The organism is Hominimerdicola alba 8 (assembly GCF_000178155.2).
Classification (GTDB): domain Bacteria; phylum Bacillota; class Clostridia; order Oscillospirales; family Ruminococcaceae; genus Hominimerdicola; species Hominimerdicola alba_C.
On the sequence record NZ_ADKM02000094.1, the window covers coordinates 1 to 42,811 of the forward strand.

Annotated in this window: 40 protein-coding genes and 1 pseudogene; 29 read left to right on the top strand and 12 right to left on the bottom strand. The window is 47.7% G+C overall.

Translation table 11 applies throughout. The features are described from left to right. Positions 1–103: 103 nt before the first annotated feature. From CUS_RS19855 to CUS_RS20430, 7 genes and pseudogenes are all read left to right on the top strand, one after another. Positions 104–2,035: an Eco57I restriction-modification methylase domain-containing protein gene (locus CUS_RS19855; protein ID WP_002850933.1), complete on the top strand. Its 1,932-nt coding sequence runs from the start codon at positions 104–106 to the stop codon at positions 2,033–2,035. Then, entirely contained in the window at positions 2,036–5,371 is a 3,336-nt protein-coding gene (locus tag CUS_RS11480; protein ID WP_002850944.1) for a DEAD/DEAH box helicase, read from the top strand. A gap of 219 nt (positions 5,372–5,590) precedes the next feature. Then, entirely contained in the window at positions 5,591–6,514 is a 924-nt protein-coding gene (locus CUS_RS11485; RefSeq protein ID WP_037277198.1) for a ParM/StbA family protein, read from the top strand. After that, positions 6,511–6,957 carry a hypothetical protein gene (locus CUS_RS11490; RefSeq protein WP_002850955.1) on the top strand — a complete coding sequence of 149 codons (447 nt, stop codon included), beginning with the start codon at positions 6,511–6,513 and terminating at the stop codon, positions 6,955–6,957. The genes CUS_RS11485 and CUS_RS11490 overlap by 4 nt, the downstream gene beginning before the upstream one ends. A gap of 361 nt (positions 6,958–7,318) precedes the next feature. Continuing rightward, on the top strand, positions 7,319–7,672 hold the full coding sequence (locus CUS_RS11495; protein WP_002850912.1) for a plasmid mobilization protein: 354 nt from the start codon (positions 7,319–7,321) through the stop codon (positions 7,670–7,672). Further along, positions 7,672–8,154, top strand: a pseudogene (locus CUS_RS20785) (relaxase/mobilization nuclease domain-containing protein); the annotation flags it as partial. The gene CUS_RS11495 and the pseudogene CUS_RS20785, both read left to right, overlap by 1 nt. 340 nt (positions 8,155–8,494) lie before the next feature. Then, positions 8,495–9,292: a hypothetical protein gene (locus CUS_RS20430; RefSeq protein WP_242831553.1), complete on the top strand. Its 798-nt coding sequence runs from the start codon at positions 8,495–8,497 to the stop codon at positions 9,290–9,292. Here CUS_RS20430 and CUS_RS11510 read toward each other — a convergent pair whose 3' ends face one another. Next, positions 9,293–11,227 carry an AAA family ATPase gene (locus CUS_RS11510; protein ID WP_002850931.1) on the bottom strand — a complete coding sequence of 645 codons (1,935 nt, stop codon included), beginning with the start codon at positions 11,225–11,227 and terminating at the stop codon, positions 9,293–9,295. It abuts the gene before it with no gap. 222 nt (positions 11,228–11,449) lie between these two features. On the opposite strand from CUS_RS11510, the gene CUS_RS11515 reads away from it, so the two are divergent. From CUS_RS11515 to CUS_RS11525, 3 genes are all read left to right on the top strand, one after another. After that, entirely contained in the window at positions 11,450–12,046 is a 597-nt protein-coding gene (locus CUS_RS11515) for a CHC2 zinc finger domain-containing protein (RefSeq protein ID WP_002850969.1), read from the top strand. Further along, positions 12,000–13,382: a DNA primase family protein gene (locus CUS_RS11520; RefSeq protein WP_002850929.1), complete on the top strand. Its 1,383-nt coding sequence runs from the start codon at positions 12,000–12,002 to the stop codon at positions 13,380–13,382. Before CUS_RS11515 ends, CUS_RS11520 begins: the two co-directional genes overlap by 47 nt. Positions 13,383–13,590: 208 nt before the next feature. Then, the gene (locus tag CUS_RS11525; protein ID WP_002850904.1) at positions 13,591–13,806 is read left to right on the top strand and encodes a helix-turn-helix domain-containing protein; all 216 of its coding nucleotides are present in this window, start codon (positions 13,591–13,593) and stop codon (positions 13,804–13,806) included. Positions 13,807–13,850: 44 nt separating this feature from the next. Here the strand turns inward: CUS_RS11525 and CUS_RS11530 are convergent, their stop codons facing one another. Then, positions 13,851–15,038 carry a site-specific integrase gene (locus CUS_RS11530; RefSeq protein ID WP_002850940.1) on the bottom strand — a complete coding sequence of 396 codons (1,188 nt, stop codon included), beginning with the start codon at positions 15,036–15,038 and terminating at the stop codon, positions 13,851–13,853. Between the two features lie 210 nt (positions 15,039–15,248). Between CUS_RS11530 and CUS_RS20790 the strand changes: the two genes are divergently transcribed. Beyond that, the gene (locus tag CUS_RS20790) at positions 15,249–15,317 is read left to right on the top strand and encodes a GGGtGRT protein (protein ID WP_227945356.1); all 69 of its coding nucleotides are present in this window, start codon (positions 15,249–15,251) and stop codon (positions 15,315–15,317) included. A 383-nt stretch (positions 15,318–15,700) separates the two neighbouring features. Here CUS_RS20790 and CUS_RS11535 read toward each other — a convergent pair whose 3' ends face one another. Next, entirely contained in the window at positions 15,701–16,666 is a 966-nt protein-coding gene (locus tag CUS_RS11535) for an aldo/keto reductase (protein ID WP_002850901.1), read from the bottom strand. A 263-nt stretch (positions 16,667–16,929) separates the two neighbouring features. On the opposite strand from CUS_RS11535, the gene CUS_RS11540 reads away from it, so the two are divergent. The 10 genes from CUS_RS11540 to CUS_RS11585 all read left to right on the top strand — a co-directional run bounded on the left by CUS_RS11540 (position 16,930) and on the right by CUS_RS11585 (position 24,272). Next, positions 16,930–17,334 carry a putative DNA-binding protein gene (locus CUS_RS11540; RefSeq protein WP_037277203.1) on the top strand — a complete coding sequence of 135 codons (405 nt, stop codon included), beginning with the start codon at positions 16,930–16,932 and terminating at the stop codon, positions 17,332–17,334. 82 nt (positions 17,335–17,416) lie between these two features. Next, complete coding sequence (gene ffh / locus CUS_RS11545) at positions 17,417–18,790, top strand: signal recognition particle protein (RefSeq protein WP_002850959.1); 1,374 nt, start codon at positions 17,417–17,419, stop codon at positions 18,788–18,790. A gap of 3 nt (positions 18,791–18,793) precedes the next feature. Beyond that, on the top strand, positions 18,794–18,982 hold the full coding sequence (locus tag CUS_RS11550) for a hypothetical protein (RefSeq protein ID WP_002850927.1): 189 nt from the start codon (positions 18,794–18,796) through the stop codon (positions 18,980–18,982). A gap of 9 nt (positions 18,983–18,991) precedes the next feature. Then, the gene (locus CUS_RS11555) at positions 18,992–19,198 is read left to right on the top strand and encodes an Imm17 family immunity protein (RefSeq protein WP_002850924.1); all 207 of its coding nucleotides are present in this window, start codon (positions 18,992–18,994) and stop codon (positions 19,196–19,198) included. A 63-nt stretch (positions 19,199–19,261) separates the two neighbouring features. Then, the gene (gene rpsP / locus CUS_RS11560) at positions 19,262–19,504 is read left to right on the top strand and encodes a 30S ribosomal protein S16 (RefSeq protein WP_002850953.1); all 243 of its coding nucleotides are present in this window, start codon (positions 19,262–19,264) and stop codon (positions 19,502–19,504) included. 136 nt (positions 19,505–19,640) lie between these two features. Further along, positions 19,641–19,874, top strand: a complete 234-nt coding sequence (locus CUS_RS11565) for a KH domain-containing protein (RefSeq protein WP_002850957.1) — start codon at positions 19,641–19,643, stop codon at positions 19,872–19,874. Positions 19,875–20,306: 432 nt separating this feature from the next. Next, positions 20,307–21,443 (top strand): flagellin lysine-N-methylase, encoded by a 1,137-nt coding sequence (fliB, locus tag CUS_RS11570; RefSeq protein WP_002850947.1) that lies wholly within the window; start codon positions 20,307–20,309, stop codon positions 21,441–21,443. A 12-nt stretch (positions 21,444–21,455) separates the two neighbouring features. Then, positions 21,456–21,668: a hypothetical protein gene (locus tag CUS_RS11575; protein WP_002850908.1), complete on the top strand. Its 213-nt coding sequence runs from the start codon at positions 21,456–21,458 to the stop codon at positions 21,666–21,668. Positions 21,669–21,816: 148 nt separating this feature from the next. Next, positions 21,817–22,917 (top strand): lipid II:glycine glycyltransferase FemX, encoded by a 1,101-nt coding sequence (locus CUS_RS11580; protein WP_002850954.1) that lies wholly within the window; start codon positions 21,817–21,819, stop codon positions 22,915–22,917. 257 nt (positions 22,918–23,174) lie between these two features. Further along, a complete protein-coding gene (locus CUS_RS11585; RefSeq protein ID WP_002850971.1) occupies positions 23,175–24,272 on the top strand; it encodes a GntR family transcriptional regulator in 1,098 nt (365 codons plus the stop codon). A 230-nt stretch (positions 24,273–24,502) separates the two neighbouring features. Here CUS_RS11585 and CUS_RS11590 read toward each other — a convergent pair whose 3' ends face one another. Continuing rightward, positions 24,503–25,255, bottom strand: coding sequence for a hypothetical protein (locus CUS_RS11590; protein WP_002850967.1), 753 nt, complete (start codon positions 25,253–25,255; stop codon positions 24,503–24,505). A gap of 298 nt (positions 25,256–25,553) precedes the next feature. Here CUS_RS11590 and CUS_RS11595 point away from each other — a divergent pair, with 298 nt between their 5' ends. Next, positions 25,554–26,495: a hypothetical protein gene (locus CUS_RS11595; RefSeq protein ID WP_002850952.1), complete on the top strand. Its 942-nt coding sequence runs from the start codon at positions 25,554–25,556 to the stop codon at positions 26,493–26,495. 11 nt (positions 26,496–26,506) lie between these two features. After that, positions 26,507–26,929 (top strand): Holliday junction resolvase RuvX, encoded by a 423-nt coding sequence (gene ruvX, locus CUS_RS11600; protein ID WP_002850906.1) that lies wholly within the window; start codon positions 26,507–26,509, stop codon positions 26,927–26,929. 422 nt (positions 26,930–27,351) lie between these two features. Here the strand turns inward: ruvX and CUS_RS11605 are convergent, their stop codons facing one another. Next, positions 27,352–27,690: a hypothetical protein gene (locus CUS_RS11605; RefSeq protein WP_002850941.1), complete on the bottom strand. Its 339-nt coding sequence runs from the start codon at positions 27,688–27,690 to the stop codon at positions 27,352–27,354. Between the two features lie 57 nt (positions 27,691–27,747). Then, a complete protein-coding gene (gene prmA, locus CUS_RS11610; protein WP_002850923.1) occupies positions 27,748–28,719 on the bottom strand; it encodes a 50S ribosomal protein L11 methyltransferase in 972 nt (323 codons plus the stop codon). Positions 28,720–29,421: 702 nt separating this feature from the next. On the opposite strand from prmA, the gene CUS_RS11615 reads away from it, so the two are divergent. Continuing rightward, entirely contained in the window at positions 29,422–30,720 is a 1,299-nt protein-coding gene (locus CUS_RS11615) for an O-acetylhomoserine aminocarboxypropyltransferase/cysteine synthase family protein (protein ID WP_002850949.1), read from the top strand. Positions 30,721–31,139: 419 nt separating this feature from the next. On the opposite strand, the gene CUS_RS11620 is transcribed toward CUS_RS11615, so the two are convergent. After that, positions 31,140–32,357, bottom strand: coding sequence for a pyridoxal phosphate-dependent aminotransferase (locus tag CUS_RS11620; RefSeq protein WP_002850965.1), 1,218 nt, complete (start codon positions 32,355–32,357; stop codon positions 31,140–31,142). Positions 32,358–32,398: 41 nt separating this feature from the next. Then, complete coding sequence (locus CUS_RS11625) at positions 32,399–32,794, bottom strand: hypothetical protein (RefSeq protein WP_157769523.1); 396 nt, start codon at positions 32,792–32,794, stop codon at positions 32,399–32,401. A 329-nt stretch (positions 32,795–33,123) separates the two neighbouring features. Here CUS_RS11625 and serC point away from each other — a divergent pair, with 329 nt between their 5' ends. From serC to CUS_RS11645, 4 genes are all read left to right on the top strand, one after another. Then, a complete protein-coding gene (gene serC / locus CUS_RS11630; RefSeq protein WP_002850951.1) occupies positions 33,124–34,209 on the top strand; it encodes a 3-phosphoserine/phosphohydroxythreonine transaminase in 1,086 nt (361 codons plus the stop codon). 28 nt (positions 34,210–34,237) lie between these two features. Then, positions 34,238–34,474: a hypothetical protein gene (locus tag CUS_RS11635; RefSeq protein ID WP_002850921.1), complete on the top strand. Its 237-nt coding sequence runs from the start codon at positions 34,238–34,240 to the stop codon at positions 34,472–34,474. A gap of 119 nt (positions 34,475–34,593) precedes the next feature. Next, positions 34,594–35,733: a 3-phosphoglycerate dehydrogenase gene (locus tag CUS_RS11640; protein ID WP_002850925.1), complete on the top strand. Its 1,140-nt coding sequence runs from the start codon at positions 34,594–34,596 to the stop codon at positions 35,731–35,733. Between the two features lie 41 nt (positions 35,734–35,774). Further along, positions 35,775–36,077: a hypothetical protein gene (locus CUS_RS11645; protein WP_002850942.1), complete on the top strand. Its 303-nt coding sequence runs from the start codon at positions 35,775–35,777 to the stop codon at positions 36,075–36,077. Between the two features lie 70 nt (positions 36,078–36,147). Here CUS_RS11645 and CUS_RS11650 read toward each other — a convergent pair whose 3' ends face one another. Continuing rightward, the gene (locus CUS_RS11650; RefSeq protein ID WP_002850939.1) at positions 36,148–36,876 is read right to left on the bottom strand and encodes a hypothetical protein; all 729 of its coding nucleotides are present in this window, start codon (positions 36,874–36,876) and stop codon (positions 36,148–36,150) included. A gap of 606 nt (positions 36,877–37,482) precedes the next feature. Here CUS_RS11650 and CUS_RS11655 point away from each other — a divergent pair. Then, positions 37,483–38,928: a S1C family serine protease gene (locus CUS_RS11655; RefSeq protein WP_002850915.1), complete on the top strand. Its 1,446-nt coding sequence runs from the start codon at positions 37,483–37,485 to the stop codon at positions 38,926–38,928. 84 nt (positions 38,929–39,012) lie between these two features. Here the strand turns inward: CUS_RS11655 and CUS_RS11660 are convergent, their stop codons facing one another. The 3 genes from CUS_RS11660 to CUS_RS11675 form a co-directional block, all read right to left on the bottom strand. After that, positions 39,013–40,857 (bottom strand): polysaccharide pyruvyl transferase family protein, encoded by a 1,845-nt coding sequence (locus CUS_RS11660; protein WP_002850903.1) that lies wholly within the window; start codon positions 40,855–40,857, stop codon positions 39,013–39,015. Between the two features lie 273 nt (positions 40,858–41,130). Further along, complete coding sequence (locus tag CUS_RS11670; protein ID WP_002850945.1) at positions 41,131–42,288, bottom strand: aminotransferase class V-fold PLP-dependent enzyme; 1,158 nt, start codon at positions 42,286–42,288, stop codon at positions 41,131–41,133. A 9-nt stretch (positions 42,289–42,297) separates the two neighbouring features. Further along, complete coding sequence (locus tag CUS_RS11675) at positions 42,298–42,513, bottom strand: DUF3343 domain-containing protein (protein WP_002850919.1); 216 nt, start codon at positions 42,511–42,513, stop codon at positions 42,298–42,300. Positions 42,514–42,811 lie beyond the last annotated feature (298 nt).

Here is a 42,811-nt window from a genome sequence, read left to right on the forward strand (position 1 = left end):
AAACTAACTTCTCCCCAGATACTTTACATAGTATAACACCGCACCTATCAGGTATGCAGTCAGAGGGCATAACTCCCGGTTTAGCCAAGTGAGGAGTGTTCCTTTGGAAGAGCTGATAAAACTGGATTCTTATCCGATCAGAGGGCTGGTAGGGCGGCTGCTGCAGGATAAGACAACACGAAAAAATATATTGTTCGCATCGGACAGCTACGCTGGCTACGGTGCAGGATACAGAGATGATTCACAGATGACCGAGGGTGTGTTGCTGGGATTTGATTCCTGCGACATTCAGCCGAGAGTGTACAAGGCGGCATCAGAGCAGACGGAGCGTACCCGCAAACGTGCGGAGGTGTTCACGCCTGCGTGGATCGTCAATCAGATGAACAACCACTGCGATGCGGAGTGGTTCGGGCGAGCCGATGTATTCAATCATCAGGAAGGGCAGAAGTGGACGGTCAGCACCGATTCGGTCACATTCCCGGAGGGGAAAGACTGGAAGCAATATGTGGATTCCCGTCGGCTGGAGATCACCTGCGGTGAAGCGCCCTACATCGTATCACGCTATGACACATCGACAGGTGAGATCATTCCTATAGAGCGGCGCATCGGTATCCTTGACCGCAAGCTGCGTATCGTGAACGAGAACGCCGCCGATGAAGCGGAGTGGTTCAAATGGGCGTTCCGGGCATTTCAGAGCGTGTACGGCTATGAGTATCAGGGAGACAACCTGCTGATCGCACGCATGAATCTGCTGTATACGCTGGCGGACTACATCGAAGCGAAATGGCACAGGCAGGCGACACGGAAGGAGCTTGAAAAGTTCCTGAATGTGATCTGCTGGAACTTCTGGCAGATGGACGGCTTGAACGACACACCGCCCTATGGTATCCCGAACGATGAAGTTGTGCAGATGTCGCTGTTTGATGATGAAGAAGAAACAGCGGACGATGAGATCGTCTACTGTAAAATATATGACTGGCGGGCAGATATTTCCAAGCTGTTCAAAGGTCTGAAGAAAAGAGGGAAAGGCATGAAATTTGATTTTGTGATTGGAAATCCGCCGTATCAAGAGGACACAAACGGTGCTGGCAGACAGGCACGCCCTGTTTATCCGTTATTTATGGATACTGCTATCAATTTGCAACCTCAAGCTATTGTGATGATTACTCCATCACGATGGTTCACAGGAGGAATGGGCTTAGACGATTATCGCAAAAGAATGCTCGCCTCTAAAAACATTCGCAAAATTATTGACTATACGAACGCAAAAGATTGCTTCCCCAATATTAGTATAAGTGGTGGAGTTAGCATCGTAGTATGGACAAAAAGAGATAATGAAAGCTGTGAGTTCACCAACATAACAAATGGTAACGTTTCTTCTATGGCACGTAAACTTGATGAATTCGATACATTTATTCGGTATAATAGTGCGGTTTCATTAGTTCATAAGGTGCAAGCGCATTCTGATTCATTTTTGGATAGTATTGCAAGCTCGCTTATGCCGTATGGTCTAAATACCAATGTTAGAGGACAAAAAGAGCCTGCTGATGGATTATTAAAACTGTATTCAAGTAATGATACTACTTATATTCCTAAGAATATGATAACAAAGGGGAATGATACAGTCAATACATATCGTGTTATGATCAGCAAAACAAGTGCAGAACACGCTGGAGAACCAGGTAGAGACGGACGATTTAGAGTAATTCCTTCATCTATGCGTATAATTAGTCCTAACGAAGTATGCACACATTCTTATTTTGTAATCGGAAACTGGAATAATAAAACAGAAGCTGAAAACTGCGTAAAATACATGAAAACACAGTTTGTTCGCTCTTTGATGTTGGTTTGCATAAGTGGATTTGGTTTATCAAAAATAACACTTCCGTTTGTCCCACTCCAAAACTTCACCCCCAACAGCGATATCGACTGGACACAGCCCATTGCCGCCATTGACCAACAGCTCTATAAAAAATACGACCTCACCCCCGATGAGATACGTTTCATCGAGACCCATGTAAAGGAGATGGAATAAGTGGCAAACATCAACATTCAGACCACAAAAACTGCGATGCCCCGCTGTTACTGCTATTCTACGCCCACGATCTCCGAGCATGACGGGTGGGTGAAGATCGGCTACACCGAGCAGGACGATGTGGAAGACCGCATCCGTCAGCAGCTCCAGACCGCCCATATCCCGCACCATACCGAATGGAGCGACGTTGCTGTTTTTGCCGACGGCAGGACGTATTTCCGTGACAGCGATTTCCACGCCTACCTCAAAAAGCAGGGTATCGAACGCATGAAGCCGATGTCCGGCGACAAGAAACAGCCCGAGTGGTTCCGCATAAGCGGCGATGATTCGTTCTCGCTCTACTCCAAATTCCGCCGCACCAAGGGCGTAATGGATACTGTCGGAACGATCGCTTATGAACTCCGTGCCGAGCAGGAGCAGGCGGTCTCGCAGACGTTTGATTATTTCATGAGCCACGAAAAGGGCGAATTTCTCTGGAACGCAAAGCCCCGTTTCGGCAAAACACTTGCGACCTACGACCTCTGCAAGCGCTTGCAGGCGACAAAGGACGACTATGCCTGCAATATCCTGATTGTGACGAACCGCCCTGCTATCGCAAATTCGTGGTATGAGGATTTTGTAAAGTTTATCGGCACGGAGTCGGGTTTCCGTTTCGTGAGCGAGGTATCAGCCCTGAAAGGCAAGCCGTTTGTCATGTCCCGTGAGGAATACACCGACAGCCTGACGAAAGAACTTGCCGACTGTATCGAATTTGTCAGCCTGCAAGACCTGAAAGGTTCGCTGTATTTCGGCGGTCAGCATGATAAGCTGAAAGAGCTGATCAATATGCAGTGGGAACTGCTGGTCATTGATGAAGCGCATGAGGGTGTTGATACTTCCAAGACCGATGTGGCGTTTCATCAGATCAAGCGCAATCACACCCTGCACCTGTCGGGTACGCCGTTCAAAGCACTGTCAAATGACAAATTCCCGTCCGATGCGATCTATAACTGGACGTATGCCGACGAGCAGAAAGCAAAGGCAAGCTGGAACGATGCGGAGCGCAATAACCCTTATGAGAACCTGCCGCAGCTCAATCTGTTCACATATCAGATGTCGGAGATCATCCGTGAGGAATTGCAGCAGGGCGTTGAGATCGAGGGCGAGACAGAGGAGTATGCTTTCGATCTGAATCTGTTCTTCTCTGTCAAGCCAAACGGCGATTTCGTCTATGAGGAGTCTGTTGACCGTTTCCTTGATGCACTGACCACGCAGGAGAAATTCCCGTTCTCCACGCCGGAGCTTCGTGCAGAGCTGAAACACACCTTCTGGCTCCTGAACCGTGTGGACAGCGCAAAGGCTCTTGCGAAAAAGCTCAAATCGCACCCGATCTTCGGAGACTACGAGATCGTGCTTGCTGCCGGTGACGGCAAGCTCTCCGATGAAGAGGAAAGCAAGAAGGCTTACGACAAAGTCCGTGAAGCCATCGACCGCCATGAGAAGACGATTACCCTGTCCGTCGGCCAGCTGACAACAGGTATCACCGTTCCTGAGTGGACGGCGGTGCTGATGCTTTCCAACATCAAGTCTCCGGCGCTGTATATGCAGGCGGCATTCCGCAGTCAGAATCCGTGGCGCTATCAGGAGAACGGCACGCTTCATGTGAAGAAGAATGCCTATGTATTCGACTTTGACCCTGCAAGAACGCTGATCATCTTTGAGGAATTTGCAAACGACCTGTCCAGCGGCACTTCCGGCGGTAAGGGCGACAGCGACCAGCGCAAGCAGAATGTCCGTGAGCTGCTCAACTTCTTCCCGGTCATCGGAGAGGACGAAAACGGCGAGATGATCGAGCTGGATGCTGAAAAGGTGCTGTCCATTCCGAGAAAGATACGTTCTCTGGAAGTTGTCCGCCGTGGCTTTATGTCGAATTTCCTGTTCCAGAATATCGCCAATATCTTCAATGCACCGCCGGAGGTCATCGACATTATCCAGTCTCTGCCCAATGCGCCGGAGGGCGACCTTGTAGACGTATCGCCTGAAACAAGAGAAGACCTGTCCGTCAATGAGGAAGGTGAAGTGGAGCTGTCAGACGAATTTGTTATCGGCACAGCACAGGATGTGTTCGGTGACAAGATCTACAGCGATATTTCCGAAACGCTGGAACGCAAAACAGAAGAGATACTTGCTGCCCCCGAATCGACGGAAGATCAGCAGATATCCCATTTGCAGGATGTATTCCGCAAGGAGCTTGTTGCACCTGTGATGCAGGTGACAAACGACACCTATGGTGCCGACCTGAAGAAGCGGGATGCGCAGAAGCTCCAGAAGCAGCTTGAACAGAAGGCTGACAGGCTTGTTACGCAGGAATATGGTGATTACTCCATTCAGAAGAAAACGCTGGAAGCACAGCGGCAGGACGCACTTTCACATCTGAGTGAAACAGGTCAGACCGCTGCCGAGGTCAATGAACAATTCGATACTCTGGTGCAGGAGGCGACAGATGCTTTCAAGGAGCGTGTCAGCAATGTGCTGGAGGAGACTGTGCCAACTTTGTGCGAGGAAGTCGTAAAGACTGTCGAGACCAAGAAGCGTGAGCGTACCAAGGAGACCATCGAGGAGGCAGTCCGTGACCACCTCCGTGGCTTTGCAAGGACGATACCATCATTCCTTATGGCATACGGCGACGATGAGACCACACTCTCCACTTTCGATATGATCATCCCCGATGATGTGTTCTATGAAGTGACCAGTATCACACTTGACCAGTTCCGTTTCCTGCGTGACGGCGGTTCGTATACAGATGCAGAAACAGGCGAGGAGAAGCGATATCCCGGAAAGCTCTTTGACCCTGTGGTATTCGATGATTCTATCAAGGAGTTCCTGTCACTGCGTACACGGCTGGGCAATTACTTTGATGAAACCCATACCGAGGATATTTTCGACTATATCCCGCCGCAGAAGACCAATCAGATTTTCACGCCCAAGCGTATCGTGAAGCAGATGGTCGATATGCTGGAGCAGGAAAATCCCGGCTGTTTCGATGATCCGGGCAAGACCTTTGCTGATCTGTACATGAAATCAGGTCTTTACATAGCAGAGATCGTAAAGCGGCTGTTTAACAATGACGGCATGAAACGGGTATTTCCTAACGAGACACAGCGGTTACAACACATCTTTGAGCATCAGGTATACGGACTTGCTCCGACAGAGATCATCTATCAGATAGCCCTGCACTTCATTCTCGGTTTTGACGGCGGAGAGCTGATCGAAAAGCATCATCTGCGCCAGTGTGATGCACTGCCGCTCGCAAAGGATGGGACATTGGAAGCAAAGCTGGATAGTATTTTCGAGTAAGGTTTGATATGATACCAGAATATTACTAACACACGTAAATGGCGATTTCCAAAGCCGCTGAGTGATAAACACTCGGCGGCTTTATTGTTTTTCTGCCAACACCTCGCCAACATCCTGCCAACCACAAGGCATGAAATATCTGCTATACTGAAATTACAGCCAAAGGACAGCGTACAGCTATCCGCAAGGCTGAATAAAAGTATAACGGAGGTATCTGTTTTGAAACATTACAACGACTTCCTGATCGTAGGTATCGACCACGGTTATGGGAATATCAAGACCGCCAACACGGTAACGCCAACAGGCATCACCAAGCTCGATGCAGCACCTACCTTTACAAAGAACACTCTTTTCTTTGAGGGGAGCTACTACCAGATCGGTGAAGGACACAAGGAATATCTTGCCGACAAGTGGCAGGACGAGGACAACTACCTGTTCACGCTTATGGGCATTGCCCGTGAGCTGAACCAGGAGGGCATCACTTCGGCTAAAGTGTACCTTGCCGTGGGACTGCCGATCACCTGGGTAGGCAGACAGCGTGAGAGCTTCCGGCAGTATATGCTACAGCGTGAGAGCGTGGACTTCAAATATGAGGACAAGCTCTACTCCGTCCGCATCATCGGGTGCTATGTTTATCCGCAGGGCTATGCTGCAGTGGTGGAGAAGCTGAATGAAATGACAGGTCTGAGCATGATCGCCGACATCGGCAACGGAACGGTCAACATCATTTTTGTCAGCAACAAGCGTGTTATCAACACCAAAACTTACACCGAGAAAATGGGTGTGAACCAGTGCGTCAAGGCTGCGTCCAATGCGATGATGAACAAGCAGGGGGTAACCGTTGATGAGACGATTATTCAGAGCATGATCCGCTACGGCAAGGCTGACATTGCGAGCGAATATGCTGAGGTACTTCGTCAGGCTATTGCAGAGTACGCCGAGGACATTTTTGCTCTGCTCCGCAAGTATGAATATGACCCGAAGATGATGCGCCTTTACATCACGGGCGGCGGCGGAAAGCTGATTGAAAACTTCGGGAGCTATGACAAGGATAGAGTGACTATCATCGGAGACATTTGTGCATCGGCTAAGGGCTATGAATATTTCGCAGTTGCACAGCTTAAAAAGGAGGAGAAGAAATGAGCAAGGTTCTGACTACCTGTTTCCGTTTCAACATGGACAACCCTGAACACGCTAAGGCGTGGGACTACCTCCACAACTTCGACAAGGACAAGATCAAGTCTACTAACGTGGCTGCCATTACGGCGGTCAATGACTACTTCGACCGTATGGGAAGACTTGCTGACGATCCGTACTTTGAGACCCGTCAGCGTGAGGAGCGTTTTGTGGAGCAAATCGTGTCTGAGGTGGGCAAGGCGTTTATCGCTGAAATGCCGAAGTTTCTTGCAAGCCTGATGCTGAGCCTGAACAGGGGCTATCCGATGCAGGCTGTCTCCGTAGGAACGGAAAACAGTAGAGGATATGCCGAGATTGGCAATCCGAGCGCCACAGAGGGCTTTGGAAACGCTGACAACAGCGAAAACGACGATTATTCCGGTATTGATTTCGATTTTATCGGCGGCTGATACTGCTTGAAACAGCTTTACCGCCGAATACATAGCGGAGTGTTACAACAACAGCAACAAACCAATAGATAGGGGAAAAATCGGAGATATAACGCAAAAATGCCCGATAGCATTTTATGCGAAAAGAGAAAGCCTGCAAATATCACAGAGGAATTTGCAGGATTGAGCGCCTAACGCCAGTTGGGCGAGGCTCAAATTCGATACGGAGATCGAAAGTCTTGCAGGAACAAGACTACGCCCGTCACTGGATTTGCGCCGGGCTGGTAGTACCAATGTAGTGACACATTGGTCTCCCAGCTCAGAGACGTTCCCCCTCCGAGACCTTCCCCTAAGACCGCCGCAGGCGGAGAAAGGAGCGACTATGCCAAATCGCAGGCGCTATCACTCTATCAGTCTGAAACTGACCGATGAGGAGCTTCAGCTATGGAATACCAAGCATGAAGCGAGCGGTCTGAGCAAGACCGACTATCTGATGCAGGCTATCAGGAGTTCCGAAGTCAAGGTTTACTCCATAGAGGAGAGCATTGCACCTATCGTCCATGAGATCAGGAAGATCGGAACAAACCTCAATCAGCTTGCATACTTCTCAAACATCGGACAGGAATATCGTGTCCGTGCGGAGATCGAAGCGATACGCAAGACCAATGACAGAGTTATGGGGCAGCTCTCCGATTTTCTGAATGACCCGAAGTTCAGCATCAAGGGCAGTAAATAATGTTCGGGAACGTGAAAGTCAATTACACCCCCTGCAAATCCAAAGTGGCGGTGGAGCGCACAGCGCACTACATTTTGGGAAAGCTGCCTCAGCAGATCAAGGACGGAGTTATAAAAACAGCCCCGAACTTGTATTGGGGCATTAACTGTGATCGTGATAATTTTCCGAGAGATGTTATGATGACGAGAAAGCTGTTCGGTAAGCGCAATTCGGGCAATGCGAACCTTTCTTATCAGATCTCCATATCATTCTCTCCGGAGGACAGGGACAAGCTCACCAACGAGGAAGTTTTCAGGATAACGAAAGACTTTGCTGAGAAGTTTTTTCAGGGCTACGAAGTGCTGTTCGCAGTCCACATTGACAAGCCCCACCCTCACGCACATTTTCTCATAGGCAATTGCCATACCGTCACAGGGAAGGCATTCCGCCGTAACGAGAGAGACCTTTATAATATGTGTGAGTACCTGGGAGAGCAATGTCAGAAACGTGGGCTTACTCACTCTATGCGAGAGGAATATTATAATCACGATCTTGATGACAGCCCCGATAAGGAAACTTTTGCCGAAAAGCAGATGAAAGCCAAAGGCAAGGAGACGTTCAAGGATGAACTGAGAGAGGTCATTCGTATCGAGTGTGCCGACCCGAACAACAGGACTTTAGAAGATGTGGTGAATGCCCTCATGAAGCATTATCATGTGGAGTGCCGTGTCAAAGGCAACACCATATCCTACCGTCACCCGAATTATACCGATAAAAGCGGTAAACTTGTCTCGGTCAGGGGCAGTAAGCTGGGTGATAAATATACAGTGAAAGGAATCAACTATGAGCTTGGAAAGGATCAACGAGGACGTGAAGATCAAGAACTCGCAGGAACAGCAGTTATCACCGAAACCCGACGAGGAAGTGATAATATCAGAGAAAACAGGCAAGACAATACCACAAGAAACGATTCGTCCGTTCAGTCGGGAAAACCATCAACGACTTCAGGAACTGGCAGAACACAGGACGGAAAGCAGATACGCAGTACAGGAGACACAGGAGCAACTACCAATGGAATACAAGCCGGAGATAGTACTGGCACCGGCACTTCCGCAGGGGATAGACAACATCAAGGCGAGAGTACATCAACTGTTAGATCGCTCGGGAGCGAACACTCAGAACGCCAAAGTGGACGAGAGAGTTCTTCTGATGGCATCGGCAGTTCTGGAGATGTGCGATCTTTTGAAGATCTATTCCGAGAGTATGAACAGCGAAATGGAACGCCTGAACGAAAGCGCAAGCCACAACCTGAACCTGCAAGAGATGTACGCAAAAACCGTAGAAAACGTAACGAACCTGGCGGTAGGTAACGTCTATTACAACCTTAAAAAGCAGGAAAAGGAAGCTATCAACGAGCTGATGCAATATGTGCAGGCAAACAGCGATCAGATGGAGAAGGATATTACCGCCTGTGCAGGCAAAGTAAAATCGGCGACCGAAGTCGCCGAAAAAGCATCAATTCAGATCAGCAAGTCGGTGAAGCGTTTCTGCACTGTCAGAACGATAGGCGATCTTCTGTACTATGCTGCACCTGTTGCAGTGGTGATAGATGTACTGCTGAGGTTGTTTGATTTTATCTGATCATTCGTCATTCAAGCCGAAAATCTCAGCATCATCTTCCTCTGAAACAATGAATGATTTGATAAGCGGATCCGAGGGCGGCTCCTTGCCGTCCTCATGAGCGTGCCAGCGAGGATTGGTCTCTGTTTTTTCAAGAGTCTGCTTGATAAGATCAAAGTTTTCGCTGTCCTTGAAACGCTCAAAAAACTGAGCCTTGTCTGCCTGGTACAGCAGGCGGTGTTTGAAAATGTTCTTGTTATAGTTCATAGCCAAGCAGCTCATAGCCATATCTGTGCTGAAATTGCTTTCGATCTTGAAGTAAAACTGAAACAGCAGATGATATGCAACAAAAACATCACTTTCGATCATCGTTAGATATTTCAAGGGTGAAATTCTATCAGCAATCTCAGCAAGTACTTCTTTGGGAGCTTCGCTTGTATCCGTAGAGAACAAAGTCTCACCGAACGCAAGCATTTCTTCAGGGTTGATCTTATAATCGGCTTCAACGAGCTTGCGTACAATAGAGGTTATGGAGATCGTACCGTCAGAGTTATCATGGATAAAGCCGAGGTCGATCAGCTTGTCTATCTCTGTGAAATCAATAAGCCTTGTCAATTTCTGAAACAACATTTTCGGAACACCCGATTCGGGCATGAAACGCATATATGACAGAACATATTTATCGGTAACAGTGAGGTCTGCCTTTCTGAACAGGCTTTCAATGTGACGATAGTGTGTGTCGGTCTTAGGCTTACGGTCTTTATTAGCAGGGATTCTTGCTTTCATATTCTTGATTCCTCCTACAAGGGCATCTGCACAGGTATCGGGCGTGTCGGTTCCTCTTTTCATGGAGCGGGCGCACAGCTCCAATGAAAACGGATATTTATCTGTTATCAACGCAAGACGGTGCATTTTGAATTTTACATCAGAATCATTCTCATCAAACGGATAAAACTGCTTTATCAGATCATATGATTCACGGAATGTCCTGAACTCTGTCAGGTCATATACAGTAAAATCATCGTCATAGTGAGAATAGGAAATGAAAATAACATCACATTCCAATTCAAGAAGGTCAGGCAGTTTTGAGTCACGATCGGCAGGAACATTATAGTTGTCGATGATGAGCAGGAGATTTTTACCAAATGCCGACAGAAGTTCAAGGTTTTCTTCATAGAGAGCTTCAATGTCACTGCGGATAAATGCCATATTCGGCAGAACATTCGCAATAATATCTGCTATGCCGTTATGATATTCATTGTAATTATAATATCCGATATGGGCATATTCCGAAGCATACTTTTGCGCATAAGTGCGGACAAGCTCGCTCTTGCCGACACCTGCAACGCCTGTCAGAAACACTTTACCATCGGACTGCATCAATGCGTGCAGCTCTTCAAGCTCCTTTTCACGTCCAGTAAAATATTTTGGCGGAGCTTTAGGTTTAGCTTTGGAAAACAGACCTTCTGAGTTGCTGTTCGGATCATAGTAGTAGTCCGCATACCAGTTCTTATCAGCCTTATAATACGGACGGTATGCGGCAATGGTCACAGCAGTATAGAACACTTCCGCAAGATGTTCATCATCGGAGTATTCACGGGTATTATTCAAAGCAAACTGCTTTTTATAGGGTTTGGATATAAGCGGATCATTGATGATAAGGTCAAAGAACGAAACATGGAGCTGCGGTTTGTCGAGGATGTATTTCAGCATACCTTTAATATCACCGAGCAGTACAGACTTATCCTTTCGCACATAAAAATCCGTGATATTAGAGGATAACGTGCGAGTGCCTTTATTCAGCTTTGACGGTTCTGAACGGTCATATTCCGGACTGGTCGGATCGTTAAAATAGGACTTGAACAGCATATCCACCAATGCCTGATAGGTGCCCACAGACGATGATACGAGCTGTTTATAAAGAATGGCGATCACGGTTTTGATATCACAGTTCATACGGCAGCTCCTTTCGATATTATACCAATATAATTATATCACAAAGCCATATCAAATTCAAGCAATATCGGAAAATGTGCTGTGCTATTCTTACAAAATACAGGCTATTTATTTGTGCAAACAAATAGTTATTCTTTTAACTTAGACATATTTCATTATTTGTTGTACGTTTTCGTGCAACAAAAGGACGTTATTTTGCTGTAAGTGAAAGGAGGTTTTTACATGACAATATTTGAAGAAGTAAAAGAGCTTGTGGACGTGCCCACTGCCGCCCGAAGTTACGGCGTGGAAGTTCACCGAGGAAACATGGCACTCTGCCCGTTCCACAGGGAGCGTCATCCGTCCTGCAAGCTGTATGAAGATCATTATTACTGTTTCGGTTGTCAGGCTCACGGCGATGTTATCAAACTGGTGCAGGAGCTTTTCGGGCTGTCAGCTATCGAAGCTGTGAAGCAGATCAACAGCGATTTCGCTCTCGGTCTGGACTTGGACAAGCCACCCGACAATAAAGCTATCCAAAAACGACGCAGGGAGATCGAACAGCGAAAAGCAGAGAAACTGCATATCACCCGAATGTATGACATTCTGCTCAGGTACTTTACCCTACTTCATAAATACAAGATACGCTATGCCCCGAAAGCTCCCGAAGATGAGATAGACAGGCGGTACATTTATGCCATTCACCATATTGATTATGCGTGGTATCTGCTGGAGACTTTCAACCGTACCGATAAGCAGGGGCAAGATGAGATAAAATTGGAGGTAGACAGGATTGAACGAGAATACAAACGATGTGTCGAAGAATGGGGAGAATGTTGAAGTAACCACTCCGCCTGAAAAGAAAAAGCAGGAACGTGAGCTTCCCGACTGGATGCTCGATAAAACTACGGTCAACGAGCTGAAATTCTGCAAGCTGTTCACGCAGAAGCACCCCATGAAGTGCATTGGCGGACGGTTTTTCGACTATGACGGACTGGTGGACGAGAACGCACTTGGGGCGGAGGTCTATCGTATGCTCCGTCAGGGCGTGTGGATAGGGCTTTCAAAGAAAGTTGTGCAGATCATGGACGCACTGCGGCTTTATACATACAGCGCACCGCTTAACCCTGACCTCAACTTTATCCATGTGCAGAATGGAAAGCTCGACCTGAATGGCAACTTTTATCCACGAAAGGAGTTCTGCCAAAACCGCCTGAACATCTGCTATGACCCGAATATCCGCAACGGTGCGTATTATCCCGAAAGGTTCCTGACATTCCTCATGGAACTGCTCACCCCTGAAGATGTGACCACCTTGCAGGAATATCTCGGCTATCTGCTGATACCGTCCACCAAAGGGCAGAAGATGATGTTTCTTATAGGTCAGGGCGGTGAGGGAAAGAGCCGTATCGGCATCGTTCTTCGTGAGATATTCATGGACAATATGCTGACGGGGAATGTCCACCGCATCGAGAATGACCGCTTTTTCCGCTACAATCTCAAAGACCGCCTGCTTATGGTGGACGATGATATGCAGATGCAGGCGCTGTCGTCCACGGGATATATCAAGAACCTTGTCACCGCCGAAACGCCCATAGATGTTGAAGCCAAAGGCAAGCAGAGCGAACAGGCGCTCCTGTACACAAGGCTATTGTGTTTCGGCAACGGCAGTCCGAAAACGCTTTATGACAAGAGCAAGGGATTTTCACGGCGAATGATAATCCTCACCACCTTGCCGCCGCCCGAACGCCGTATCATTGACCCGTACATCGCCGAGAAGTTCATCGCCGAGAAAGAGAAGATTTTTTGCTGGATGTATGACGGACTGCTCCGCCTGCTTGCCAACAATTACCGCTTCACGATCTCCGACAGGGCAAGGCAGAATGTCATGGAGACTATGCAGGACAACTGCAATATCACGGAATTTCTGGAAGATACGGACAGGGTGCAGTATGGGGGAAATCTGCGGGTCGCATCATCGGCACTGTATGACAGTTATTACCATTGGTGCGAGGACAACGCCCTCACCGCCCTGAAACGTGAGACTTTTGTATCATGGCTCAGGCAGAATGAAGCGACGTATCATATCAAGTATGATCTCAATATTCCGAGTGGGAGCAGTCATGTCCGAGGCTTCAAGGGCATTGCGTTAAAGTTTAAGGCAAGTACCTATTAAGGCGTGTAGGCGTGTAAAGCTCGTAACTGCGAGCTTTCTGCCGTGTAGGTCAGGTGTGTGACCGCAGAAACGGCGTGTGGCACACACGCTGTCAGACACTTTACACGGCATAGGCACACGCTTAAAACAGCGTATTTGCGCCGTTTACACGGGAACACGCCATTTTATCAAGTTGTTTATGTTCCGAAAAATAAAGGAGGAAAAAAGAATGGAGAAAGTTCTTTACACAGTCAAAGAGGTATCGCAGATACTTCACACAAACCCGTCCTATGTTTATCAGCTCATCAATACGGGGCTGCTGCCTGTTCTGAAGCTGGGCTCATATAAGGTTCGGCACGAAGCTCTGATGAAGTTCCTGTCCGAATACGAGGGCTATGATCTTTCCGACCCGAATAATGTGGAAAAGATCACTGCCACAGCATAAAAACTGAGGATAGCATCATGAAAAGGTGCTATCCTCTTTTATGTTTATTTGAACACATCTTCCAGCGCTCTCTTGCTCAGCTCTGCCTGATTCTGCGTCAGATGATTGTAGATGTCCATGGTAACGCTGATGTTTTTGTGACCCAATCTCTCCTGTACATATTTAATAGGAAGCCCAGCTTCGAGCAGACGGGTGCAGTGTGTATGGCGCAGGGAATGGAATGTGAAAGCAGGATAGAACTTGTGTATGACCTGACTTGTGTGCTGTATCGTTCTCGGCTGAATGAAACCGCCGTTCTCATATACGTTTACAAAGTCTATCACGTTGCCTGTACTTTCGTTGATGCCGAGTTCTTCATCGTAGTATATCAGCGAGTATTCATCGGCGTAGTATTCCTTTGCCCGTATCTGCTTTTCCTGCAATTCTTTCAGCAGTTCCACGATAGTTTCATCTATATCTATCGTTCTGCTTGAATTGTACTTCGGCGGAGTCAGATACCAGAACTTCTTTTCCAGATCCCATTGAAGCTGTTTATTGATCGTGACTGTCCTGTCAGCGAAGTTCACGTTATCCCATGTGATCGCAAAGGCTTCACCGAGACGCATACCGCAGTGATAGGCGAACATCAGCGGAAGATAGGTGGAACTGCCTTTCGGGAAACGCACAAATATCTCGTCGATAATATCCTTTTCGATGACCTCACGCTTATACTGTGACGAACGGTAATTTGTGCGTGAGCCTTTGGGTATCTTCACATACGCCATAGGCGAGGTTTTCAGATAGTGAAGCGGCTGTACGGCATAGTTCAGGCTGCTTGACAGCACACCCTTGATGCCGATGACGGTATTCTTGCTGTAACCGTTAGCGACCATATCGTTGATCAGCTTCTGAAGCTGTTCCGCTGTGATCGTAGCAAGACGGTACTTGCCGATCTTCGGAGATATATGAAGCCTGATATACTTTTTATAGTTAGCGACAGTGGTTGGTTTCAGATTCGGGATACAGTACATCTCGATCCAGTAATTGAGGTAGTCGTGCATGGAAAGTTCGGAAGGCGTGTTCACTGTGCCTGCGGTCTGGTATTCGTGCATAGCCTTGACACCTTCGCTGACCGCTTCTGCCTTTGTATTGAAACCGCCCTTGCTGATACGCTTTCGCTTGCCGTCCATTTTGGCTATCTCAAAGTAGTATTCCCATTTCTTTCCACGCTTGCGAGCGTTGATATCTGCCATAAGATCACCCTCATTTATTATAGCGCGCCACACCCGAAAAAGTCAAGCATTTTTGTCACCCATTTGTCACCCAAAAATAAATTTTTGTGAGTAAAACGCCGTCAAAATAGATTTTGATAAATTTTCGACAATGCGTTATAACGGCGTAGTTACGGGCTTTTCTCGTCATTGCAAGTCACTTCTCGTAACAGTAAATTTTTTTGACATTGCATGGGCAACAACCCGATGGTTGGTGCGACAGTTGCTTGCGCAGTTGCTGTTGAAGAGGCTATGAAGTGATTCGCTCTGCGCGATTAAATTCAAGCACTTATAACATGTATCATGATGACACTCGTTCTTCTGAGCGAGTGTCATTTTTATGCCCGAAAACAGGCGCAAAAAAGAGCCTTTCCGCCATATGGCAGAAAAGCCCTTGTTGCTGTTCAAATGTAAAATAAATGTGGCTATTTCGCTGAAACACCCCAAAAACTTAAGGCGATCGGCGCGTATATTTTTGTTTACCTATTTTTTAGCACACCAGCTGAAAATGCTGTAAACAAAAGGATAATTGAGCGCCCCATATCTTTCTCCAGCCACCTTAAGTTCTGTAAAACCGCCGTTTTTTGTGGTGTGTCAGCGGGATAACCACGTAAATAAATGCAGAACTACGCCCACTCGCATCATCAGATGCGGTTATCAAGGAACGCGAGGGTCTTTTCATCATAGACCAAGTCCTGCGCCGCCATGTTCTCTTCCATCTGCCACAGCTTTGTCACCGCGAAAACCGATGATACAAAGAACGGCTGACTGTTCAGATAGCCCAGCGGTACTACTGCGGGCGGAGTGCCTGTTTGCTTGCAGAGCTGCTTCACGCGCGCGAGTCTTGCAAGGTTCGCGGTAGATGCAAACTGGCTCTCAGGGAGATTAGTCGCGGCATCGCCTTTGGCAAACTTCGCGAAAAAGCCCTTAGCCTGCGGCGAAAACGCCATAACAGGGAAGTGGTGCCTGCGGTACCAGCTAAATTCCTTCGTGTCCATACAGACCAGAGTCGGGTCACCCAGAATATCAGTGCTTGCGTGGGCAAGAGAATAGTTTATCTGGCTGATGCGTATCAGTTCAAGACCGTTTTCAGCCGCGAAACGGTTAGCCTTTTCTATGCGGGCGGTAGTCCAGTTGGAAACGCCGATGAAATGTACCCTGCCCTGACGGTAAAAGTCATCAAGTATCGGCATGATCTCCTCGACAGGCAGGTGGGTGTCATCACGGTGCAGGAAATATATGTCAACATAGTCGGTCTTAAGGCACTCAAGACTTTTGGCGAGGTCATATTCAAGACTTGCCCTGTCAAGTCTGGATTCGCCCGTTTGTCTGTCATGGTGACCGCCTTTGGTGGATATGATGACTTTATCACGGTTGTTGCGTGCTTCCAGCCAGTTGCCGATGACTTTCTCGCTGACATCAGCGCCGTCTTCGACCCATTCGCAGTAAACACGGGCAGTGTCAATGCAGTTGCCGCCCAGTTCGATATACTTGTCAAGAATCGAAAAATAGATATCCTCGTTGGCGAACCTGTCAAAATTGGCAGTCCCGTAGGTAAGGCTGGGAACTTTTATCTCGTATTTATCGTTTTTGAGTGTGTAGCTTAACATTTTGCTTTGACCTCCCCTTATAGTATGATAATATCAAATCATAAGCGGGAAAACAGCTGATAATGCGCCCCGCAAGTTTGTTATCTGATAATTATAACATATAAATATCGTGATTTATATAATAAATTGTTAAATTTTATGTTTTTGATATTGCCCTCTTGACAAACGAAGAATTATGGTATATAATAGTTTGTGTTGTAAAGCTGTTAGGCTTTACAGATGTGCGAGAAAAGTAACAGTTTGTCGGAGGGGAGTTGACCGTTATGGCGAAAAGCATCGAGATGTATAGTTTGCTTGACCTGTACGGCAAACTGCTGACCGAGAAGCAGTTCAATATAATGGATCTGTACTATAATGATGACCTCAGTCTTGGTGAGATAGCGGCTGAATGCGGCATCTCCCGACAGGGCGTACACGATGCGGTGAAGCACTGCGAAAAAGCACTGACCGAGTATGAAGAAAAGCTGGGTCTGCTGGCGGCGCAGAAAGCATATGTTGAAGAACTTAAAGAGTTCAAGGCGCAGGCACTTGATGTTTTCAATGAGTGCAAGCGTATAAACCTGTCAAGACCCATCGCAGAAAAGACGATAGTCCTGCTGGAGAACCTTGACAGTAAACTGGCTGAGTACGACACCGAAGGTCTTATCGAGGAAGCCGAGAACGAATAACGGCAGGTCGTGTCTGTAGAATTTATTGGCGGCAGAGATAAGCCGCGTTAGATAGCGAATTTTTGAAAGGGAGGCAGTGCTGATGGCATTCGAGGGTTTGAGCGAAAAGCTCGGCAGCGTATTTAAAAAGCTGAAAGGAAGAGGCAAGCTGACCGAAGCCGATGTAAGAGAGGCTATGAAAGAGGTCAAGATGGCGCTGCTTGAAGCTGATGTAAGCTACAAGGTCGTTAAGGATTTCGTGGCTAATGTCACCGAGAGAAGTGTCGGTGAGGATGTGCTGAAAAGCCTTACTCCCGGTCAGCAGGTAATAAAGATAGTTAATGACGAACTTGTCAAGCTGATGGGCGAGGCAAATTCAAAGATAAATTTCCCAAGCAAACCGCCTTGCGTAATAATGATGTGCGGCTTGCAGGGTTCGGGTAAAACGACCCATGCGGCAAAGCTGGCTAAGATGTTCAAGCGTCAGGGCAACAGACCTCTGCTGATAGCGGCAGACGTTTACAGACCTGCGGCTATCGACCAGCTGAAGATCGTCGCTGAAAAGGCTGATGTCCCTGTGTTCGAGATGGGACAGATCGATCCCAGAAAGATAGTCAAGCAAGGTCTTAAACAGGCAAAAGACTACGGAAACGATCTGGTCATCATAGATACTGCGGGTCGTCTGCATATCGATGAAGAACTGATGGACGAACTTAAGGATATCAAGAAGATCGCAGAACCCAGCGAAATAATGCTGGTAGTCGATGCGATGATCGGTCAGGACGCTGTAAAGGTGGCTTCCAGCTTTGATGAAGCGCTGGGCATCGATTCGGTAATACTGACAAAGCTCGATTCCGATACAAGAGGCGGCGCGGCGCTGTCGGTGCTGGCTGTTACCGGTAAGCCTATCAAGTTCGTGGGCATGGGCGAGAAACTGGACGAGTTCGAGCCTTTCCACCCTGAGAGAATGGCTTCGAGAATACTGGGCATGGGCGATATGCTCACCCTTATCGAGAGGGCTACCCAGACTGTTGATGAAGAAGAAGCTGAAAAGCTGGCAAAGAAACTCCAGTCTGAAGGCTTTGATCTCAATGATCTGCTGGATCAGATGAAGCAGATACAGAAGATGGGCAGCGTGAAGAGCATCATCCAGATGCTTCCCGGTGCCAATAAGATAACCGATGAAGACCTTGAATCGGGTGAAGCAGCGCTGAGGAAGACCGAAGCGATGATAAACTCCATGACAAAGGCTGAGAGGGCAAGACCTCAGATAATAGATCCCAAGCGCAAAAGACGTATCGCAGCGGGCAGCGGCACTCAGGTGTCAGATGTCAACCAGCTGCTCAAACAGTACGATGCTATGAAGAAAATGATGAAGGAAATGGGCATCGGCGGCGGTATGCTGCATGGCAAGAGTGCAAGACGCAAGAGAGCGGCGCTGATGAGAGGTCTGGGCGCAGGCAAGCCCAAGCAGTAAGATATGATGTTCGCGGCACTGCTCTTCATGGTGCTGGGCGGTATCGTGATATGGTGCTGCTTTGCAAACATCGATATATTTTTCAAGATAGTAAAGACAGGCAGTCTTAACAGGACAGCAGCGAGAGCCGTGTACATCGGCGTTGGTCTGCTGCTGGTGGTGTTCAGCATAATGCTGTTTATGAACATGTGAGGTGACGATATGACCAACGTGTTTGCATTTCTGATGAGTTTTGCAGTCGGCTTTTTTGCGATATTCTGTGCCTACAAGGACTATGACTGGTTTATGAACAGCCATAAGGCAAGAATATTTGTAAAGCTGTTTGGCAGGAACGGTGCGAGAATATTCTACATGGGTCTTGGCGTGTTCATTGTCGTCATTGGTTTGCTGCTTGTAATATTTGGCTGAGTTTTCAATGCGGAGTTCCCCGCTTGATATAATTTTTAAGGAAAGTACGGAGGTGAATTTGAAATGGCAGTAAAGATCAGACTGAGAAGAATGGGTGCTAAGAAGGCTCCTTTCTACAGACTTGTTGTTGCTGACTCCAGATATCCCAGAGATGGCAGATTTATCGAGGAGCTGGGTTACTATGATCCTACCAAGGAGCCTTCCCTGGTAAAGCTTGACGACGAGAAGGTAAAGAGCTGGATCGCTAAGGGCGCACAGCCTACCGATACAGTAAAGGCTATTCTGAAGAAGAACGGCACACTGTAATATACTGAGCAGGCGGCAGGATATCAATATTATTTTGCGCCTGTATTTGTATAAGCAGCTTATTTGTCGGTAAGGCATACGTATCCCGCATCAGCCTTACCGATTTGCTTTTGCGGGAGGTAATGGAGGTTGCATAATGAAAGAATTACTTGAAACTATCGTTGCCGATCTGGTGGAAGACAAGACCGCCATTGAGGTCACTGTTGATGAGCCGAATGATGAGGGCGTTGTGGTTTACCACTTGCACGTCGCAGCTGAGGACATGGGCAGGGTCATAGGCAAGCAGGGCAGGATAGCTAAGGCTATCAGAGTTGTTATGAGAGCCGCTGCTTCAAAGATAGGTCAGAAGATAATGGTCGAGATCGACTGATAGAATTTCCCCCGCAGTTTGTTTTTACTTTGACTGCGGGGGCATTTTAATTCATAATTCATAATTCATAATTCATAATTTGATTATCCCGCTGATGCACCAAAATAAACGATGTTATATCGGGAATTGAATACAGTTGATAAAGGTATTTTGCAGTGGTGTGCTAAAGGGATAGTCATATTCTCTATTATAGCGATCCAACTGTTTAAATTCACAAAATCCGGTCGCAAAAGCTAGTATCTATGGGTTTTGTGACCGGATCTTGTCTGAATTTTAAGGCGGATCGCTATAAGACACCGCTTAAAACGCCGAGATGATGACAAGATCTCACAGTGGTGTTTATTCGCGCTGAAACGCTTTTGCAGGCGGCTTTCTTGTTTAAGTGGTGTGCTGAAATGGTCGCCATATAGATCAAAAACGAGGTGTTTTACCATGACTTTGCGTTACCCTGATATTTTTCCGAAATTTGTCTGTACCTGTTCGGACTGTAAGGACAACTGCTGTAAGATGGGCTGGGATATTGAGATAGATGAAGATACTCTTGCGTATTATCGCGGACTTGACAGTGAACTGGGCAGGCGGCTTTGTGAGAACATTTATGAGGAGGACGGCTGTTACTATATGTCACAGCCCGATGGCTGTCCGTTTCTGTCGGAAGAGGGGCTGTGCAGTGTCCAGCAGGAGTGCGGGGCGGAGCATATCTCGGAGATATGCCGCGAACACCCTCGTTTCTACGAATGGTTCGGTGATTACAAGGAGGCGGGTCTGGGGCTTTGCTGTGAGGAAGTCAGCCGACTGGTGCTGACACACGAACGCCCGATGCTGTTCACTGAGAAGCAGACCGATGAAGCGGCAGACGACCTCGAATTTGATGCTGAACTTTTTGCGGCGGTAAGGACAGTTCGTGACAGGCTGATCGACATAGCGCAGGACAGGGGTTTTTCAGTCCTGCAAAGGCTGGTGGTGCTGAGTTACTGCGCGGAAGATATAGGCGATGCGGTGTTTGACGAGGACACTGAGCGGCTGAAACAGCTTTCGGGTATGCTGGCGATAGACGGTTTCCGCATGGAGATAGTCGTTCATGCACAGCAGAATATCAAAGAGCGCAGGAAGGTTTTCGGTAAGGCGGCTGAACTGTTGCGGCTGTTCTCGGTATTCGGCAGAATGGAATACATGGGCAGTCTGGGCGGGCGTTTTGAAACAGATGAAAAAACGGCTGAAAAGATGCTCGGTGCGGAAGCGGCTTTTGAAGCGGTATATGCGGGCTTTCAGCATGAACTTGAAAATGTGCTGGTTTATTTTTTGTACAGATATTTCATCAAGTGTTCCCGCGACCTTTCGGCGTGTGAAAGATTGTTCAGTGCGGTCTGTATGACGCTGGCTGTGCGGGGGCTTTTCCTGAGGGAGTTTGCCGAAAATGGAAGTCTGCCGAGCCTTGAAAGGCGCATAGAACTGGTCAAGGAGTTCTCGAAAGAGGTCGAGTATGACAGCGACAACATGGATATCATTTATGAAGAGATACAGCAGAATGCTGATATCAGGGATATCCTTTGCGGACTGTGCATGTAAGGCGGTGGCGGTATGGGACTTTTCAGGAAAAAGACAGTCAGAAAGATACCAGATGGCTGTGAGGGTCTGGAGATAAAGGTGCAGACTTCCACCTGTACAGGCGAGAAGACCATTGGTTTTTTTGACAGAAAAACAGGTGAACTGATGTATAAAGAACTGGTTCGCAATAAGGCGGATATCGATGCTTTTTATGACAGCTACGGGCTTGTGCCGCCTGAGGGATAAAAGTGCGGAAAATGCCCATAATAGATAGGAAAAACGCTTCACCCCGCGTTCGGTTTTGTCTATAAATACTATTGAAATTTCGGGGCGGTTATTGTATAATGGAATATGTCAAAAAACAGGCTTATTGTGTACTTTTGAGAGGTATTATATGGAAATTATAGATAAGAAAAACAAACAACTCTTAAAGGAGTATGAAAATTTCGCCAAGAACAGCGAGTACGGCAATTTCATGCAGTCGCTGAGATGGCCTAAAGTCAAGGAAAACTGGGGCTGGGACGCTGTTATTTCGCGCGGCGCTGACGGCAAGATAAGAGGAACTTGTCTGGTCATAATCAAGAACATTCCCGTTTTTCCGACGACATTTCTGTATGCACCTCACGGTCCTGTGTGTGACTGGAGCGATAAGGAAGTCATGGCTGACCTCTTTGAGGGCGTAAAGGTGCTGGCTAAAAAGTACCACGCCTATCAGTTCATGATGGATCCGCCTTTTGAAGAGAAGGAGAAGGATCGCTCGAAGATAATCACTGACATGGGCTTCTCGCACATCGAGAATGCGGCTGAACTGACCACCATTCAGGCGAGAAACAACTATATGCTGAGAAATATCAAGGGCAAGACCGCTGACGAAGTCATGATGAGTTTCAAGCCCGACTGGAGGAACCGTATCAGAAAAGGTCCTAAAAAGGGCGTTTACTGCGAGATATGCGGCACTGAGGCACTGGACGATTTCTACCCGATGATGGAGGCTACCGGCATACGTGACGGTTTCTCCATAAGGGGCAAGGAGTATTTTGTGAAGTTCATCGAGGGGCTTGGCAAGGAACACTGCCACCTGTTCATGTGCTATGTGGACGAGGACGGCAAGAAAATACCTCTTTCCGGTGCGGTGACCACACAGTATGCGGGCAAGACTTGCTATGTTTACGGCGCATCTGCCAACCACCACCGCAATCTCTACCCTAACTACCTCATGCAGTGGACTATGATAAACTGGGCGCTGGAGGGCAACTGCGAGATATACGACTTCATGGGCATACCTTTCTACACCGATGAAACAAATCCCAACTATGGTGTGTACAAATTCAAGAAGGGATTCAACGGTGAGGTAGTGACTTACGCAGGCGAATATTTCTACACTTTCAGACCTGTAATGAAGAAGATAGTGGACTTCGCTGAAAAGGTATACATGGATATGCACGAGCGCAAGCGTCAGAAACTTCTGAAAAACCGCAATACTGACATGCAGTAAACTTGATATTATATAATTGACCCCCTGCTGTGTGCGGGGGGTTTGTTTTGTCTAAAATAGACAAAATTGGGGCGTTTATTAGATTAGTTCACCAAACTTGCAGACAATTTTTCAAAGTTGTCTTTACAAATCAAAAAAAGTATGGTATAATTCAAGTAATTGGTAAAGTCATATTGTTGTACAAAAATGAACATATAATGATAATTTCATAAGATGTGTAATAATTTTGGTGCAACAAATATTTAGGGAGGGTCGAGATGGATAATTACAAATATTTGTCAATAGTTGAATGGGTAAAGAAACAGATCGAGGAAAAGGGGCTTAAACCAGGTGAGCGTTTTCTGACCGAGAAACAGCTTTGTGAGATACACGGTGTCAGCAGGCAGACCGTAAGGCAGGCGCTGATGCTGCTGGAAAGCGAGAATGTAATAGTCAGGGTGAGGGGCAGCGGCACATTTGTCGGCAACGGCATCGGCAGGACTGCGCCTGTGACCGTCAAGGGCAGTATAGGCGTTATCTCAACCTATTTCAGCGACTATATATTCCCGCATATCGTGACGGGCGTTGAGAATGTGCTGGGCGCGGCAGGCTGCACGATGCAGCTGGCGATAACCCACAATCAGGTCTATGAGGAAACTCAGGCGCTGGAAAGCATGCTGGCAAACGGCGTACAGGGATTGATAGTAGAGCCTTCAAAGAGTGCGCTGCCAAACCCGAATATGGAACTTTATGCCCGCATCAAGCGCGAGAATATCCCGCTGCTGTTCTTCAATGCGAAGTATCCGTGGGCTGACCAGCCCTGCGTGGCTATGGACGATTATGCGGCAGGCAAGACGGTCACTGACTATCTGTTCAGCTGCGGTCACCGCGATATCGCAGGCATTTTTGCGCTTGACGACTTGCAGGGGCACAAGCGTTACAGCGGCTATATGGACAGCTGTCTGGCGCATGGTGTGGCGGCATCTGAGAGGAATGTCATGTGGTTCGCGACATCTGAGCGCAACGACATTTTTACCTACACATCTGACAAGCTGCTGGAACTGCTGAGGGGCAAGACCGCAGTGGTATGCTATAATGACAAGATGGCTGTTAAGCTGCTACAGTTGTGCAGACAAAACGGAATACGTGTGCCTGAGGATATTTCGGTAGTGGGCATAGACGATTCGCGCTATGCTTCGATATGCGAAGTCCCGCTGACTACAGTACATCACCCTCAGAGAAAGCTGGGCGAGGCTGCTGCGCGAATGCTGCTTGACATGATAGAAAAGCACACAGGCACCCGCGAGGACGTACTGTTCACGCCCGAACTGGTGATACGCGATTCGGTGCGCGACCTCAATGCGGCAGACGACTGAATCATGTCAGGAATGACAAAATGATATATGCGTGATTTGTACGTATAAATTTCTCCACTTTTCAAACAAAAGCACCGCAGGCATCTTTTGCGAGGGTCTGCGGTGCTTATTTATGTGGTGCTGTTTTTCAACAATTTTTAAAAAGCGAGTTGAAAATTTCAGCCTAAAGCTGAAAAGTTCGCACAAAAAAGCCCGCGATGAACGCGGGCTTTGCTTATCATATCGTATTATCACTTAGCGTCTTTCTTGTCAACGAACTCACCTGTGGTGACATCGAATGCTTCACGGGACTTGCTGCTGATTATGAACCATACAACGCCCACTGCAACGATAACGCCTGCAGCAATGCCGACAACTATGCCGATTATATTCTTTTTGGTGTTTGCCTTTTCCTTCTTTTCAGCTTCTTCTGCCGCCTGTGCGATGGAAGGGTCTACCCAGTGATCGCCTTCGTCCTTGCAGTTGGTGATGGTAACGCCTGTTACAAGTATCTTTGCATCATTGGTCGAGCCGAAAAGTACGGCGTCAACCTTTTCAAAGTTGTCACTGCCGTATGCGGCTACGATATCAGCATAAGCAAATTCCTCAGTGTTGGAAGCAGCATCAACAGTTGCGGGGGCTACCTTCGCCCACAGACTGCCGTCACTGCCTGCCAGAGGGCTGTCAGGGTAAGACCAGCTCTGGAAAATAAGCTCAACAGGGTAGCCTGTAGCCTGAGTTTCATCAAAGTGGTCTTCAACGATGTCATAAGTGACCTTGATGACCGAATCGGGGGTCATTCTGGTGGCATCGAAGTTTTTGGCGCCGTTGGGGTCTTCTCTGTTGTAGCCGAACTTTACGCTCTGTGTCCAGCCTTCTGACTCGATAGCATCCGAGCAGTCAAGTGTGACATCGCCGTCAGCAAAGGCTGTCAGCGCCGAACCGGTCATAATGCCTGCCGCCATCAGTACAGAAGCGAATTTTTTGAAAATACCATTCCTCATTCTTATAATCTCCCTTTCAGTTTTGAAATTTTATCCTTTACGTTCTCTCATTTACGTATACTACCATATTCCATGATTATTCTAGCACATTCGGATTGATAAGTAAAGGGGGAATAAGTTTTTTTAAGCATTTGTTCACACATTTTAAAAGGCGGCAATAAACCTGTTGACAAGGCGTGAAAAATCGGTTATACTATAAAATACAGTAAGTTAAAAATGGCAGATTATGTTATATAATAAACATTTCTGTCAAATTTTTATTGTTGGGGCGACTGAAAAAATACGGAGGGAAAAGAATATGAGGAACGCCATCGGTGCAAGGCTGGCAGGGTTCAAGATAATACTGCTGGTGGCAGGTATCGCGATGATCGCAATGAGCATGGGCGATGCAGTCAAGATATGGAAGAGCGATTTCGCGAAGCTGTATGACAAGAGTATCACAGGATTTAATGAAGACGAACTGGTGACAGGCAAGATCGAATATGTGATCGATCCCATAGCTACGCTGGAGAGCAGTCAGACTGTTTACGGCATACCTGTCAGCAAGAAGATGACACCTTACTATCTCTGCATGATACCTTATAATGAGAAGACAGGTGAAGACGGCTATTACATTATCGTCCATGCGACTAAAGATGATACCATAAAGGCGATGGACAGCCTTGTAATAAGCACAGCTTTCGCACTGGAACACTACGATCAAGCTGTGAAGAGCAACAAGAAGCCTGTTTCGCTGGAAACAAAGACAAGACCCATTCCCGAAGAGGTGATGGATTATGCGCTGGAATACATGAATGACGGAGAGTCTTCCGATGCGGAGATAAAGAGTTATATTGCCGACATGATGCTGGAAGAGAAAGATTTCGGCGCAGCTAAGTGGGAACCTCTGCTGGGGCTGGTCATCACACTGATACCGATAGTTTGGTTCATCATATCGAAGAAGAGAACTCAGGCTTACAAGAACAGCCGCACACACTATGTAAATCAGGGTCCTTCCGACCCGTATAATACTGCACCTGTTCCGCGTGAGGGTGCGAGCGGTCAGCCGATGCGCCGCTACAGTCCTGAGGCGTACAACGCTCACACATATGCGGGCGGTATATCGCCTGAACAGGGCGGCGTTCAGCAGAACGGTCAGCAGTCCGCAGGCAGGCGCTACGACCCATCAGCTTACGGCGGCGGCGGTGACTATCAGCCGGGTGAGATGGATTCGATAGACACATCGAACCTGAAGCTGTAAGGGGTGGAATGATGCGTATACTTGCAGTTGATTACGGAGATGCAAGAACAGGCATAGCTATCTCGGACAACTCTGAGTTTTTAGCTTCCCCTGTCTGCACCATAACCGAATACCACGCCGACCGCCTTGCACAAAAGGTGGCTGATATAGCCAAAGAACGGGGCGCGGGCGAGATAGTTGTGGGTCTGCCGATAAATATGAACGGCACTAAGGGCGAACGCGCCGAAAAGTGTGAAGCCTTCGCGGAGATGCTGAGGGGACTGGTCGATGTGGAAGTAAAAATGTGGGACGAACGTTCGACCACAGTAACGGCGCACCAGTACCTCAACGAAACTAATGTGCGCGGCAAAAAGCGCAAAGCTGTCGTTGACACGGTGGCGGCGACTATCATTCTTGAAAGCTATCTGGCTTTCAGAAAAAAGTCGGGCAGATAAATTTGATGTTAACACCCGTTCTCTGGCGAGAGCGGGTGTTTTTTATATATGAAATAAAAAGCGCCCACGAAAAACGTGAGCGCATTTTTTCTTGAATCGAATGCTGAATATCAGCAAAAACATCACAGCAGGTGTCCATGTCAATAATTATGAATTATGACTATCCCTTTAGCACACTATAGCAATCCGCCTTAAAATTCAGACAAAATCCAGTCACAAAACCCATAAATCCTAGCTTTTGCGACTGGTTTTTTGTGAATTTAAACAGTTGGATTGCTATAGCTGAAAATGCTGTAAACAAAAGGATAATTGAGCGCCCACGAAAAACGTGAGCGCATTTTTTACTGAATTATAACGTCAAATCAACACAGCAGGTGTCCATGTCAATAATTATGAATTATGAATTATGAATTATGAATTATTCAATTGACTCCCTCTGCGAAGGTTATGGGTACGCCGAAAAGCACCCCTGCGTTGGGCTGAGTAAGATCGCCCGTTACGCTGACAATGGCATTCCTTGCCACCTGTACCTGATCTTCATGTACTGCAACGAAGATGGTCTTGCCTTTCTGGTCGGGGTCTTCGCCGCTTAGCAGAGCGCGGAGAACCCCTATCATCGGCAGATTGTCCATATCAGAAATGGACTTTGCCATACCCATGCTGTCAATGCAGGTGCCGCCTCTTATACCTGCCGAAGCCAGCGCGTGCATTATCTCGTCCACCAATTCTACCCTCTTTATCACCAAAAACAACAGCTGCATTTTAAGCACTTCCTTTCTATCTTTGAGATCAGCCGCAGGTGAGGGCGGCTGTATCCCTTACTGCGGTGCGGTGAATGATGCCGCTACCCAGTCTTCTTTTTCTCTGATCTCGTTAAGTTCAAAGCCCTGTTCCTTTATCTTGTCGAGGACTTCGTCCTTGCGCATATCTATTATGCCCGAAACTATCAGTCTGCCGCCGGGCTTTAAGAAGCCTGCGAACAGCCCGCTCATACCGATGAGCACATCTGCCACGATGTTAGCGCAAAGCAGGTCATAGCCTCCGCCGATCTCTTTGACGAGTTCGGTGTCATCGATGACATTGCCGCAGACGGCGCGGTATTTTTCAGCGGGGATATGGTTCTTCTCGGCATTCTCGCCCGCTATTTTCACTGAATTTGCATCGATATCAACTGCAACGCAGTCACCCGCACCGAGAAGCACAGCACCTATAGAAAGTATACCGCTGCCGCAGCCCAGATCAAGCACGCGGCCGCCGTCTTTCAGGTATTTCTCAACAAGTTCAAGGCAAAGCTGAGTTGTATTGTGCTGACCTGTACCGAAGCTGGACGCGGGGTCTATCTCCAGTATCTTTCTGGTTTCGCCCTCGCTTACTTCCTCCCAGCTGGGTTTGATGAGCAGTTTATCGCCTATCTCCAGCGGTTTGAAATACTGTTTCCAGTTATTCGCCCAGTCCTCTTCACGGACATTTTTCAGTTCGTACTCAAGTCTGCCGAACTGATCTTCGGCATCGCGCTGTTTCAGGGCTTTCAGTTCAGCCTTGACAGCTTCGAGGTAGTCAAGCCCCTGTGCATTTTCGGGCAGATAAGCTGTAACGGTAGTTTCGCAGTTTTTCAGACCCATCAGGTCATCATCAATATAATCCCAGTTTACACTTTTATCGTTGAGAAATTCCTCGAAATCTGCGGCATCTTTGATGACAAATCCGTTGATGCCCAGCCCCAGCAGACACCCTGTTACAGGTTCAATACCCTCAGAAGTTGTAAAAATATCGACTTCGACCCAATTCATAGCAATTTCCTTTCAGTGACTTAAAATAATTATCAAAAATCAATAATCACCTTTTTCATTATACCACACTTTACACAATTTGTAAAGTGATTTCACATAATTTTCATAGATATCTAAATTTTCTTCTATCAAGGTGCGAAATTTTGCGGGCGGGTGGGAGGGGAGCGCGAAACCTAAAGAGAACATCAGCTCGCTGAAATATAGCGATTCGCCTTAAAATTCAGACAAAATCCGGTCACAAAACCCATAGATCCGAGCTTTAGCGACCGGATTTTGTGAATTTAAAAAAGTTGGATCGCTATAATCTTTAACGGACATCGCAAAGTACGGGAGCTTTTTGGGACGGCAGATACGTATATTCTGGTTGCAGATCTCCTGCTTTTGATATGATGCACAATTTATGCGGCAAATGATTTGAGATGGCAGTGTGATTTTCACAAAGATGATAAATTTCCAGAAAACCTATTGACAAGATAGGAAAAATATGATATCATTAGACCATCGAAAGAAACCTAGTTAACAACTAGGAAAAGTAAGATAAGAAAGCGGGCGAGGAAAATGAGGTCTGTAAACCGTAATATTAAAGTTTCGCCCCACCTGCGAATGTGCGGGCGGGAATGACTGAACGACGATAAGTTTTGATAATACGAACGCCTTGAACGGCAGAATGATATACATAATATAAGAAATGAGGAATTTACAATGAGTAACATAAATGAAAGAGCACTTAAGTTTGAAACCAGACAGCTTCACGTAGGTCAGGAGAACCCCGACCCCGTCACCGATGCAAGAGCTGTGCCTATCTATCTGACTTCAAGCTATGTTTTCCACAACTCCGAGCATGCGGCTGACAGATTCGGTCTGAGAGATGCGGGCAACATCTACGGCAGACTCACCAATCCCACACAGGGCATCTTTGAAGAGAGGATAGCTTCCCTTGAGGGCGGCGTGGCTGCTCTGGCAGTTTCTTCGGGTGCGGCGGCTCTGACTTACGCTATACAGGGCGTTGCTCATGCAGGTGACCATATCGTTGCCGCAAAGAACATCTACGGCGGTACTTATAATCTGCTTAAGCACACACTTCCCGCTTACGGCATTGAAACAACTTTCGTTGACCCATTTGACTACGATGCTATCGAAGCCGCAATTCAGGATAACACTAAGGCTATCGAGATAGAAACTCTCGGCAACCCCAATTCTGAAGTGGTTGACATCGAACGCATTGCTGAGATCGCTCATGCGCACAAGATACCTCTTATTGTTGACAACACTTTCGCGACCCCGTATCTGGTAAGACCGATCGAGCATGGTGCAGATATCGTAGTTCATTCGGCTACCAAGTTCATCGGAGGTCACGGCACTACCATCGGCGGCGTGATCGTTGACAGCGGCAAGTTCGACTGGGAGGGCGCAAACAAGCACCCATGGCTGTATGAACCAAATGTAAGCTATCACGGTGTCAGCTTCACAAAGGCAGTCGGCGCGGCGGCTTATGTTACCTATATCAGGGCTATCCTGCTGAGAGATACAGGCTCGACACTTTCTCCTGTACACGCTTTCATTTTCTTACAGGGTCTTGAAACTCTGTCGCTGAGAGTTGAGCGCCATGTTGAGAATGCGCTGAAAGTCGTTCAGTTCCTGAAAGACCAGCCTCAGGTAGAAAAGGTAAATCACCCCTCCATCTCGGCTGACCCTGTTCAGCAGGAACTCTACAAGAAGTATTTCCCCAACGGCGGCGGCTCTATCTTCACCTTTGAGATAAAGGGCGGTGCGGCAGAGGCACAGAAGTTCATCGACAATCTCCAGCTGTTCAGCCTGCTGGCTAACGTTGCTGATGTCAAGTCGCTGGCGATACACCCCGCTTCCACCACACACTCAGAGTGCAACGAGGAAGAACTGCTGGATCAGGGCATCAAGTCCAACACCATCAGACTGTCCATCGGCACAGAGCATATCGATGATATCATCGAAGATCTTGCAGAAGCATTCAAGGCTCTTTAAGAACAAGTGCGTGTTCTGAAAAAGAGATAGCATAACAAAAAAATTATATACCTTCTTATAAATAAAAACCGCCGTGATGCCGCGAAAAGAGCAGTTTCGCGGTCGGCGGTAAACAGAATAATATTGATCTTTCCATAGGTCGTTAGACGATACATACCTTCTTATAATCACCGCCGCGTTTTGCCATAGTAACGCGGCGGTATTATTGTTGGCTGAAAATTTAGCGTACAGATATCATGCGCCTGTGACAGAGATCAGGTTTTGTCATATTATTGCACCTCTGAAAAATGGTTGTGTATCGTTATGTGCAGAGGGCGGGGGGACAGACCTCGCAGGTGGAGAAAAATAAAAGCCGCAGTATTTACATCGGAAATACTGCGGCTTTTGGTATAAAGATCTTTATCAGCCGGGGCGTTGGCTTATTTCTGCCTGTATGTGGAGAGAAAATCTTTCATCTCAGCCATTGACAGCTTGAGCTGGTCGATGTTGGGCAGGTAGACTATCCTGAAATGGTCGGGCTGTTCCCAGTGGAAGCCGCCGCCTGCTACCAGAAGTATCTTTTTTGTTCTCAGCAGGTCGAGCACGAACTGTTCATCGCTGGTGATGTTGAATTTCTTTGCATCTATCTTCGGGAAGATGTAGAACGCCGCTTTCGGCTTGACTGCGCTGATGCCGTCAATGTCGTTGAGCAGAGTATAGATGCACTCGCGCTGTTCGTAGATGCGTCCGCCGGGAAGAAGTTCCTTATCGGGCGAACCTGTTCCTGACAGTGCCGCAGGTATCACATACTGTGCCTGAACGTTTGAGCACAGGCGCATGGAGGACAGCATGTTAAGACCCTCGATATAGCCGCCCATATTGGACTTATTGCCGCTCAGCACCATCCAGCCTGCGCGGAAGCCCGCAGACATGTGCGACTTGGATATGCCGTTGAATGTTATGCAGAAAAGTTCGGGGTCGATGGAAGCGATGGAGGTGTGTTCAACGCCGTCCATCAGCAGGCGATCATATATCTCGTCTGCAAACACGATAAGTTCGTGCTTTTTCGCCATAGCCGCTATCTTTTCCAGCACCTCGCGCGGGTATACCGCACCTGTGGGGTTGTTGGGGTTGATTATAACGACTGCCTTGGTCTTGTCGGTTATCTTTGACTCCATATCCGCGATATCGGGGAACCATTCCGACTGTTCATCACAGATGTAGTGAACGGCTGTGCCGCCCGCAAGGGTAACGGAAGCTGTCCAAAGCGGATAATCGGGTGCGGGCACGAGTACTTCATCGCCGTTGTCGAGAAGACCCTGCATGACCATAGTGATAAGTTCGGAAACGCCGTTGCCTGTGTAAATATCATCAACAGACGCAACGTTTACGCCCTTTCCGCGATGATATTTAAGAATGGCTTCACGCGCCTGCACTATGCCCTTTGAGGTGGAGTAGCCCTGTGCGTTGTGCAGATTATCGGTCATAGCCTTGATTATCTCAGGCGGCGCATCAAAATCAAAAGGTGCGGGGTTGCCGATGTTCAGCTTGAGTATCTTCTCGCCCGCCGCTATCATTCTGTCAGCTTCGTCCATTACAGGACCGCGTATATCGTAGCAGACATTGTCCAGCTTGTGTGATTTTGAAAATGTTCTCATGTCATTTTACCTTCTTCATATAGAATTTGTCTATCTCGGTCTTATGTTTCACAGCCCCGATAAATGTCAGGGTCAAAATACTTACTGCCCTTTGGCGGACAGAGATCGCTGAGGGTCATGCCATATTTCGGGACGAAGCTGTCAAGCGCTTCTTCGATGGTATCGTAAGCGGTGACGATCTCGGTGCTTTCAAGTTCATGCTCGTAATACGTATCCACATCGAACTCATCGGAAAATACTATGTATCTGCCGCCGACCTTCTGCGCAGCGAAGATGAATGCGATACAGGCACCGCCTGTTTCTGCATACTTCCTTACGCCAAGCTGTCTGCCATTTTCGATCAATGTTATGATCCGTGATATTTCCGTAACGACCTCACCCCGACTGACAGCAGTACCCTTGCTGTCAAAGCACTTTAAACTACATTGTACCACCATTTACCGACATTGTCAATAACGCCAGCGCCGAATAACCTGCTTTGCCCATTTATTCCTTTAAACAAATTGTACAACTTTTATATCAAATATTAATTGCCGGGATTTTTGCAATCGGAAACTTTGAAAATTGCAAAAGCGGATAATTATGACTCTGAAAATCAGCTTTCGTTCGGCAAAACGAATTTAAAAGAGGATTTTTATTCAAAATCGCTAAAAAAACGCTTCCAAAATTTATATATTGTTTATGGGCGGGGTCTTGACAATCGGGCTATAAAGTAATATAATTATAGTATTGATTTTATTTATTTTAATTAATGGAGGTTATCACAATGGGCAGAGTTTATAATTTCAGCGCAGGTCCTGCTGTTCTTCCGGAGGAAGTTCTTAAGGAAGCTGCTGAGGAAATGCTCGATTACAAGGGCACAGGCATGAGCGTAATGGAGATGTCCCACAGATCCAAGGCTTATGACGAGATCATCAAGGAAGCTGAGAAGGATCTCCGCGACCTGATGGGCATCCCCGACAACTATAAGGTAATATTCAGACAGGGCGGCGCATCTCTGCAGTTTGCAGAAGTTCCTATGAACCTGATGAAGAACGGCAAGGCTGCTTACATCATCACCGGTCAGTGGGCAAAGAAGGCTGCTGCTGAGGCTGAGAAGTACGGCGAGGTAGTAAGAGTTGCTTCTTCTGCTGACAAGACTTTCTCTTATATCCCTGATTGCTCCGATCTGGACATTCCTGAGGATGCAGACTATGTTTACATCTGCGAGAACAACACTATCTACGGCACCAAGTACAAGACACTGCCCAACACCAAGGGTCACATTCTGGTAGCTGACGTTTCCAGCTGCTTCCTGAGCGAGCCTATCGACGTAAGCAAGTACGGCGTTGTATACGGCGGCGTTCAGAAGAACGTTGGTCCTGCGGGCGTACAGATCGTTATCGTAAGAGAAGACCTGATCGCTGACGGTCCCGCATTCAAGCAGTGCCCGACCATGATGGACTGGAAGATACAGGCTGACAATGACTCTCTGTATAACACTCCTCCCTGCTACGGCATCTACATCTGCGGCAAGGTATTCAAGTGGATCAAGAAAATGGGCGGTCTTGAGGGCATGAAGGCTCACAACGAGAAGAAGGCTAAGATACTGTATGATTTCCTCGACAGCAGCAAGCTGTTCAAGGGTACTGTTGTTCCCGAGGACAGATCTCTGATGAACGTTCCTTTCGTAACAGGCAACGAGGAGCTGGACAAGAAGTTCGTAGCTGAGGCTAAGGCAGCAGGCTTCGAGAACCTGAAAGGTCACAGAACTGTTGGCGGTATGAGAGCTTCCATCTACAATGCAATGCCTATCGAGGGCGTTGAGAAGCTGGTTGCTTTCATGAAGAAGTTCGAGGAAGAGAACGCTTGACAGAAAGATAATTCCGGAGGGGCGAAAGATGGCGGAGTCTGATAAGGTAGTTGAGGAAAAGGTAGTTGAGGAAGTAAAGCCTGACGGTACAAAGACCACGACTACAACGAAAAAATTAGGATCTGCCGGCGGCGGTGCTGCCTACTCCTTCGGTACATGCCTGGCTATCGTGATAAGCTATGTCAAGTGGAAGTCCATTGGCTGGGCGATATTTCACGGTTTTCTCAGCTGGGTATATGTTATCTATTATGCGATAAAATACTGAAAATAAGCGATAGCGCAGGGCGGGAACGGTCTGCGCTGTTGCCGATTTAAAAGGAGTATCTTTTTACTCCTGCAAGCGAAATGCTTGTATAATATTTTTACAGAAAAGGAATGATCTCAATGTACAATATTCTGACAATGAATAAGATCGCAGCATGCGGAACCGATAAGTTCGACAAGGCTGCTTACACCATAACCGATGAATGCGCTGAGCCTACCGCTATAATGGTACGTTCAGCTAAGCTGCACGACTACGAGATGCCCGCTTCTCTGCTGGCTATCGCGAGAGCAGGTGCAGGTGTCAACAATATCCCTGTTGACAAGTGCGCTGAGCAGGGCATTGTTGTTTTCAACACTCCCGGTGCTAACGCAAACGCTGTTAAGGAACTGGTCATCTGCGCACTGCTGCTGTCCTCCAGAAGAATAACCGAGGCTGCTGCATGGGCTAACTCCCTGAAAGGCACTGAGGACGCTCCCAAGACTGTTGAGGGCGGCAAGGCTAAGTTCGCAGGTCCTGAGATCTTCGGCAAGACACTGGGCGTTATCGGTCTGGGTGCTATCGGCGGCAAGGTAGCAAACGCTGCTGTTGCACTGGGCATGAACGTTATCGGTTTTGACCCGTTCCTGTCTGAGGCTGCTGCTAAGGCTCTTGACTCTTCCGTTAAGGTAGTTGACAGCAAGGACGAGATCTACAAGAACTCCGATTACATCACTCTGCACGTTCCTTTCACTCCTGATGCAAAGAACAGCATCAGCAAGGAGCAGATCGCTATGATGAAGGACGGCGTTCGCATCATCAACGCTGCAAGAGGCGAACTGGTAGACACCGCTGCTGTTGTTGAGGCTATCAAGGCAGGCAAGGTAGCTAAGTATGTTACCGACTTCGCTGATGATATTGGTCTGGGCGAGGAGAACGTTATCACTCTGCCTCATCTGGGCGCTTCTACCCCTGAGAGCGAGGACAACTGCGCTATCATGGCTGCTGACGAACTGATGGACTACATCGAGAGAGGTAAGATCAGAAACTCTGTTACTTTCCCGAACCTGGAACTGGCTAAGACTGCCGATCAGCTGGTTTGCGTACTGCACAAGGCTGAGGTAACTGAGGACGCTGTTAAGGCTGCTGTCGGTGCTGATGTTGTTGCAAGCGCTTCCGCTACAAAGAAGGCTTGGGGCTACACTCTGCTGGACGTTAAGGGCAGTGCGAACGTTGACGCTGTAAAGGCTGTTGCGGGCGTTGTAGGCGTAAGAGTTATATAAGATATCGACCTGAAAATTTCTGCACAAGGGAGGTTAGACCCATGAATGTAATTTCACTGATACTGCTTATCGGTATACCGATGGCGGTGATGCAGGCTCTGTACAGGCTGTATGACCCTCAGGGCGATAAGACTATCGCGCTTTCGGAAAAGCTGCCCGTACTCATGGGCAGGAAATTCCTGATGCAGATAGTAACTCCGCTGTTGTTCATAGTGGTGTTCGGCGTGATATCGGTGCTGCTGCATATACCGATAGCGGTATTTTACGTGGTATGCGGTGTTGTGCTGGGCGTGATAAACGGCATGGCGGTAACGCTGATGTACTTTGGCGACAGGACAAGATAAAAAAATCAGGGCTGTCTTTGGGGACAGCCCTGATTTTTTTGATATTTTGATCCGTTCAAAATGCACTTGTTCATTCGGTTGGGGAGGACGGGTGTGCGGGGGTCATCGTGGAGTAATTCAAATTGAAGTTTTCGGCATTTACCGTTTTATCGGCATCGCCGTCTGTGCTGATGACAGTGCCGTCAGCTACACATAAAATATTGCCAAAATTCTCGCCTCTGTTCCACGATACCATCGCTATGGGCGTGCTGTTCCTCAAGGCTTCTGTATAGCACGCTTCAAGACCTGTTGCTGTGCCGTTGGCAGGTTCGCCGTCAGCTATTATCTGCATACCTATTACTTCTTCGCTGTCTTTATCGATGATGAAAACAGCATATGTTTCGGTGGGAGTTACCTGCGCGGCATCTTCTGTTTCGTAGAAAACAAATGGGTCGCTGTACCATACCGAATCTGAGGATATCTCTTTGCCGCTGCCCGTGAATGTAAACCCGTCATCGGTTTTCACAAAGAGATTGCGATCCATGTAGTCAAGAGTTTTTGTGAACGCTTCATCATCAAGTGCGGCAGGTCCATTGACAGCAGTTTCCTCAGATGATATGTCTGCATCAGAAGACTCGGAAGAGTCCGATACTTCGGCAGTTGAAGAAACATCGGAAGATGATGAAACATCGGAAGATGATGAAACATCGGAAGATGATGAAACGGCGTTTTGATTTGCAGGTTCTTCCGTACTGCCGCAGGCAGTCATCGGAAGTGAAAGCATTACAGCGAAAATGATATAAAACAGCTTATTTTTCATGTTATCACCTCATCTGAAAACTATTACCATCATATAAAAAGAGTCCCGTGAATGTATTTCACTTTATGAATATCCCTTTAGCACACTATAGCAATCCGCCTTAAAATTCAGACAAAATCCAGTCACAAAACCCATAAATCCTAGCTTTTGCGACTGGATTTTGTGAATTTAAACAGTTGGATTGCTATAGCTGAAAATGCTGTAAACAAAAGGATAATTGAGCACCATACGCCAACCACCTTAAGTTCTGCAAAACCGCCGTTTTTGTGGTGTGTCAGCGGGATAACCACGTTTCACTTTATGAGCGTAAAGACATTTCCGAAAAGTTCTTTACGGTGTACCTGTATATACTATAGCACATTATTTGTAAAATGTAAATAATGTGTTATTTACAAAAAAAGCGCTTATTTTTTGTAACATTTGGCAGAGGTGATAGGTGCGTTGAAAAATATCTGTCCGTATTATCGAACCGAACCAGACCTAAAATGCGCAGATAATAAAAAAATTCAAAGATTTTTGTAGTTTGTCATTCAATTATCACATTGGCGGGTATAATAGAATTACATCAAGGAATTTTCGGCATGTAAAGGCAGGAGGAAACGTTCAGTGAATGATTACAACGGCGGTTACCGCCCTTATAATAACGGGCAGTCGCCTTATAACACGCAGGAACAGCCCTATATTAACAGAGAACAGCCCTATGTGAACCGTGAATACGAACAGGGCTACTACAACCCGCAGGGTGTTACTAATGAATATTCCTATCAGCCCCATGCCAAAAAAAGTTCGGCAGGAAAGAAGATACTGACCGCTTTTCTGGCTGTGCTGGGCGTGGCGGCTATCGGGGTGACTTCGATCGTGGGCTACAAACTGGTCACGGGGAAAAATGACCCCGAACCCGCAGGCAGACAGGATAAGTCTGCAAACGGTGTGGTCAAAACAGATGATGATAGTTCAAAGGTCGAAAATGCCATTGACAGGAGCAATCTGCCGACTCTTGAACAGCTTGCCGCACCTGCTGATGCGATGCCGATACCCGATATCATCGAGAAGATGTCGCCTTCGGTGGTGGGCATAAGCTGTATCACAAACAAGGGCATAGCCACAGGTTCGGGCATTGTGTTGAGTGAGGACGGCTATATCATCACCAACGCGCACGTTATAAAGGACGCACAGTCGATATCGGTGGTGCTTCCGCCTTATTACGGTGAAGAGGGCGACACTCAGGATCAGCTGACTTTTACCGCGACTAATGTTGGCAAGGACACCCAGACGGATCTCGCAGTGCTGAAAATAGAATACGATGGTCTGCAAAAGGCTGAGATAGGTAAATCTGCCGATGTGCAGGTGGGTGAGTTGGCGATAGTAATAGGCAACCCGCTGGGACTTGACCTTGCAAATACTGCAACTTCGGGCATAATCTCCGCTAAGGACAGAACTATAACTGTTGAGGATATAACCATGAAGGTCTTCCAGACCGATGCTTCGATAAACGGCGGCAACTCAGGCGGTGCGCTGATAAACGCATACGGTCAGGTGGTGGGCATAACCTCTGCAAAGGTGGCTTCGGCTGAGGTCGAAGGTCTGGGCTTTGCGATACCCATTGATGACGCGCTCCCGATAGTGAGCGACCTGATGGCTTACGGCTATGTAACAGGCAGACCCAGTCTTGGCATAACAGGTGCAGATGTTACGGCGGCTTATTCAAGCTACTACGGCATACCGCAGGGCTTCCTTGTAAGGACTGTCACTCCTGACAGCGGTGCTGAGAAGGCGGGCATTCAGGAGAACGACATTATTATAGCCATAGATGACACCATCGTAAACGGCATAGTCCAGCTGAATGCTGTTAAAAACGAGCATGCTCCCGGTGACACGGTAACGCTGACAGTCTACCGCAACCGCAAAAAGCTGGATGTTGAGGTAGTGCTTGACGAGTCCACAGGCGAAACTGTTTCACAAGAAGAACAGCCTGCTGAAGACAACGGCTATGACAGATACAACGATTATGATTACTACTATGACCCCTTCAATTTCTTCGGGGGATTTTAACTAAGCATTCTTCTAATCATTTTTTCATATTCTTTACTTCCGGGAAAGAGCCGCACAAAAACGTGCGGCTCTTTTCTTCTGTGTTTATTTCTGAGTTTTGCCTGTCAGCTTTTCGGCGTACCTTGCGGAATAGAAATTCGTGCCGACCATTTCAGCGCCTTTATCAAGTGCGTTAAAGGCATCGCCCAGCTTGTCATAAGCGAAAATGACAGGCTTCATGCCCTTGCTTTTCAGCATTTCGGCGGTGCTGTCATCAAATGTCTTTGAAAGCATGGATATCAGCGTAATGCTGTATTTTTCGCATATCTCCAGCGCTTTTGCCTGCTTTTCTGCGCGTTCTTCGGGTATGTCGCTGTCGGGCAGGAAATACATGAGTTCACAGGGGCATTTCTGCTTTTTCCACAGTTTTATATCACCCTCGCGCTGTAGCCTGATGTATGAGCGCTTTTTGCTCAGACCTGTTTTTTTCAGTATCTCAGCGATGTCTGCGAACATCTTCTCTTTCAGGTCGGCAGGCGGCAGACCCACATCAATTATCACTTTAGCGCCCTGATAGCCCGCTATGAGTCCTGCTATCTCTTCAAAACTGCCCATAGTGAAAGCACCGTCAAGGCGGCTTTGTCTGAGGACTTGCGCGGGCAGTTCCTTTCTGGGGTAGTCTTTGGCAGAAAGCCCCAGCAGTTTCAGGTTTTTCTCCGTCCAGCCGTTTATGCAGACAGGTGTGCCGTCCTCAGAGGCACGGACATCGGCTTCAAACAGCAGACAGCCCTCTTCAAGGCGGTTTGACAGTTCATCGGGGCTGTTGGGGGCTTTGTAGCGGTGCTGTATGCCGCCCAGACCAACCTCAAAAAGCTGACCCTTGTCGGGGGTTTTGCAGGTGATGTTCCTGTTATCGGCATATTTTTCGAGAAATCTTTCAAGTTCTTTATAAACGCTTCTGCGCTTCATCTCGGATACGTGTGGAGCGCCTTTTTTTATGGCTCTCATCAGGGCATCTACCAGATTTTCGGCGCTGATATCATCGGCTGATATGAAGCGTTCGGGTCTGCCTGTTTTTTTGCCCCAGAAAGACAGCTTGTCGTTCCAGACAAGCCCCACACATGGGATACCCAGAGAATAGGCGGTTATGCAGGCGTGCATGCGGGTGGCGATCATAGCCGAAAAGTCGCTGATATTGCGTACCAGCTGTTTTGCACCCATCGGAGCGGGCAGTTTTTCGCCTCTGCCAAGACGCGCCATCAGTTTATCAGCGAATGCTTCGTCAGCCAGTGCGCCGTTGGTGAACACCCTCCATTCAAGACCCTTTTCGTCAAGGCGCTTCGCCACATCAGCCCAGAGGTCAAGCATGAACTCTTCGCCCATATCTTCTCTGCCGTAATCGGGGAAAAGTTCGCCGCGTGCCACATTCAGCCCGATGACTTCTTCATCGCCGTTTTCGTAGCCGTAAAGCCGCCCTGCCCACACTGCGGGGTCGAAAACGCCCTTTACCCGCAGGTCTTTGCGCTGAACGTACTTTTCTTTTAACAGCTTAAGGTCATCACGCACAGTCACACCCTTGACACAGGGGGAGTTGAGTGCATCTCTCAGCATGGTACAGCGCTCGTCACTGTCGTCAAAGCCCTCAACGCCCACCGCGTTCATAAAGACGGGTATACCATGTTTTTCGGCTTCGCTGATGATGTCACACACATGCGGATAGAATTTCTCCTGTCTGAATTTTACAAGCCCTCCGCCTGCGAACACCACCGCATCGGCAAACTGTATCTGCCACAGGTCGCCGCAGTCTATTTTGTAGCGCAGTATGCTGCTGCCGCTGTCACGACCCAGTGCCCGCCTTATAAGATAGTCGGTGCAGTCAGCTATTATGGTGTCGCCGTAATTTCTGTTGACTATGCAGACAAGCAGTATTTTCAGCCCTTTTTTCTTCATATCATATACCCTCTTTCTCGATATAATACATGATACCATAAAACGGGAAAAAGGTCAATGCCTGCGGCGGGGAAAGATATCCGCCAACCACTTTAAGTTCTGCTATAGCAATCCAACTTTTTAAATTCACAAAATCCAGTCGCAAAAGCTGGGATTTATGGGTTTTGTGACTGGATTTTGTCTGAATTTTAAGGCGGATTGCTATAGATCGCTGTTTTTTGTGGTGTGTCAGCGGGATAACCATGTTAAAAAATGATTTTCTTGCATGAAAAGTCATTGGTCGGGCATAAAGTCAGTCAAGCTGTTGCCGATATATCTCAGCAGTTTGCTGACCTGACCCGCGCTGTTGAATGCTGACGGCGAGAACCTCACTGCTCCGCGCCTGCCTGTGCCAAGACTTTCGTGCGCCAGTGCGGCGCAGTGCATTCCGCCGCGCAGTGCAAAGCCGCCTTTATTGAGGGCAGAAGCAGTTTCTTCGGAAGTTCTGCCCTTTAAGTTGAAAGCGACTATCGGCACACGGTCACAGCCGATATCATAGACCTCAGCGCCCAGCTTTTTCAGACCGTCCTCAAACATTTTGCAAAGCGACTGTTCGTGGCGGCGGATATTGCCGATGCCGTGCTTTTTTACAAAATCTATGCCCGCGCCAAGACCTATCAGCCCCGCAGTGTTGAGAGTGCCGCTCTCCAGCTTTTCGGGCATGTGGGGAGTTTGTGTCAGTTCGCCCGAAGTTGCACCTGTGCCGCCCTCGATTATGGTAGAAAGAGCGAATTCACCACTGCTTATCAGCAGACCTGTTCCTGTGGGACCATACAGACCTTTCTGCCCCGATGTGCAGATAAAGCTGATGCCGTCCTTTATGCTGACGGGAAGCACGCCCGCCGCCTGTGCGCAGTCGCATACAAAGGCTATGCCGCGCTGTCTGCACAGTTCGCCTATCTCATGGTATGGCATTATGCGTCCTGTCACGTTAGATGCCGCCATACAGCAGACACACAGCGTATCACGTCTTATCAGCCGCCTGATGCCCTCGATTGTGCGCTGGACATCATCGGGGTATATCTCGCAGACCGAACATTTCACGCCGTTATTTCTGGTCAGCGCGTATACGGGGCGGCTTGCGGAATTGTGTTCCCAACCGCTGATGATGATGTGTCCGCCGAACTGCATCAGCCCTTTTATCGCCATATTCAGAGCGTAGGTGCAGTTTGGCGTGAATGCCGCATTCTCGATCTCTGCCCCGAAAAACTCCGCCGCGCTTTTCCGCACAGCGTATATCCGTTCTGCCGCCGCCATTGAAAGCTGATGTCCGCCGCGCCCGGGATTGCCGCCCAATTCCCGCATGGCATAAGCTACCGCCTGCCTGACAGACTCAGGCTTTGGGTGAGTGCCCGCCGAGTTGTCAAAATTCACAGTGTTCTTCTTTTCCATGCTGACCTCCTAAAGCCTGTATATCCCCTTGTAGGGTATGCCTGCGCGGTCAAGCAGGGGAGTGACAAGGTCGGGGTGTACCCTTATTATGATAGAGTACCCGCACCCACTGCCTATATTCTTACGTGTCCGCTCGACATCGCACCTGTAGCCCATAGAGTTGAGGTATTCCTTTGCTTTCATGGCGTAGGTGATGCTGGACATCGTGATTATTGTCTTTTCCATAGTTATCTTCCTCTCCTTGTTTTATTAACAGGGTATGCAGTGTGGGAGAGAAGTGTGAAAATGCCCCCGACAAGTCTTCGGGGGCTTTGGGAGAATTTATGGAACAGCTATTGCAGTATGGGGATCGTACCTATAGCAATCCGCCTTAAAATTCAGACAAAATCCAGTCACAAAACCCATAAATCCCAGCTTTTGCGACTGGATTTTGTGAATTTAAAAAGTTGGATTGCTATATTTATGAAATTTTTGATCTGTTTTTCATGCTCTTGTATGTGTCGGTAACTTCCTGCCATAAAAA

Bases quoted from the DNA above. Each gene is read 5' to 3' on its own strand.
- CUS_RS11535 (WP_002850901.1), bottom strand. From the start codon at position 16,666: ATGTTAAGCTACACACTCAAAAACGATAAATACGAGATAAAAGTTCCC.
- CUS_RS11515 (WP_002850969.1), top strand. From the start codon at position 11,450: ATGACAATATTTGAAGAAGTAAAAGAGCTTGTGGACGTGCCCACTGCC.
- CUS_RS11510 (WP_002850931.1), bottom strand. From the start codon at position 11,227: ATGAACTGTGATATCAAAACCGTGATCGCCATTCTTTATAAACAGCTC.
- CUS_RS11645 (WP_002850942.1), top strand. From the start codon at position 35,775: ATGAATGTAATTTCACTGATACTGCTTATCGGTATACCGATGGCGGTG.
- CUS_RS11670 (WP_002850945.1), bottom strand. From the start codon at position 42,288: ATGGAAAAGAAGAACACTGTGAATTTTGACAACTCGGCGGGCACTCAC.
- ruvX (WP_002850906.1), top strand. From the start codon at position 26,507: ATGCGTATACTTGCAGTTGATTACGGAGATGCAAGAACAGGCATAGCT.
- CUS_RS20430 (WP_242831553.1), top strand. From the start codon at position 8,495: ATGAGCTTGGAAAGGATCAACGAGGACGTGAAGATCAAGAACTCGCAG.
- CUS_RS11590 (WP_002850967.1), bottom strand. From the start codon at position 25,255: ATGAGGAATGGTATTTTCAAAAAATTCGCTTCTGTACTGATGGCGGCA.
- CUS_RS11615 (WP_002850949.1), top strand. From the start codon at position 29,422: ATGAGTAACATAAATGAAAGAGCACTTAAGTTTGAAACCAGACAGCTT.
- CUS_RS11580 (WP_002850954.1), top strand. From the start codon at position 21,817: ATGGAAATTATAGATAAGAAAAACAAACAACTCTTAAAGGAGTATGAA.
- CUS_RS11550 (WP_002850927.1), top strand. From the start codon at position 18,794: ATGATGTTCGCGGCACTGCTCTTCATGGTGCTGGGCGGTATCGTGATA.
- CUS_RS11605 (WP_002850941.1), bottom strand. From the start codon at position 27,690: ATGCAGCTGTTGTTTTTGGTGATAAAGAGGGTAGAATTGGTGGACGAG.
- fliB (WP_002850947.1), top strand. From the start codon at position 20,307: ATGACTTTGCGTTACCCTGATATTTTTCCGAAATTTGTCTGTACCTGT.
- CUS_RS11565 (WP_002850957.1), top strand. From the start codon at position 19,641: ATGAAAGAATTACTTGAAACTATCGTTGCCGATCTGGTGGAAGACAAG.
- CUS_RS11495 (WP_002850912.1), top strand. From the start codon at position 7,319: ATGCCAAATCGCAGGCGCTATCACTCTATCAGTCTGAAACTGACCGAT.
- CUS_RS11635 (WP_002850921.1), top strand. From the start codon at position 34,238: ATGGCGGAGTCTGATAAGGTAGTTGAGGAAAAGGTAGTTGAGGAAGTA.
- CUS_RS11595 (WP_002850952.1), top strand. From the start codon at position 25,554: ATGAGGAACGCCATCGGTGCAAGGCTGGCAGGGTTCAAGATAATACTG.
- CUS_RS11650 (WP_002850939.1), bottom strand. From the start codon at position 36,876: ATGAAAAATAAGCTGTTTTATATCATTTTCGCTGTAATGCTTTCACTT.
- CUS_RS11620 (WP_002850965.1), bottom strand. From the start codon at position 32,357: ATGAGAACATTTTCAAAATCACACAAGCTGGACAATGTCTGCTACGAT.
- CUS_RS11675 (WP_002850919.1), bottom strand. From the start codon at position 42,513: ATGGAAAAGACAATAATCACGATGTCCAGCATCACCTACGCCATGAAA.
- CUS_RS11585 (WP_002850971.1), top strand. From the start codon at position 23,175: ATGGATAATTACAAATATTTGTCAATAGTTGAATGGGTAAAGAAACAG.
- CUS_RS11540 (WP_037277203.1), top strand. From the start codon at position 16,930: ATGGCGAAAAGCATCGAGATGTATAGTTTGCTTGACCTGTACGGCAAA.
- CUS_RS11525 (WP_002850904.1), top strand. From the start codon at position 13,591: ATGGAGAAAGTTCTTTACACAGTCAAAGAGGTATCGCAGATACTTCAC.
- prmA (WP_002850923.1), bottom strand. From the start codon at position 28,719: ATGAATTGGGTCGAAGTCGATATTTTTACAACTTCTGAGGGTATTGAA.
- CUS_RS11660 (WP_002850903.1), bottom strand. From the start codon at position 40,857: ATGAAGAAAAAAGGGCTGAAAATACTGCTTGTCTGCATAGTCAACAGA.
- CUS_RS11555 (WP_002850924.1), top strand. From the start codon at position 18,992: ATGACCAACGTGTTTGCATTTCTGATGAGTTTTGCAGTCGGCTTTTTT.
- rpsP (WP_002850953.1), top strand. From the start codon at position 19,262: ATGGCAGTAAAGATCAGACTGAGAAGAATGGGTGCTAAGAAGGCTCCT.
- CUS_RS11640 (WP_002850925.1), top strand. From the start codon at position 34,594: ATGTACAATATTCTGACAATGAATAAGATCGCAGCATGCGGAACCGAT.
- CUS_RS11575 (WP_002850908.1), top strand. From the start codon at position 21,456: ATGGGACTTTTCAGGAAAAAGACAGTCAGAAAGATACCAGATGGCTGT.
- CUS_RS11490 (WP_002850955.1), top strand. From the start codon at position 6,511: ATGAGCAAGGTTCTGACTACCTGTTTCCGTTTCAACATGGACAACCCT.
- serC (WP_002850951.1), top strand. From the start codon at position 33,124: ATGGGCAGAGTTTATAATTTCAGCGCAGGTCCTGCTGTTCTTCCGGAG.
- CUS_RS11530 (WP_002850940.1), bottom strand. From the start codon at position 15,038: ATGGCAGATATCAACGCTCGCAAGCGTGGAAAGAAATGGGAATACTAC.
- CUS_RS11625 (WP_157769523.1), bottom strand. From the start codon at position 32,794: ATGGTGGTACAATGTAGTTTAAAGTGCTTTGACAGCAAGGGTACTGCT.
- ffh (WP_002850959.1), top strand. From the start codon at position 17,417: ATGGCATTCGAGGGTTTGAGCGAAAAGCTCGGCAGCGTATTTAAAAAG.